This is a genomic window from Leptospira mayottensis 200901116 (genome assembly GCF_000306675.2).
GTDB lineage: Bacteria > Spirochaetota > Leptospiria > Leptospirales > Leptospiraceae > Leptospira > Leptospira mayottensis.
In genome coordinates this window covers 2,415,001-2,472,671 of the sequence record NZ_CP024871.1, presented here as the reverse complement: position 1 = coordinate 2,472,671, position 57,671 = coordinate 2,415,001, and the positions used below count along the sequence as shown (strand labels likewise).

Sequence of the window (57,671 nt, the reverse complement as noted above, 5' to 3'; positions counted from 1 at the left end):
GACAGCAAGGACAAATTTCGTTTAGAGTTTCGCCAAAAAGATCCAATGACAAATCCTTTCTTCCAATTTTCCCAAAGGAGTTCTTTCTGTATAACCGAAATTGGTATGGGAAAAATCCTTTAAATCTTCTTTCAATTCTTCTAATGTATAAAAACGGGAGTAAGCCCCTTTTAAGTCCGTGGCTCCGATCACAGTTCCCTGCGCCTGAAGATGTGTATCCCCGACTGCTCGCACCGACCCAGCTAGATATCCTCCTTTCTTGAGAATTCTGATTTTTTCTTTTAGAATTTCTTGAGTGGATTTTGTGGAATTATAGTGCAATACTCCCCAACTTACGATCACGTCGAAAAAATTCTTTTCAAAAGGTAACGGAGAATTATCGCCTAACAAAGCTTTGACGAAAGGATACGTTTCTCGAATTGTTTTTACGGAATTTTCCGTATAGTCCATCGCATAAACTTGATAACCGAATTCGTTTAATAAAACGCAGTGTCTTCCTGAACCGGCTCCGAAATCCAAGGCTTTCCGTTCCGTTTGTTTATCGGAATAACCGGCTCCGATTTTCGAAAGCATTCTGACTAGATTTTCATCGGGATAACCTAACCTGGATTTGGTTCTTGTGTAATGTAGATTCCAGGCGGATCGGGAAGAAGGTTCAGACGGATTCAAATTTACCTTCCAGTCTTTGCAGAACGGACTCCTTCCAATTTTCCAAAGTCTGATCGTTTTGATCGGGGCCTAAAATCCCGACACTTCGAGTTCTTATTGCGTTTCCTTCCGACGTTCTTAAAATTTCTCCATGTTGTTTCAACTTACGATCGAAGATGATTTTTTCTTTTCCTTTTATAAAAAATTCGGAATGTTCGATAAATTTGGATTTTCCTTCGGGAGGCGCGGAGAAAAAAATCCCCGCATATTTTTTAGGGATTTTCGAATAGTTCAAAAATGGTTCGATTTTTTCTCCTGTCAAAAGTTTTACTAAATTCTCGAAATAAGAAGAACCGAAGTAACTCGGGATCAGAGCGTCCGCTAAAAATTCTCCTCCAACTTCGGGGACCGCTTCGATCAGATAGATTTCTCCTTGTGGATTGATCCTGAATTCGGCAACGAACGGGCAGTTGTTCATCTTAGTTGCCACGGCCAGAGCCCTGCAGTTGAGAAGAATTTCTCCAATTAATTCGGAATGTAAAAAAGGAAGAGTATGAGCAATTTCTAAATAAGGCGCGTACTTCGTCACATCCTTGTGAGAAATGGACGCCGGAAAAAACTTTCCGTTTTGAATCAATCCACAGACGGTGATTTCAAAGCCCGGAATATATTCTTCTGCGATCCATTCTTCCTTAGCCATATTCGTTTTCTTTTTGGATAAGGAAGCCCTTGTACGAGAGTTTTTTTTCTTGGATTTAAGAAAGGATTCCCATTCTTCCTGATCGTAAAAGGTCCTGATTCCTTCTTTACCGCTTCCTTGAGAAGGTTTATATACGAAGGGAAATTGATTCTTTAAGGTACTTATATCATAATTTTCCGGAGTTAAAATTCCTATCTTCTTTGCGGTTTCTTTGAGCAGATTCTTATCCGAACAGATCTCTACACTTTTAAGACTAGCATAACGTAGTTTTAATTTGTCGGCTATGTAGGAAGCGGTATAAGTAGCTTTTCCGTAGGAGCGAGTCCCGACTCCGAGAATTTTTCCCTGAAGAGGAATTTCAGAAATCGTTTTTAGAATTTTACGATATTCGGTGACTGATTCCATGATCCTGAGAGAGGACATGCTCAAACCAGGTGCGCGGTTGTTTCTGTCCACGGCGATCACCGAGTAACCGAGCCCGATTGCAGCGGAGATTAAGGGGACTTGATTGGGTCCGGCCCCGATGGAAAGGAAATATCCCTTTTCTTTCATCATCCGTAGATTTCTTTTTACACGCAAGAAAGTCAAAGGATTTTTACGAGCCGTATGACTCGATTCTGTGCTTAGCGAAAAGCGGATCGGTGAAGGTTCGTTTTTATTTCCGAATTTTTTCCTCGTAAGAATAATCTTGATTTCGTCCTGATGAACGTAAACCACAACGGATTTCTGCGCAAGTTTTGAAACTCCATCGACTTCGATTCTTAGAAGTAATTTACGTGTAATCGACCAGTCTGAAGGGACCTGAGGCATGATCGTTCGAAACTGTCTATGCGCTTATATAGTTGACGAAGATTTGAGACGTTCCGTTGTCTTCGATTTTTGTGAATGAATCCGAGTGGGGATTGGGGATTTTTCCCAGACTTTGATTTCCACCGATCCTTGTGGAAATTAATTTGGGCTCATTTCATTTTCGTAATTTTGCAGAGTTTCCTGGATACGTCTTTGACTGAGGGAAACTGGATCGGGTCTCCGGGAAGAATTCAATGTGTAGATAAAGGGAACAATTCCTTACGAAATGCGTTCGTATAAAATTCGAACTCCTCCTGCCTTTTCCCCATTCGGTCTGAGGTTCTGAGAAAAAAGAACGAGTTTGTCGTTCCCGTTCCTTTCGACACTGGTTTGCCAACCCCAGCGCGTTTCCGGAGTTTCACCTCCGTAGTGTCCTGTGAACGACCATTCTTTGGATCCTGGATTTCCTTCGGAGAATAGAATTCCGGTTCCCATTCCGAAACTTTCAATCCAGGCGGACTCGTATCTTTGTTTGTCGATATGATATCCGTAGATTGCGATTCCTTCCAAAGGTTCTCCTCCGTAACTTCCCTTGTATTCGTGAAGAAGAAATCTTCCACCTAATATAAGTTTCATGTTTCCGAAGATCGGAGATTCGTCGGCGACCTTTCCTTCTTCGAACATCATCTGTGCCACACCTTTCCAGTTTCCGACAAGTAGCTCCAGTTCTTTATGAATTCCTTCCCGTTTGCTTTGTTCGAATTTTTCTTTGCTCATAAAGGAGAATACTGAAATTCGATGGGTAAAACAAGTCAAGACGGATTTTTCTGAAATGAGATTTGACCGTTATGCAAAGAAGTTCGTAGGTTCAGATCCGACTCAGTTCAATTTTACGATCTATATTTTGAAACGTACAATTCTTCAACGTTTTCGAAGTTAGAGTTATCCGAATTTCATGAACGGTTCAAGGAATACTGTTTATCCGGAAATTGCCGCGAGTCCGCTCTTTGAATAGTTTTCAAATTCTTTTGGCTAATCTATTTTCGTTTTCTTCATCAAAAAGAGTTTATCAGTTTTTTATAATTGGTTACTTCGATGAACGGACTAAGACAAAATGGCGCCCCTTCTGGGCTTGAAAACCGTGGGTTAGATGCAAGCATATACCACAAAACAAGAAAACCAACAGAAGGAACGTAATGAAAAGAAAAATATATGTAGGAATGGATGTCCACAAAGAAACGATTAGAATTGCGTGTTTAACGAACAATACAAAGGAAATAGTAAAAGAACAGCAGATAAAACATAATGAGGTTCAGATCAAAAAGTTCGTCAATAAACTAAAATCAGAATGGAACGAGATACATAGTTGTTACGAGGCGGGAGTAACGGGTTATCCACTTTACAGATATCTAAAGTCTTTGGGAGTGAATTGTATCCTTGTAGCACCCGGAAAGATACCAAGACAAAGTTCGGATAAGATCAAAACCGATAAAAGAGATGCGATCAAATTAGCAAAATTATTACGAAGTGGAGAATTAGAATCGATTCATGTACCGAGTGAAGAGGACGAAGCGGTAAGGGATTATTTGAGATCCCGTGACAGCCTTCGTTTGGATTTAGGAAGGAATCGTCAGAGGTTGATGAAATTCTTATTAAGAAAGGGTATAACTTACTCAGCAACAAAGTATTGGACAGTCAGTCATAACAAATGGTTGAACAATCTACAGTTTAACAATGAGATCCTTCAAGAGACATTTAACGACTATTATAGTCGGGTAAGAGTTCAAGAAGAGAATTTAAAAGCGATGGATAAGAGAATACAAGAGATAGCGGAAAGTGAACCGTATCGAGAGAAAGTGGGAATATTAAGATGTTTCCGAGGAGTGGATTATCTAACCGCAATGTTTTTACTTTGTGAGGTTTGTGACTTCAAACGATTCAAAACAGCCGGTTCGTTCATGAGTTTTTTAGGACTTGTTCCGGGAGAATATTCCAGCGGTTCCAAAAGAAAACAAACAGGGATAACAAAAACTGGAAGTCCCAGACTTCGAAGGATTTTGACAGAAGCAGCTTGGCAACATCGTTTCCCTGGAACGGGAAGTAAGATTGTAACCGCACGTAGATCGGGACAACCTGCGTTAGTTGTTGCTTTGGCGGAAAAAGCATCTCTCAGATTACACAAGAAGTTTCGTAATCTACAGCAAAGAGGAAAAACTCCTCAGGTAATGATAACGGCAGTTTCAAGAGAGTTATCCGGATTTCTTTGGGCGGCGATGAATCTGGTTGCATAGAGTTAGAGTAATGTTTCATCCAATAATTGAATTCGTTAGAGAAGATGTACGATAAAGGAGGAATACTTGTTGGCTCAGTGTTGAAGCAAATTTGAATTTCAAATTTGACCTTCGTTTTAAGACTAAGAACAGCTCCCGATGTATAGATTATCCTGCGGTATCCAACCCGCGAATATCAGTCTGATCAATCGTCGCGAATGCTTTTCTCTAACGAGTTAAATTATTGGGTGATTAAAAAAAATGCGAAAAAATATTTACGGCTCCGGATGGGGGCGCCATATCAGAGCTTGTCCCAAAACCTATTTCCAGGACATTCTAATTAAAATGATAGCAAATGCGATTTGGAATAATGCCTTATAATTTTCAAATTTGAATTCCCAACAAGTTTTTATGGCTCTAAATGCATTAAACCAAGCAAAAGTACGTTCGACTGTCCATCTAAAAGGATTTAGCGGAGCAATCCATTCAGGATTTCTCGCATTCTTTTTATTTGGAATTCGATATTGAATATTCTTCTTTTTTAAATTGTTCTTAATCGTTTTGTTAGAGTAAGCCTTATCTAAAGAAAGGATTTCTGGTTTAAGCAATTTTTTGTTTCTAAATACTTTGAACTTTTCTAAAGTAGGAAAAAGTAATTTAGAATCGTGAGTTCCTGCCGAAGCGATTACAAAAGCTACAGGTGCTCCACGCCGATCGATGAGAATATGCCTTTTAAGGCCTCTTTTGCCGCGATCCGTCGGGTTTGGACCCGTGAAAGCCCCCCTTTGGGAGCTCTTGCGAAGCTACCATCAGATGCCATTCTTTTAGTTCTAATTTTAACAGTGCGCTCATAAAGTTTTAATGCTTCTTTTTCAATTTTATCAAAAACTCCGCTGGCTACCCATTCCTGAAATCTTCTATGTAACGTTGATTTTGAACCGAACATCGGAGGTATATATCTCCATTGAATTCCTGTTCTTACCCTGTAAAATATTGCGGCCATCGCCACTCTATCATCAAGCCGAGGACGACCTCCTTTCTTGGAGTTTGTTTTACGCTTTGGTAGCAAGGGATGAAGGCGTTTCCAAATCTCTTCAGGGATATCTAAATGACCTAAATCTGATTTCATATGTCATATCTATTTCCTGAGACTACAAGTACAAGGAGGTTTTGGGACAAGCTCTAAGGAAGTAACAAGGACTTTAAAAGTGTTACCCATGTCTCCGGTCTAAACTGTTACCTATGTTCCAGGATGTACATAGTGAAATGCGGGTTCGTTAGGTGCTGGACGCGGTGGGAACGGTCGTTCTGATGGAAGACGGAAAAAAGACCATACGTACTTTACGAGCCGAAGAAAGCTTGAGGTGATGTTCTTACGTCCTGCATGGAAAAAGGTTTAGAGATTAGCTGCGACAGACTTGTCGAAATGTTGGCTTTGATCTAAAAAACAGAATTTTCTAATTCTTTTTAGAAATAAACAAATTATACGGAAGAATTCGATTTTAATTTGAAAAATCCATTCAGATCGGTTTTGACATTCCAAAAAGAAATTTAGAAAACTACAAATTTCTAGATATAAATGAGTAAACTAATTCACCTAACTTTTATTAAGTGAATTAGTTCTAAATTGTGAAAATTCTATCCTATCGTCTTACCTCATTGACAGTCCACAAGAGCCCATGGATAACCGCAGATATTTGCGAGTTGGTCCATTCCCACGGCGCGATACAAGTTGTTTACTTCATCCTTTGAGATGAGTCCTTTCTGCACGAGTCTCCATCCGAGAGACTGAGGAGAAAACGGACTTTTGATGGAAAGATACGCATCCGTAAACCCGGGACTTCCATTTTGTGGAAGAGGAGAACCGTCGTGCATCTCGCCCAAAGTAACCAGCAAATCTTTCAAACTCACTCGAGAGTTTTTAGGATGAACCACGTCTCCGTAAGAAACCCACTTGAAATTAGCCGGTCCTCCGTCCAAAATTTCTCCTAGCAGCTTCATCTGGTCATAGCGGTATTGGACTTGATTCAATTGAGATGCGATTTCCGGATTGGTTGCGTGATAACTATCAATATGGAATGGAGGCGTTTGTAATAGATAGTGTACAAAACCGTCGTAACGAGCTTCATTGTTCGAGTTCGTTTTACGATCCGTAAAATTGGAATTGAGGCTTTGAATCGCCTGCAATCGAGACATCCAGTCAGGTGAATTTTCCAGAATTCCTCTGACTGACATTTCCCGCCGAAACCTTTGAAAATCGGAATACTTCTGATCTACAATCGGATTTAGCTTCCAACCATCTTTATATGTGCCGATATAAAACGGAATACCTGGGCCTAATTTCCAAGCCCCTTGGTTGCCACTGATCAAATATCTACCGATGGAATCCACAATACCTTCTCCGAATGCTGTTCCCATATCCTGGTATTGATTGGAATTGTGAATTTGACCATAGTATATTTGATTTTGGTCTATATATTGTCCGGCCCAGTTTCTAATGACACCCTGTAGCAACCAGGGAGCTACGGTGAATGTCACTGTATGTCCGAACTCATGGCCTAACGAACTGTCAACCGGATAAATAGTTGGAAGGTTATCTCCATTCGGTGCACTGAAATATAAATTTCCAGCCGACCCTCCCGAACCGTATGTACTGATAAAGTTGGCCGTGTAACAACGAATACAGTTTCGAGTCGGATCGTTTTGAAACATATCAAACTGGATCTTATCCACCGATTCGTTTTTCAATCGATTGTGGAGTTCCACCAGACCTTGCCAATTCGAAAGGGTTGCTCGCAGGCTGTTTGTCATATTTGCAGGAATGAAGTTCAAAATATTCACTATTCCCAAATCGAAAGTTCTTATTGTAGCATTCCAGTATGGATTCAAAGGCAACACTACTTCGAAATAAGGTTCCACCTGGTCTTTGTGTGTATTTGGATCCACAAAGAAAGTTTGGAAGAATTTACTCTGGTCATAGGGCAAGTAATTGAGAGCAGAGATCGCCGTTTTCTCCCAAAGACTACGGATGGTTCCGATCGAATTGTTATATGCAAGATTTGTTTTGTAATCTAGCACGAGAGTGATGCGAACTTTATCCGGAGCGGGGTTTGACTTAAGACAGTTGTTGACCTGTCCACTTACATTTCCGTCCAAGTCGCTTTGCAAATTGGAGATATAACATCCCACAGGATTTGTTTGGGAACTGTTGAAGAAATTCAAATGGACCTGTCCCGGAACGGGTCTGTAACTTCCGGGACTCGGAACATCACTAGAAATTGCAGCTCCGCTTACAGGATCAAAGTGGCGTTTGAACTCGTGGCATTGTTTCCAAGGAATCGTAAAAAAAGAATTTGAATGGTGACATTGCTCATCTTCCAAAAAACCGATTTTTGCTTTGAGTGTGATCGGTTTTTCCTGAACACACAAAACACCCATTTCCACAGTGGCTTGTGGGTCTTCTGGATCTTCCGTTGAAGTCCATTGACAAGGGATCGAACCTGCGGAAATGGAAGATGCGTTTTTGTGATTCGCATATCCTATGGATCCACGGATGGACGAATTTCCGCTCGTCCAGGGCTGGGATGCGGAGGAACAAAGTTGTGTGGAAGTGGCGGTTTTCCAATTCGACTGAAGCCCGGTCCAAATTCCGAAATCATAGATGGAAAAAACATCAGTAAACGAATATGTTAGACTTCCATTCGAAAAGTCGAACAACCCTGCGTCGTTGGTAGTGAACACAAGATTTCCATCGGCTTTGTAATAAGACGTATTCTTTTCAAATACCCAATCCTTTTGTCCAGCCGAAGAAGTCGCCCCCACCGTGGTAGCGACACGATTGGTTCCATCCACAAGCATCGCCTTATAAGACCCGGTTCCGGTTAAACTCGTCGGAATATGAGAATTACAATATGCATCCGCGCCTGCAATTCCTCCAAAATTTCCATTATGAGATAGAGGCGGAACGGAAGCATTGTTCGTATAACTGGAAACAAACACATACAATCCACTGGAAGGAATCAAACTCTGGTTCGATGAATGAGAGTGTATAAGATTCAAAAAGGAATCTTTTATACTTCCCATAGAGATAGTCCCTATTGTAGGATTGGAATTTTCTCCACTGCATCCGATCAGCAAAACCGTAATCCATATAAAAAAGATGGAATATACTTTTTCATATCGAGAACTTCGGTTTTGTTTTTGAAACGGTTTGCGGGATCTACTCATCCCACCCGCGCTTGAGGCAGATTGGCTGCATATCAATGCAACGATTCGATCCATTCTTAACTTTAAAATCCTCATTCCTTTGGAAATCAAAGGAATGATAGACTTTCTTTTTGATTCTAACATTAAATTCTCCTAATTCTTAACAAGGTTAAGAAGGGATAGAGTAACATACTCTCCGGACATTTTAGGGATTGGGTTTCAGGGTTTCGGAATGAAATATTTTGTTTTTTAACGTGGGTTAGGCGTAAGGTGGAAAAAAGAAAATATCTTGTACTCAAAACGCCAGATCACGTATTGAACCGACTTCCACCAAATATGGATCTGACATCAATATTTTGTGCAATAGACAATTATTGTACAAAACGAAAAATAAACTCGAACCTGAAAATACTTTCGAATTGTCTTCGAAAAAGAAATCGGAAATTTGAGTGAGGTTGCAACGATCGTAACTTATTTTCTATCCAACACTTGTATGGGAAAATGTTCCGGAATATCCTTCATTGATTCTACGATTCTTTGGAGTATGCGATAACAGAAGAATTCATCCAAGCCCCAGTTTTTTCCGTAAGAAAAAACTGGGGCTTGGATAGAAGCGAGACGCTTTAGTTGCCAGTTGACCCTTTGGTAAAGTAAAATGAAGTTTTAGAACACGCTGTAAAATATTTAAAGACATTACACAAAGAAGGAACTCAAGCACAGGTTGGTTTTAAATTGCATTTAATCGTGAATGATCGTGGTGAAATAGTATTTATTTATGGTACTTCTGGAAACGTCGACGACAGGAATTTGAAAGTGATTTTTCCACTTGTTAAAAATATTTACGATAAACTTTCGGAGATAAGGATTACATCAGTCAATCTCTATTTGAAAGCCTTTATGAAACGGGGATTCAGCTTATTACAAAACTTAAAAAGAATATGAAGAATAAATTAATGTCTTTAGTCGACAAGATTCTTCTAAGAAAAAGGGCTATCATTGAATCGGTGAATGATGAACTTAAAAATATCTGCCAAATTCAACATATATACATCAGAGTTTTTCAATTGGGCTGTTAACTTACTAAGTGGTTAAGTTGCATTTTCATTCTTTCCAAAAAAACTTCTTTGAATTTGAGATCAAAAGACAATTTTAAATCTTTCATTAGTCCGAACTCACGTTAAATATTTCGCATTCATTCAATCATTAAAGATTCATCTAGAATACATTGAAAATCACGAGAATATAAAAACTCCACGAGAAAGTTTTTGCGAAACGTTATCGGGACGAAGGATGGTAGCATATCCTAAAATTGAATTTTACCGGACCAAAGATAAGACGCTCAATACTTCGTTTTGTAGGTTTGATCCCGGTTCTGGTATTTCTTACAACATAGATTGGAAATTATGATAAAATCGTTAGGGTTTTTGAAATAGAAAAAGGGATGCTTTAAAGGAATCCTGTAAATCGAACTCTTCACTAGAGTTGCCTATCCGTTTTTTTTAAGTTTTGTCGAGAGATTTGCCATGTAGAGCTTTCCTCGGAAACAACGGACTCGCTTTTAAAACTATTTTTCCGTTTTATTGAATTTCAAATTCCACATTAACTTTCGTTTGAATCGTTCTTTCCCCGATAGAAATGGGTGAATGATCGGAGCTAACCTTTCCCATTAAGTAAACAACCTGAGGGGCAAGCATCGAATCTGACTCGACTACTTTAAGTGCAGTTACGTTTGTTTTTCCAATCGACTTCGCAAATACGAGCGCTTTGTTTTTCGCATCCTCGTACGCCGCTGTAAGGGCTTCCTTTTCCTGTTTTTTGGTGGAACCCGCTTTGAATTCGATGCCGCTTACGTTATTGATTCCAAGTTTTTGAACTTCCAACAATAAGTCCTTATAGAATTTGAGATCCCTGAGTTTGAGAAGAATTCCTGAAGAGGAGAGATAAGGTCTTTGTTTTCCCTCTTGTAGATATTGTCTTTGCAGAGTGTAATCGGTGCTATAAATGTCCTTGGTTGCGATCTTGAATCCTTTGGCCTAACGTTAGTCGTTCTTTCTAGATTATTTTTCCTGGGCCACTTTTGGGTCCGGATCTTCCACTTCCACGGAGAAATTCATTTGCACGTAGTCGGTTTCCACAACCGCGGAGCCGCTTCCGAAAACGGTAATCGTTTGTCTGTTTTCTGTTTGTTTGATTTCGGATTGGATTCCCAAAAGCGGAATCGTAAAAAGGAGTAGGGCGGGAAGTTTGTTCATAATATTTCCTGAATATTCTTAATATAACGTAAATTTTGTGTAACCGATACGATTGTGGCAGAAATTCCGAAGGAATTTTCGTATAATGCGTGGTCGGCTGCCATTTTTACTATGAAATTTGCGATCGATTTTCAATCTTTTTTGGATCGAATCTGCGTTAATATATAAAATTTTATATAAAAAAGGCGGAAGAGTAAACTCGACCGCCTTTTACGATTTGGTAAAAATGGGTGTGTGGATGAATTACATCATTCCGCCCATTCCTCCCATACCGCCTCCGCCCATTCCCGCCATCGGGTTTGGAGCGTCTTTTTCCGGCTTATCGGTGATCGTGACTTCGGTGGTTAAAATCATGGAACCGATGGAAGCCGCGTTTTGTAGTGCGGAACGAACCACTTTCGCAGGGTCTACGACACCCGCAGCAACCAGATCTTCCCAAACCATGGACAGAGCGTTAAAGCCTTCGTTTCCTTTTTTAGCCTTTGCGTGTTCCACGATCACGGATCCTTCCAGACCTGCGTTGTTTGTGATCATGCGAATCGGTTCTTCTAAAGAACGGAAAATAATTTTTGCGCCCGTAGCTTCGTCACCTTCCAGTTTCAGAGCGGCAACAGCTTCTTGAGCTTTGAGAAGAGTCAAACCGCCGCCAGGAACGATCCCTTCTTCTACAGCCGCACGAGTTGCGGAAAGGGCGTCTTCCACGCGAGCTTTTTTCTCTTTCATTTCCACTTCGGTAGCCGCTCCGACGTGAATGACCGCAACACCACCCGCGAGTTTTGCGAGTCTTTCTTGGAGTTTTTCTTTGTCATATTCGGAAGTAGTATCTTCGATTTGTTTTTTAATCTGACCAATTCTTCCTTGGATTTCCTTGGTTTGACCTTTTCCTTCTATGATCGTAGTGTTTTCTTTATCTACGGTCACTTTGTTCGCACGGCCGAGCATTTGAAGAGTGGTGTTTTCGAGTTTCATACCAAGATCTTCGGAAATAACTTGTCCACCTGTCAAAATAGCGATATCTTCGAGCATCGCTTTTCTTCTGTCTCCGAAGCCTGGAGCTTTTACCGCAACACAGGAGATGGTTTTTCTGAGAGTGTTGACAACGATGGTAGCCAGTGCTTCCCCTTCCACTTCTTCAGAGATGATCACAAGAGGTTTGCCCGCTTGAGCTACTTTCTCAAGAATGTGGATGAGATCTTTCATGGAAGAGATCTTTTTGTCGTAGATCAGGATGAAAGGATCGTTCAGTGTAGCGACCATGGATTCCGCATCGGTAACCATGTATGGAGAAATGTAACCTCTGTCGAACTGCATTCCTTCTACCACATCAAGAGTGGTTTCGATGGACTTCGCTTCTTCGACAGTGATCACTCCGTCTTTACCGACTTTGTCCATCGCGTCTGCGATCAGAGTTCCGATTGTGTTGTCGTTGTTCGCCGAAATGCTGGCAACGTTTGCGATGTCTTTTTTGTTTTCGATCTTAACCGCTCTTTTTCGAATGCTTTCCACGGCTGCAGTCACCGCTTTGTCGATCCCTCTTTTAAGAGACATCGGATTTGCGCCCGCGGTTACGTTTTTCAGACCCTCGTTAATAATGGATTGGGCGAGAATGGTTGCAGTGGTAGTTCCGTCACCTGCGACGTCGTTTGTCTTTGTGGAAACTTCTTTTACCATTTGTGCGCCCATGTTTTCGAGAGCGTCTTCAAGTTCGATTTCTTTCGCAACAGTCACACCGTCTTTTGTGATGGTTGGCGCTCCGAATTTTTTATCGATTACTACGTTACGACCTTTGGGTCCGAGAGTAACTTTTACCGCGTTTGCGAGTTTGTTCACCCCTTCTAGGAGTTTACGTCTTGCTGTTTCGTTGTATTCAATATCTTTAGCCATGATTTACTCCTGATTATTTTTTAACGACGGCCAGAATATCGCTCTCACGGATGATGAGGTATTCTTTGCCTTCCGATTTGATTTCAGTTCCGGAATATTTTCCGTAAAGGACGGTATCGCCTACTTTTACTTCGAGGGGAACGAGTTTCCCGTCCTCATATTTACCGCTGCCTATTTCGACAACTTTTCCTTCTTGTGGTTTCTCTTTTGCCGTATCAGGAACGAAAATGCTACCGATCTTTTCCTCGGCTTCCTGTCTTGGTTCTACGAGGACTCTGTCACCCAGAGGTTTAATCGATGCCATAGACTAACTCCTTAAAATTATAAGATTAGCACTATATTTGTGAGAGTGCTTATTTAGTTTTTCATTAAAAAAAATCACTTCAAAAGGGTCAAGCACTTTGATACAGAGAGTGCCAAATTTGATGGAAAAGAAAATAGGGAACTTTTGAGGGGAAAGGTTTCTGGAAATTTATCTACGAATGGATATAAAGGAAGATTTTAGGGGAAGTAGATAAAAATGTGGGAATTCTCCCATTTTAAGGATCGCTTCATTCAAACAAAAACAATTTCGGTGTTCTTTTTCTCGATCGCGGATCGAAAAAAAACAAGCGCGGATGAGAATTTATACAGAGCGTGGGGATTACAATTTGAGGGTGGTAGACAGGAACAGAGTGTAAGATCTAATCTTGACTATTACATATTCCGTCTCTTTGCAAAATTGACCGTTAATTTTTGGTACCGTTTTCATACGTCCGAGTAGTAATCCGCTGAAACATCATATTGATAAATTTCTTTGAGGTGGTTGGAAATCTCAAGAGTCGTTATTCCACGTGAGTACATCAAGATGATCTTTTTATCGAATCCCGTAAAACGTGTCTGTCCCTTTTGGGATTTCTCGAGGTTTGAAACTTCCGTTTTTATCTTGAGGAACTTCCAAATGAATTGTTCTTCCGATTGTAAGTCTTGATGAATTTGTAGATTTGCTATTCAAATAGACCACGAATTCTTTTGTCTAATTCTTGATAGGGTTTTACTCTTTTTGCCATCTTTTTGTTTCAACTGATCACCAGTCTTTGGTATATTTGAAATTATGCATATATTTTCTACATGAAAATGATTCTTTTTGTATTTTACGCGCCATGCTTTTATCCTTTTTCTTTGGTACGTAAGTGTCGACTGTAATTCGGGGGAGGTTTGCTTTCTTGCTTATACCCTATACTCAGCAAGTAGATTTTGGGAACTCGTATTTCCGCTTCGTTTGAATCGTTTCTTAAAAGTTTTAGAAACCAACTTCTTTCTTGAAAAATAACATTGACGGTCTGTTTTGCGCTCACTAAAGTGACGCTGCTTAAGTTATAATTTTTATGAGAATACATCCTCTTTTTTTTATTTTCCTTTTCAATTGTGGTTTGGCTTTAACTCCGCAAATTACTACGACAATCCCTCCGCAAAAGAAGGAAACGAAAATCGAAGTAATTCGATTTAATATCCTTTATGGAGAACTTATGAATCTCATCGGGGTCAATTTAGGAATTGTTAATATGGTGGAAAATAGGATGATCGGAGCCCAAGCTGGAATCGTAAATCTTTCAAAAAAAGATTCTTACGGAGTTCAAATTTCTGCCTACAACGCAAGTGAAGCTAAGATAGTCGGGGCTCAAGCTGGAATTGTAAATACATCCGGTAATACTTATGGAGTTCAAGCTGGAATTGTAAATACATCGAGAAGAGATACATACGGCGCCCAAGTCTCTTTATATAATTCAAGTCAAAATCAAATGGTAGGCACACAAATAGGGATCGTAAATTCCTCACAAGGAAACACATACGGCGCCCAAATAGCGCTCGTGAACACAGCCAAAGATAAAGGAGCCGGCATTCAAGCAGGGCTGGTAAATTACTCAGAGGGACAATCCAATGGATTGCAAGCAGGAATCGTCAATGTAGGTTCTCAAAGAAATGGTTTTGACCTTACGGTTGGTGCGGGAAACTTTCAGACCAAAGGGATGGTGATCGGAGGTTTGAATTTATATTCGGAAGGAGTCAACGTAGGTATTATGAACGAACAAGGAAACGGTTTTAATTTAGGCGCTCTGAATATTCAAGGCAAAGGAATCAATGTAGGTATTTTAAATGGAGGTACGGGAATTCATATCGGTCTTATCAACTCAGCCGGTGAGGAAGACACGGATGAACCTACGTTAGAATTCGGTCTTTTAAACTTTTGCGGAAAAGGAATCCTTCCTGTGATGATCCTTTTTAATTATTGTAGATAAATATGAAATATAACTATTCTCTAATATTCCATTCTATTGTTTCCGTTTTAAAAATTATTTCCTCTACGATCTTATTCTTAAATTGCGGTGTGACCGGCTTCAGTGGTTCTAAATCCTATTTCAGAATTCCCGCCAGAACGGAAACGGAGGTTTTTCACACCAGTCTTTCCAAAGGTGAGGTAAAAAATTTATACGGAATCAATTTGGGTGTCGTCAATACCGTACAAGAAAACCTAATGGGGATTCAAGTTGGAGGCGCCAATGTTTCGGAAGGAAATACTTATGCAGCCACACAAGTTGCCCTTTACAATGCCGCTAATAATGCAGGTTTTGCTCTACAAGTGGGCGGATCGAACAAAGTCCAAGGTGCCGCGGGAATTCAATTAGGATTTTATAACAGTGAAAGAGGAAAAAAGGCTAAAAGATTTCAAGTTATAGGAGAAATTCGCGGGGAAAATAATTCCGAAATTGGAGTAGGAATGAACAAAGAAGAGAAAGGGATTATAGCGATTCAAGCTGGCGGAATCAATCATGCGGAAAGTAGCGCGGGAATTCAAGTAGGACTTTATAACGACGAAGAAAACGGAGTTTTTACAGTTCAGGCTGGAGGACTAAATTTTACGAAAGAAAGCGACTCTGGAATTCAATTAGGAATTTATAATGCAAAAACGGCTCCCGGTTTATACCTAACCCTAGGTGCAATCAATAGTGGTGGCGGCGGAGTTACACTCGGAGTCATCAATTTCAATGGAAGAAATGGATCCGGTCTGAATGCTGGAGTGCTCTACAATTCGGGAGGGAAGGGGATCAACGTAGGCGCCATCAATGGAGGAACCGGAGTGAATCTTGGTGTCATCAATTCTTATAGTAAAGGACTCACTGTAGGAGTTGTTAACACTAACAGTACAGGACTTAATATGGGCGCAATCAATAAAGGAATGGGGTTTAATCTCGGAATCTTGAACATCAATAACGAAGGAAAGGGATTTAATATCGGAGCACTTAATATAGGCGGAGAAGGAAATTTCCAAATCGGGGTTGTCAATATTTGTCCGAACGGAGTTTTGCCGATTACGATTCTCTTGAATTATTGTTATAAAGATTAGAATCTATGACTTTCTTTCGAAATAGTTTTTTTATACTTATCGCTGTGATCTTTCTTCCATTTTTTGTGAGTATCTTTACGATTTCTTGCATACATCAAACGAAATCCGAAGAGATGATCGATTTTTCAAAATACCTTCCTAAAAAGACGATCGAAATAGACGTAGATAAACAAGCCCAAATTGAATTTAGTTTTTTTCCGGATAAAAAAAATCAAAGTAAAAGCCAAACTCCTCTTTCTAGTATTTTATCTCCCACATTTGAGCCCAATACTTTGATCGTTCCGGCGGAAACAAAACTGATTCTTTCACTCAATTCTTATTGTTTGAAATCATCGGGAGCGGGTCCGTATCCGAACGAACCTTACAAAGTTATTTATGTAAACGAAGTTAATGAAATTCGAAGGCTTTTGAATAGCATGTGGGGACAATGTAATTCAAGGCAAGATGTACAATCGGTTGCTTGGAATATCATGAATCGGGTTCCACATAATTCGCTTCCATCTTCTCAGAAACAAATGTTAGGCTTGTCCGGAATTCTACAAGCTGTGGAAGACATCCCTATTCTTGGACTGGGGATAAAAATTGCGAAAGTTCCCGTTTCCGTTGCAAAGGATGTAGTCGTATATAGTGTCGAAAATTTCGCTTCTATAGAGGCGGAAATTATAAATCGTAAATCGGAGCATCAAATTCCTTCGAGACCGGAACCCAGCCGTCATGGTCCGTTTTTTATCGAAGTATTGAGTACACGCGGTTTTTCCGGGGTTACGATTTCAGTTTACAATTATACGACTAAACCTGCAAAATTTCAGGCGCATGAATTTCAATTACAACCGGAACGAAAAGACGTTCAGCCCTTGGCTATAGAACTTTCCAGAACGTTCGCTTGTAACTATAAAAAATTAAAACCGATCGAACAGATTCGATAATGCTCATTTAAAATCGTATTTATTTTTGTTCCTTTTTTTGAAGCTTAAAAGAATTTTAAATCCCAATAATATATTTGTTAATTATTATGATCTAAAATAGATTTTATTTCTTAAGTCGTTTTTTATAGCAACATAGTCTTGGTGTTTAGAAAATCTTTTAAGAGTAGGAATTATTAATCTTATGGTATCTTAAGTTTCTACAACAACGACCCAGGAAGTTTAACGAAAACATTTGTATTGATCGAATATGGAAAATATCATTCAAAACCGATTAACTACTAAAATCAAACGTAACTTGCGGAAGTTTGCACGCCTTGTTGGGAATAAAATCAAATGGGATTCTGGGGCAGACTCTAAAAACTTTTTATGTGTAAACTATAATAAAACAGGTTATGCGCAACACCTTTCTGAATATTTAATCTCTGTTTCATATTATAATTTATGAAATTTGAAACGATTGTAATTTTTAGAATTATGGTTTTATGTTTTAATAATGTTTTTCTAAATTTATAATTTTTTAAATATAAAGAGCCTGTCTTAAAAATCTTAAAAGAAATCGGTTATAATGATTCAGTGAGTTCGTAATAAAACATAGAAGTTTCCATAGATTACGTTCCTTTGGTAGTTTATGAGATTTCGAGCATATTTTATAACTGTTAAGTTCTCGTAGAGACTCCTGGATTCCGAGGTTTTTAAAACAGACTCAAAATATTTTTTTAACTTGTATTCACGATTTAATTCTAATTAGGAGGTTGTCAGTTGGATTGTGTAAGTGACTTGTGGATTGACCAAAAGTAATAAGGATAAAAAACGAAAGGACAAACCAAAAAATCGATCAAAAGATACTACTCGACGAGTTAATGAGCCCAGAGGAATGAATCGGATAAGACTGCTTGTTAAAGCAACTATCTGCTTGAAAGAACAATGCAAAGCCTCTTTAAGTTTTGCGTTTAACTGAATTACTACGGTACGAATCTGCTTGAATCAAACGTAAAAAGCGTCATTTGCAAGATGTACGCAAAAAAATGTTTCTTCCTTTGTTTACTTTTCCTAAGGAGACTTGAATGTTGAAATGCATATTAAAAAAAATATATTTCTGTTCTTTTGTATTTGTGACCGCATTTTTTGGAGGATGCGGAGAAGGGAAAAATTCGAATTCGTTCGGAATCTCTTCCTTAAAAAATTCAATTTTGAATTTAGTCGATTCGCACTCGAATAACTTGACCGTAGTTCCTTCCGGAGGACTTTACGTGTTCGTCACGAGTTATACGAACAGTTCTTCGGTTTCACCTCTCACTCACAATGGAAACTTCGCGGGCATTTCCGGCGCAGACGCATATTGCAATTCCCATATTCCTTCCGGTCTACCAGGAACCGGATCTTACAAGGCAATGCTTGTCGACGGAATCAATCGTGTCGCGACTACGGTCGGCTCGAATTCTTCGTCAGGTCAAAAAGACTGGGTTTTTCAAAAAAACACTTCGTATTACAGAGCAGATGGAAGGATGGTGTTTACTACGAATGATGCGGGGCTTTTTGATTTTTCTGCGGGAAATCTTAGCAACGCGTTCGCCGATTCTTTTTACGTCTGGGATTTCGGAATTTGGACTGGACTTCAATCCAATTGGAAAACGGTCCCATCTACACAACTTTGTTCTTCTGCATCGTTACCTTGGACAAGCGGAAGTGTGTCCGTTTCAGGTGGAATAGGATACGCGAATTACAACAATGGAGCTTCCATATCGGCGGGTTCTATTCCTTGTCAGTGGAAAGAAGCCCAAGATCCAAATTCTCAAGGAAGTATGGAAATGGGAATTCTTTGCGTACAAGAAAAACCGATCACATTCAAAGCAAAGATTGGTTTTTTAGAGGATGAACAGTGTCATCATCAAAACATTGGAAGTTCTCCTTTTACAATTCCTTGGAAACAGTGCCACGAGTTCAAACGTCATTTTGATCCTGCAACGGGCGTCGCGATTTCGAGTGACGTTTCCGCTCCCGGAAGTTATAGACCTTTACCCGGCCAAGTTCATTTGAATTTCTTTTCCAGCACTCAAACGAACCCTACAGGATGTTATGTTTCCAATTTGCAAAACGATTTAGATGGTAATATAGCCGTACAAGTGAACAGTTGTCTTAAGACGATTCCTACACCGGATCGAGTTCGGATTACGGTTGTTTTAGACTACAAAACCAATCTTGCATATAACAATTCCACAGGAACCATTCGCGCTCTTTGGAATAAAACCGATGTGACCGCTTTGAATTATCTCCCCTATGATCAAAGTAAATTTTTCCAAACTCTTTACGTAGACTTGGATAATCAGAGTAAGGTGGGATTGTATTTTGAAACAGTTCTTCCTTTGAGTCCTTATTGGGACGAGACGACAAAAACCTACGATCTTGCAACGGTGAATATTTTGAATTCCGTTTCCCCGAGTCTTGCAAATAGTATGCGATTGACTCTTTCCAATTGGCAAGGTGCGGTTGAATTGCACAATCGAGTCAAGTCCGAATCGATTGATAAAATCCAATTTGATATGTTTCAAAACGATCCGTCTAAAAAGTGTAATCGTTGTTATACGCTTAATTTTACCAATTCATACGCTTCAGGAGCGATTCCTGGAAATTTATACTTTTTAGGGCCGGTACTAAATGCCATTGTTATTTATCCAGTGGATAATCCCTTAAGTCACGAATTCGGACATACTCTTGCATTTTCTGCGGCACCTAATTTGTCATTGGCCGAAAACAATTGGGCTGGTCAATTTAGAGATTCAAACAATCACAACTACGCTCGGTCTCACTCCATATATCAATACCAAGATATGGTGACCGCTCTTACAGAAGGGATTGTAAATCCGATCGGAAGATATCTGATTAGTGGGAATCGAGGCACCTGGAGATACGATCCGTTTGCTCTTTATTTTGGTACCTATCAATACGGTTGGCAACTCACTCCGGTCGTAGACCAACAGTATTCCGATTTTCAAAGATTTCGATACGAAATGTGGAAGAGAGGAATTGTGGAGAATTCTCCGGAGTGGAATTCCAGATTACAGAATATCCAGGGAATCAATTCTACGTTTACGGATTACAAAACGAATTCGAATAACGAAATGCGTTATGACGCTTTTGGCCATTATTTGTTACAGGTCGCTCCGTTTCACATCGATTGTTGGAACGCGACCGGTTCGAACGCTTCCAATCTTCATTTGTTGAGTTACAAATACGATCAAATGAAATTGTTAAGCGAACTTTTGGACGGAGGTCCGGTCAGCTACAAATCGACTACGTACGGTGATGTGGTTCATCCCAAAAACACGGTGATCAGTTTAAAGGATTTATTGATCACCTTAAACGAACTCTACGACGGCTCTCCTCTTCCGGCTAACGGAACTCCTGGTTTTACCGATAAAGTTCTTTCAATCAAAAGTCCGTTTTCTCCCCAATCTTTGGGATGGAAACTGATTCAGAAAGGGCTTATTTCTAAGAGCGAAGTAGATAATTTATTTCGTGCGGTGGGGATGGACCAACTTTCGAATATATGCGGTTATCCTTGGGCCTTACCGGATTGTCAATGAGATAGAAGGTCGTTTTTAGAACAATAATTGATCGCGGGGATACAAGATTCTCGCGATCTTAGGTTTGTTGTATTTGTAGAAAAGACACGAATTTAAGAATCTCGGCTTTAAAGAATTTCTTGGCTTTCCCAAAGAGATTCCCGTAAAAATGAATTTATTTAAAAAATATAAATTTGTTGGAAATAGAGCAAATACATTAAAGAAACTGTATATAGAGTCGGTTTTGGAAGAAAATCAGTTCGATTTGTTTTAGTTCAAATGGCTTGATTTTTAAGACCGGAGTTGGTACAATCGGAGAAAAAAGAGGATGAACTATTATGACAACCGAAACTACTCCAAAAACTTATACTACTTTCAAGGAATTCTGGCCGTTTTATTTGGGAGAACATTCTCATCCGGTTAACCGCGCTCTTCATTTTATTGGTACTTCCTTTGCGATCGGTTGGATTTTGGCTGCTATTGCCAATTTCGATCCGTTTTATATTCTTGCCGGATTGTTTTCTGGTTACTTCTTTGCTTGGATTGGTCATTTTTTCGTTGAGAAAAACCGTCCTGCGACTTTCACGTACCCACTTAAATCGTTTATGGGCGACTGGGTGATGTATTTTTACATTCTCACCGGACAAATCGGTAAGGAATTGGAAAAGATCGGTAAAAAGTAAGTTCCACAGAAAGACAGTATTTGCTTGAGTTTTCTGTCGTATTTCTTTGCTTCGCAAAGAGTCGTCGCTTCGCTCTTGGTGATCCATAGAAAGACAGTATTTACTTGAGTTTTCTGTTGTATTTCTTTGCTTTGCAAAGAGTCGTCGCTTCGCTCTGACTAATTCACTCTCTACGGGTCGTGAATTAACCCCAAACAACTTCATAGATTTGAAGTGGTTCTTCTTTTCCTTTGACTTTGACACGGGGCATACGATTGAGAATATATTTCCCACCTAACAACTCCATGGTTTCTTTCGAAATGAGAAAATGTTTTTTTAAAACTTTACATAGGGATTCGATGCGGGAAGCGGTGTTGACTGCGTCGCCGATGACCGAATATTCTCTGTGGAGATCGCTTCCTATGTTTCCTGCAAAAACTTCTCCCGTATGAATTCCTATACCGATAGAAATCGGAGCTTTTCCTTCCGATTTTCGAAGCAAGTTCCATTCGGCGAGACGTTTCTGCATAATGACTCCGCAACCAACCGCATTTCTTGCGTCTACTTCCGCCGAAGGAGAAGGATGAGGTGTGCCAAATGTCGCCATCACGGCATCGCCGATATATTTGTCCAAGGTTCCGTTGTTTTCAAAGACGCATTCCGTCATTATTTTGCGAAATTCCGATAGAAGTTCGCCGAGTTCTTTCGGATCCATGTTCTCAGACATTGAGGTAAAGTTGCGAATGTCTAAAAAAAGGATACTTACAATTTGTCGGTTTCCGTTTTGAAAAGTTTCCGGATTTTCCACCATTTCGTTTACGATCTTAGGTGAAAAGTATCTGGAGAGCTCGGTCTTTTGACCTTCTACAATTCCGATTCGTTTTACCATTGAGATTGTCCGGAAAATTCCCATGGAAATCATCATCGCAAAACAAAAATACAAACCTGGCTTGCCCGCGACTATATCTTCGATCAAAATGTTCGGACCGTTGACGTAACTTCCCCAATCTTTTGTGTAGATAAGCTGACCTTGAGAAGCCGCAACCCATAAAATCGAATAATAGATCAAATAAAAGAGAAATAGCCCAATGAAAACGAAACGGATTTTAAATTGCAAAAGGGAATAGATGATTGGGAATAGAAAAAAAAGATTAATCGGATTCTTAAGAGCGAAACCTAAGTCCACATTCTTTGTCGTGAAAGTGTAAAAAAGCAAAACTCCGAGTATAAGAAGGTATTCAGTAAACAAAGTTATGTAGTTGAAAACGCTTATGACGGAAAGTGGAGAAACTCGAATGACGATCGTATGCACGAATGTTAAAGAAAGATAGATCAAAAATGCGATGAGGTTGAATTTGTGGTTTCCATTGTTGACGTTGACGACGATCTGAACCAGAAAAAATAAAGCGATTAGATAACGGAAGTAATTTGTGATAATAATTCCGCTTCTTTCTTCTTTTTTGAGGACTTCCAAAACGGAATCCGGCATGGACTTTCTATCCAATGTACGAAGCGCTTTTTTGATTGATAGGAGTATGTTCACAAAGTTCAAGATAGAAACTTCCGGGTTCGAGATCAATTCTTTCCGAGAAGAGAAATTGATTTTAAAAAAAATTCTTTCATAAAAAAGGAAGAAATTCATTCTTTTGCATTTTGTAGGAGAAGAGGTAGTTATGGCTCAGAAATTAGCGTTAGTCGCAGGCGCGACTGGCCTGATCGGAAAATATCTTTTGGAAGAATTATCCACTTCCGCCGAATACCAAAAAGTATATGCGCTCGTACGCAGACCGGGCAGTGTAGCCGGAGTCGAAGAAATCGTTTCCGACTATGACGCGTTAGTTGCTTCACTTTTTCCTCAAGGAATTACGGATGTATTTTGCAGTTTGGGAACCACGATTTCCAAAGCGGGAAGTCAGGAGAATTTCAAAAAAGTGGATTATGAATACGTTTTGAAATTTGCTAAACTCGTAAAAGAAATAGGAGCTAAATCTTTTTTCGTAGTGAGTGCTTTGGGAGCTAACCCAGACTCATTAGTATTTTATAATCGAGTAAAGGGAGAAATGGAAAGGGATCTGAAAAATATCGATTTTTCTTTTCTTGGGATCTTTAGACCTTCTTTATTGGAGGGAGAAAGAGAGGAGGTTCGTCCCGGCGAAACACTGGGGCAATTTTTTGCGAAGATTGTAAATCCATTTCTTTTAGGAGGAATTCGAAAGTATAGATCGATTCATGGAAGAACTGTCGCTAAAGCGATGATCCGTATCGCAAAAAAGGAAGCGACTGGAGTTCGTATTTTAGAGTCGGATCAAATTGCAATTGTAGGCGAAAATTGACTTTGTTTTTGTATGCACGAATTGTAAACGTGTTTTACGTTTTGTATGACAAAGTTATGTTTCATTGAATCGTAAGAATTTTCAAGTTGAGAACTTCTTTCGCTTTATTCCATAACTCTGTCCACTTTTGAGAGAACTTCCAATTGAAGCGGATTTTCAATTGCAGATAACTTAGAATTTACCACTGACCGTAAACAAAAATTGTCTTGGAGGACCCGGGGGGTTGGATTCGGAATGGACGATACAAAATATCTCTTATTCGATATGTTAGTACAGTTAATCTGAAAATAATAGTAACCGTATTTATAATAAACAGACGCATCGTATAATCCCTAAGGCGGGACAAAGAAAGAATTCGCATTATTCGCAGTTATGGAATCCACATAACGTCCACCTAATCCAAATCCAAAACCGGAAGAGAACGTATAAGTGGTCCAAAAATTTGCTGTATTTCTGGGAACATTGATCGGTCGATTTCCATTATAATCCCTTGTAACATAACGTTTATCTGCAATTCGGAGAATCGACCAAAATAAAAGGCATTGAGGTAAGAACTCCGTTTGATTTCAATTCCCGGTCTTTGAGATAGAAACCGCAAACGGAAACGTAACTTCCTACTTGGATGCTGGAGATTAAGGAAGTTGAATCTGAATCCAAAGCAACCGGCTTACCGGAAAAGTAGACCAAAAACCGAATCGAATTTCCTTTATACAAAATCTCTGAAACCGTTCCGGAAATTTGGATTGTTTTTCCGAAAGCGGCGGAAGGGTTGGAAACAAGTTCATAACCACTGACTTTGGGGGAAGATGAATTAGCATTCTTTTTTGCTATGATGGAGGATTCGAGTAACAATAAAAATACGAAGGTGATAAAAAGTAATCTTATTACGAAATTCATGATTTCTCCGAAATTATGGATTGGCCTCTATTGCATCGTCTGGAATGCCGGGGGTTTTGATTCCACTTGACCTACTGAGCCATTTATTTGTAATCATTGCACGTCTATCTGCGGGAAAAAGAGTTAAGAGATAAGTAGTGATCGTTGGTCTCCCGTCGTCTTCTGCGTCTTTGTCCATCTGAATAAAAACGTCGATGATGTCTCCATCAGGCCAGTTTGTGAGCATGCCGACCGCGGACTCAGGGGGCATATTTCCTACTTTGTCCGCGAGAACCTTTACGAGTTTTTGACGACTATTTTTTTCCGAGTCGGCCGATTTCATCTCTTTTTCTTTTGTGATGAGGCCCTGACGCATCTCCTCAAGCTTTTCCATTTCTGCTTCGAGCTTTCCTTTTTCGGCCAGAAGCTCCGTCTTTCTTTTTTCCAGCTCGTCTAATTCTTCCGCAAATCTTTCCTGAGCTTTGGCGAATTCCAATTTTTGGAGTTCCGTCGGAGATTCGTTATCCTGGTTTACGAGAGCGGGCTCTTTGCGAAGAAAGGGAAGAAGCTCCGCAGCGTTGATGATTTGGAAATAATCAAAAACAAAAAAGCCGATTCCCAATAAAAATAGGATGAGAAGAATGAGATATGTAGCTCTTGCCTTATCGCTTAAAGATGCCATACTAAACCTTTAGATCGATTCGATTTCCGTTGATCTTATTTTCTAATAGTTCCGCTTTCTTTTGAAAATCGGAGATTTTCTTTTGAAGACTGAGAATGGAATCCGTCGTTTGCGGAGAATTTTCGGTAGTGACGTTTAGGATTTTCTGAAACAGGGATTCATCTTTTATATTTGTCGTAGAGTTTTTTGATTTCTGAAGCTCCCGATTCGTCGTTTTCGGTTCTTGAGCTCGTATCGTACGTAAAGATTCTCGGAGCCGGTTCAGGTTCAGAGGATTCATAGTTTTTTCTCCATTGGATGGATTTAAGTTGATTGTAATGTTCTTCGAGTTCGAACTTTTCTCTCTTGAAGTATAACTTTTTGTAAGCCTTGTATTGGTTCTCTTTGAGGATTTCCAAAATTTTACGATCTTTTTGAGCCAGAATCAACTCGGCTCTTTTTGCGTCGAGTTCCGGTTTTTTATCTTTGATATCGGATTCTAAGTTTTCGTTCTGGGTGATGAGAGAACGAATATAACCCTGATGAAGTTGGTAATCTCTTAAAGAAGCTCCGTGGAGAGAGGCGGAATCTCCAGTTAGAAATTCTATTTGTCTTTCGTTTTCTCGAATAGAATTGCGGATCTGATTGATTTCTCCCGCTACGAGGGAGAAACTTTTAAGTTTTTCATCTTCTTTTTTCTTACGAAGATTTAAAACGGGTTCCAGATTGAATTGAAATCGTTTCAAGAATTAGAACTCCTCTTTTTCTTGCTCATCATCTTCGAGTATCTCTTTCAATCCCTGCACCGCTTGAGAATAGGTGCTTCGCTCCTGAATTTTCTGTTTCAGATAACGATCGATCTTATCTTTTTTACGAATTGCAAGATCAACTCTCGGATCGGAACCGGAAACATACGCGTTCAAACGGATCAATTCTTCCGCTGAGTTATAAACGCTGATGAGTTCTCGGATCATCCCTGCTCTTAGGTTCTGATTTTCCGGAGCGATTCTTGCCATCACTCTTGAAAGGGAAGCGGGAACATCTACCGCGGGATAATGGTTTTTTTCCGCGAGTTTTCTGTTTAGGATGATATGTCCGTCTATATAACCTCGAACAGCGTCTGCAATCGGATCCTCCATTTCGTCTGCTTCTGTCAGAACTGTATAAAATCCAGTGATCGTTCCGCCTGATTTGGAGGTTCCTGAACGTTCCACAAGTTTTGCTAATTTAGAAAAAACTGATGAACTAAAACCTCTCGTGATCGGAGGTTCGTGGTTGGAAGCGGAGATTTCCCGGTTGGCTTGAGCGAATCTAGTTAAGGAATCCATCATTAGGTTTACGTGTTTTCCTTGGTCTCGAAAATATTCCGCGATGGAGGTGGCGAGCAAAGCACAATTGACCTGTTCCATTTTTGGGGCATCTGAGGTGGCGGCGAGAACAACAGATTTTTGAAGACCTTCTTTACCGAGGTCGATCTCTATAAATTCGTTTACTTCTCGGCCCCTTTCTCCCACGAGAGCGATGACGTTTATATCCGCATTAGTATAACGCGCGATCATACCCAGGAGACTGGATTTACCGACACCGGAACCGGAAAAAATCCCGACACGTTGCCCCCTTCCTATGGTAAGAATCCCGTCGATTGCCCGAACCCCGGTCATAAGAATGTCCCGGATGATGGGGCGATCCAGAGGATTTGGAACATCGTTATCAGGTCCGCGTTCTTCTTTTGTGATGATATGACCTTTTTTATCAATCGGTCTTCCGACCCCGTTTAAAACTCTTCCAAGAAGCTCTTTACCGACTGGGATTGCGAGTTTTCTTCCGGACGAAAAAACGAATGCTTCTGGATAAACTCCTTCGATGGGACCTAAGGGCATAAGGGTATAAACATGACCTTCAAAGCCTACAATCTCACACTGTAGATAACCTTCTTTCCCGCTTTTCTGGACATCCATCAGTTCTCCGATTTTAGAATCGGGTGGGCCTTCCGAATAAATAACATTTCCAGAGACTCGAATTACCTTTCCGGATTTTCGGATCGTTTCGGTGCGATCCATGATCAGAAAGTATTTCGACATCACGTCTATTTTTTCGTGAAATTTCTTTTCAATCATAGAAAAACTCGGAATTATCTCTTGGTATCCTGAGTTTGTAGGAAAGTCAAGTATCTATGCGAAAATAAAAGAATTATGTCGTGTTGGAAAGCAATGAAGGATACATTCGGCGCGGCTTTTACACTCAATAATAAAAGTTCAATCTGGAGCAGGTCGATTTTGTGAGAACTTCTACGGAAAAGAGCAGGCGGGATAAGCTCTGAGATGCTTCAATTCTGTAGGAACTACTACACTTGAATGAGTTCTAAAATTTTCCGGTTTTGCGGGAACTACTACAAAGGAAAAATTCTCTGAATCTTTCGTGCAGAAAACCCTAAAAAAACAAGTTGCTCTACCTTTGCGTCAAACTCCTCTCTAGAGGAAGAGGTTGAAAATGTTTTATTATGATTTGCAAAAATGGTTCCAACAAAGAAAAGGAATCGTTTCAAGCGCTACGGAAAAAATAAGAGGTCGACTTCATTCGTTTTGGATTTCAAAATGCGCCCAATTCAAACCTAAAAAAAGCCGATTGATTACAAATTCTTTCAAAGTCCCATTGGTTTGGTTGTGTGGCCCAACAACACGCCAATCGCTACTTGGTTTTTGAGAAAATAATAAAGATTAAAATACGGCGCTCTTTGTATTTTTAGAATTTAAATAAATTCTAAAGTTGGCTTCGTAGAAAGATTTGTCTTTCCAAAATTTTTCATAAATAAGATTTACGATCTTATAATCGAAAGTCTTTTTCCTCTTGGATAAAATTTTTAATGCTTTCTCTTGTTTATTAGGGGTATTTTCCATTTCAAAAAATAGGAGTTCAAAATACTCATTTGTCGGTTACCACATTTTAGATCGGTTCTGCATTTCGGATCGCTTCCTCGATTTCTTTGAGCTGAGTGGAAATTCTCGCGTCGATCGCACCCACGTCGGTTTCGATGATAACTCCGCCTCGGTCTACACGAGAGTCTTCGTAGATATTGACTTTGCGCAGGGATTCCATGAGTTTGATAAGTTCGTCTTTGTGTGCGGTGGTGAGTTCTAAGTCCGCAAAGTTGACGCGAATGTCCACGCGATCTCTGTCCTTGATTCTCTTTAAAGCTTCTCTAATATTGTTGAGAACAATTTCCTTTCTTTCTATAATTTCGTCTTTGATCACCTTGCGTGCGATGATGAGGATCATTTCTACCATTTGCTTTTCCGAAGCTTGGATGATTTCTTCTCGGATGTCGATTGCCTTACCGACGATGGTTCCCAAACGGTCGATAAGACGTCTAACTTCTCCCTGGCCTTTTTTAAAACCGACTTCGCGACCCGCATCGTATCCTTTTAAGTAAGCTTCGTGTTCGATCTCTGCGACCTTCATCTCGGCTTCCTTGATCATCCTCTCGACTTCCATCTTTGCTCGGTCAAGAATCTGTTCCGCTTTCGCCTTGCCGGTGTCTTCTTCGAGTTTGACTTTTTCTTTGGAGTCTTGAATCATTTGGAAGGCGCGTTTACGTCCTTCTTCTTCTATCTCTTCGGATTTTCTTCTTGCGTCTTCGAGGAGTTTACGAACCTGCTCCTCGTTTTCTTCTCGGTAACGGCTCAGTTCCGCTTCGATTTCTTCGATGGAAGGCCCCTGATATTGTTCGATAATATTTCCTTCTTGATCTACCTCGAACTCTTCTGCGTCTTCATCTCTGTGGAACTTTTTGTATTTGTCGGGGATCGCCAGTTCTACCTGATCTTTGATATCCGCAATTTGTATGGGTTTAAAGACGAGTTTGGCCATAAATTAAGTCGCTCTCCAAAATTTGATACTTCCTTCCTCGATCTCGTCTCGGAGTCTTTCTAGGATTCCGTTCTGAGCGGTCTCCATTTCGGCGAGGCTGATCGGACCCATAGAGTCGGATTCCAATCGGATGGAAGAGGAGAGAGCTGGTTCTAATTTTTCAAGAATTCGCGTCTGAACTTCCATTTCCGTCCCTTTGAACGCACACGCGAGGACAATCGGATGAAAGGAAGAAAAAAACCGATTTAGCGGTTCTCTTTCTAAGTATAACAGATCTTCCATCCGAAAGAAGTGTTCCATTATATTTTCGGCAAAACCGGGACGTTTCTCGCGGATCCGATCGAAGATTTTTTGAGAATCTCCAGGTCGTAATCTTCCCAAAAGATCGGCGGCCTTTTTCCCCATAGGATTGTTGATCGGAAGACTTTTTTCCTCAAGAGCCAACGCTTCGAGTTTGAACTTTAAAAATCTTTCCAAACGATTCTTTTCATACTCGCTGGAAAGGTCCAGATCGTGAATCTGTATAAGAATTTCTTCTTTCATCTTTTCGGGAAAGTCGTTTAACACCGCAGCTGCCGCATCCGGGTTTCCGAAACATAAAATCAGAGCGATCATACTCGGCTTTTCTCCGGATACGATTCTTGAAATTTCTTCCGTGCTTTTTGTCTTTAGTTCCTGTAGAAGATCCTTCTCTTCTTTTTCTTCTTTGAGAAGAGCTTCGAGTTCCCGAATGAGATTTAAGCCTTCGGGATCGATACTTTCTTCTTTTCGAATCTTAGAGAGGGAATTTAAAAAAGAAGAGAGAATTTCTCTCTCTTCTTTAGAGTCCGGCTTTCCGGTTTTGTGAAACGTCTCAAGAAGTTTTCCCGTCTCCTCCGGACCCAGATGACGATAGACTTCCGGAGGGAGGTGTTCTCCCAAAATCCTAAGAAGGCTTCCTGCTCTGTTTTGTCTGGAAGATAGGGGATTCATCAGCTCGCTTCCTCTTCAGAGAGCCATGTGCGGAGAAGTTGTGCGACTTCTTCCGGTTTTTCTCTGGCGAGGTTGATAGCGTTTTCGAGAAGTTCTCTTCTGTATTTTTCATCCAGAGAGAGTTCCACTTCCGCTCCGCCTTCGTCCATGACGCGGAGTGCGGCCTCTCTCATCATTTGTTGTTGAGCTGCAAGTTCTTCTTCTCTGAGTCTTCTTCTTCTTGCGATTTCTTTTTTGACTGCTCTGTAGACTAGGATGCTTACGATTAAAAGAAGAATGATAATTAAGGATGCGATGATCATCTGGCGGATCGCTTTTTGTTTGCGGAGTTCTTCGTCTTCCGCCGCGAACTGAGAGGATCTGTCTTTGGGAATCGTGATGACCGAAATTTGATCACCTCTTGCCTTATCGATTCCGACGGCGGACTCAAGGTTTTTACGAATTTGTCTGAGTTCGTCTTCGGAAACCGGAATGTATTTGCGGTCATAACCGGTTCCGTCTTCTTTTTCTTTCTTTTCCCACATTCCGTCGATGACTACGGAAAGGTTTACTTTTTCCACTTTCCAAGGTTGTTTTTGAACTTCGGAAACTCTTCTGTTGAATTCGTAGTTGTTGATGTTTTCTGACTTGCTGTATTCCGATTTTTGATAGTCGGTGTCCTTGTATCCGGGAGGGATGTTCGGTTCGGTTCCGGCGGGACCGTCCGGTGTAAAACCTCTACCTTTAAAATCTTCTTTGGTTTCTTTGGAGGAAACTTTGAGAGAATACCCGTCCACAAGCTTTAGTTCGGAATAAGGAGTGTTTGGGTTGTCGGGAATCGCGACTACGGGAGATACGGAATTGTCTTTATAGGATTCCTTATCCCAATTTAAGTTATATTCAAAACGTGTAATATCAACTCTGTCTTCCCCTCCGAGTAGCCAGCGGAGCGTGTTTCTCATGTCGATCAAACGTTGGATTCTTTGTTCTTCACCGATTCTTAATTTTTCCTGAACGATCCTTAGTTCTAGTCTTTCTTTTTCCAAATCCTCTTCAAAGTCGCTAATGATCTTGCCGTCTGCGTCCGCTACGCTGACGTTTTCCGGTTTTAACTTAGGAACCGCTCTGGAAACCAAATTCACGATCCCTTTGACTTCTTTTCTGGAAAGCGATTCTACTCCTGGAATATAGTGAAGGATTACGGATGCCTTGACGGGAGATGAATTTGAGCTGAAGAGTTCGTCTTCGGGGAAGGCTATGTTTACGTATGCCTTGTCCACGGAGCGCAGAGTCATAAGGGATTGTTCGATGGCTCCCTTTAGGGCTCTATATTTTTTGATATCCTTATCGAACTGGGTTTCGGTAAATTTATCCACGTTGAAAAGCTCCCAGCCTTGAACTCCGGCGGGAATCAAGTTTTCCTGAGCAAGTTTGGTTACGATCTCTTGTCTTTGCTCCGGATCGACTGTAATTACACTTGTATCTGAACTTCCGTACTGATAGCCGAGAGAGTCCAGTTTTTTCGTGACTTCGGCAAAGTCCTTGCTCGTTAGGTCCTTAAACAGAACCACTCGGTTTTTTTGAAGGGAGATTGTGGAAAGAATTCCAATCGCAACCAGGACGGTTAACGCCACCCCTCCGAGTATAAGCTTTTTAGTCGTATCCAGGGTCGTAAAAAATTCCCGGATATTATTTAAGATTTTCTGCACCTGCTCAGGCATAACGAATCTCCACCGAATTTACAATACGGGACATAATCAAATATCGGAAAGAAAGTACAATTCTTTTCCGATTTTTTTAGGGAAAATTATTTTGCTATACGAATGCTAAGTGCAGGTTTCGTAAACATTCGTCATTTTGAATGTGTTTATAGCGATTCGGTCGGGCACTGAATTTTTGTATAGTGGAAGATGCAGGATTTTTATTTGAAAGAATCGTTGGATATAATGCGATCGAGACGGTCGATAAACACAAGTTTTGCTCAATGGGCGTTTCTTAAACATGAATCTTTTTGTAAAAAAGTTATATAGAATCTGGAGGAAGTGAGATAGGCAAAAGTAGGAGTTCCTACTTGCGAATTATCCTTAGGAAAGTTTCTTGAAATTGATAGAATTTGTTACGTTTTTATAACTACAAAAGCCATGGTATTTAAAAAAATCCGAATTTCAGATAATCCATCAAAACTAGTAAACCATTCATTTTGGTCTTTTTCAGTATCTTCTCGCTTATGTTTCAATCTTGTGAGTCCGAAATTGATTTTTCGATTCCAAATCAGATTCGTCTGAACGTAATCAGCAAACCGGATTCGAATCCAAAAAAAGAGATCCGGATATCCAACCGGATGTATGATGAGAAGGCTCATGTCTATCAATGGATTGTAAAAGAAATTCCAAAATTAAGATCCGGTTTGTCCCTATTACACAACTGTTCAGGCCTTTGGTATTATTGTTGATTTAGGAGATTTTAAATAACTCGAACGGTTGCAGATTTCTGAATATGAAATTTTATATATCACTGGTGGTTTCGTTTTAAAACGCGATTTTCAGAAAGAAAAATTTCTGGAATTGACGACTTACATATTGAAAGATACATCCTGATAACTTGTTTCGAAAGAAGAATATTTGTTTTTTAAAGGAATATTATCGCTTGTTTCTCTAAATAAACTTTTTCTGAAATAAAATTGCCGTGACGCTTAAAGTCTGTTTTCTTGGATTTTCAAAAGTATTTTGATCAAAATCAAAGTGGTCTTAAAAGTTTCAGGCCGAATCCTAAAAAAATAAAGAGATGGAAATTAATTTCTGCTCATCTCCGGATAAGAGGATTCGTATTCAAACGACAAGAGCGGTTGTTTTCGAAAAGTATAGTTTAAATCGCCCGTGTTTTAATGAAATAATACATTAGTCGACGCCTACTTAGCGGGATTTCCTGTAGCTTCCTTGTTTGCTCCGAAATATTTAAAACGAATATCAGGTTTTAATTCGGTTCATACTAGTCGTCTTTCCGACGGTAAGTATATAAAGAACGTTAAAGATTAGCATATCAAAAGGAAATTCTAACCATTGTTCTGCTCCCGCTATGTCGTAAAAAAAACGATTAGATTGGTGGATCTTATACCCCAGTCTCATTTTCATGAATTATAAATTCATAATATTCGTAATGATCGTTTGATAATTCTAGTGTGGAATAACCTACATAGTAGATTCGTTTTCCATAATCATTTGCGAATTCATATATGTCTACCTCAGGGAAACAAGAACTGTATCCTTCTTCAGGGCGTTCAAATGTATAATTTTTTTCGATAAAATCACGGATCGCCATACCCTTGGCGGTATTCAAAAGGAACGAAGGTTTTTTTATCGCTTTTCGACAATGCCCATAATTCCCATATCGTACATGTAGTATTTGATTCTACTCGATCTGACATAGTAACCACCTCCTCCTCTGGTGATATCTTGGGATGTACAATAACGATTGTCCGGTTTAAGATTACAAAGCTGGGGAGGCCGTGGCGAGCTTCTTGGATCGAGTTCGGTATTGATGGACGTGAAATGTAATACCCCCAATAGGATTTGTTGTCGAGTAAGAAAATTAAGCCGATCGATAAATATATGATCGTAACAGCTCTATGTTTTGTGGAATCAAAATCAGTGTGCCGAAACAGAGGACCGATAAACACGGCGGCGATTGCCGGAATTAAATATAGTAGCACATCCGAAACAAACGAATGCGAATGATGATATCGCAAATTATATAACTCTTTTGAAAATAAAGTAACGAGGAGCAAAAGAGAATGCAATGTCGTAAAGAGGAATAAAAATCTACTGAGTAAAGCGATTTTTTTTCATGATTTAATAGAAATCTAAACTATCATTTTCGAAAACTTCCCTGACGTTTTAAAAATACATTTCGATACGGTCAAACGGAAAAGATTTTTTTCCCGATTATCTCGAATTTACTTTTTGAATTTTGAGGGTTTGTTCTCAAGTCTTAGAAGTGTAAAAACTCTCCTGCGTTTTGGTGATATTCAGTGTTTCACTCATCTCAGTTATGCTGAGAAACAACGCCTTGCCTCGCGACTTATGTTTGTCTCGCTCTCTCCTATATTTCTTCTGCCAAGTCCCCTCCGCTATTTTTTATATAAGACCATAATAAATCAACTTACGATTGAGAACCTTATCCGGCATAGAATCGAAAGCTCTCCCATTTTAATCATTGTATAAAGAATTTCGATCATTTTGCGAGAAGTCGCTATGATTGATTTTTTAGGACCTTTTTTTAGATAGAGCCTTTGATAGAATGTTTTAATTCTACCTCCAGTTGAGAATGAACAAGACTCGACTCCAGGCCGCCTGAACGATCACTCTTCGAATTGAAGGCTGACAATTCTGCCGTAATAAACGGAATCTCCAGAAATATCAACCCCTTGACACCAAGCCTACATAGTGATACGTTTGTTTGGCGGAAGAGAATCTTTTACAATCTCCCATATAACTCATGATCTCTAAAGAAGTGAACAAGCCAATTCCTGACATCGAAAGGATCGTTTGAGCATAAGCCTTGTTTTTCTTTAAGGCTTCTTTAATTTCTTCTTCTATTAGTTTTAGATTTTGTTCCATTAAATCTAAAACTTTTAAAATTCTTTCTGCTTCTTTTTTGTATCGTTCAGGAAGCAAGTTTATGTAGAATTCTCTTGAGAGTTTAGTTCGTAAATGTTTCTTTGTAATTTGAGTCACACCAGCCTGAGTAAATAAACTGTGAAGCCGATTCTTGTTTTGTGTTAGTTGCCTTGTCCAGTTCTCCTGTTCGGTGCATAGTCTTCTATTATCCTCCTCTTCATCGGAACGACCGGCAATTCTTCTATCGGAAAACGTTGTATGAGTCTTGCGATCTTGAGCGAGTCTTCTTTATCCGTCTTTTTTAAGGATTGGTAAATTGTAGTAAGGTCTCCCGGATTCAATACGATCACTTGAACTTCTTTATGAACTTTTAATATCGTTTTTGCGATTCTAAAAGATTGAGATTTAGATTCATCTATGGATCGGGTTCTTACCCCAAGAGAGCGACCCATGGGAAAACTCTGCGACCTTCAGTTCAGAAGGCGGACTTACAAGTTGAGAGGAATTTTGAAATAGTAAGAATCTAAAGCACATATTTTTTCAAGTGTTCCGACAAGAACGAGGCTTTTTACTTGCAAAAAGTATGATTTTCTGATAGAGAAAAATTACCGGGGTCTTCCCGCCACCTCTCCTCCTCCACCCAAACGCGGGTGGGGCACGCACGTTTCACAGAGGATTGTCGGAAGAGATCCAAGTAATTGTGAGAAATAGAGAGCGTTATACTTCGAGTTCAGGAGCGAGATGCCTTAACCTCTTCAAACGACTGGCAGAGCGATCAGTCTGCCACCGGCCTTCTTGACTCCGTCGACTCAAGAATAGCACTTTTCGAACTGCCTTACATCTAAGAATCATACTAATCTATGGATCGCTTATCTTAGCTGCGCTAAGAACCTTCGATTAACTCAACCTCGCTTCTACGGTCGCTCGGTAATGCTTTCGCTATCTGCGGCTATCTCGCTCTCTATGGATCGCTCGATAGATCTTGAGGCTGGTGCTTGATAAACGATTCGGAATATTCCATAAAAAGTAAACGGGAATCTATAAATTAGTTTATTCTATAATATAGAATCATTTGGGAGGGGATTCTTTTAGACGAACAGAGGCGATTTATTGCGCATTGTGCGGATCAGTAGTTTCGGAGCTCACTCTTTTAAATTTTGGAAAACGAATAAAATTTCTCTCGCGATTGTTTCACAGGTTTCAATATATTTTTTCGAAACTTCTTCTGTAGGATCCGTAAGTTTTAGGGTCTGAGTAAGGTAAACTGATTCTTGCTTCTGTACTGGGCACAAACGGACAAGCTTCGTCCATAGAAGAACCAAACCATAACGGCCCGTATAAAGTGCTCATCTCCGAATAAAACATTTTTCTAATTCCCATTGCGATGAAAATCCAAAAAATTAAGATCTTCGTATAAGATGGGTTTTGGTTTTTACTGAATAATTCCGCTTGTTGAAAAGAAATGAATCCTCCATTGAAACTTGAAAGACGGAAGTTTGGCTGGACTGGATATAAAAAAGCGGAGAATCCGGAATTTAATCCGAAACGGTTGCCCGACGGTGTTACGGATTTTACCGTTGGAACACTCTCGTAGGAGTTCCTACATCTGAGGTTTTGCGACAAGTTTATAGTGTTTGTAAAAAACTAGAATCAAAAAAGAAATTTATTCGGCATTACTTTTGAAATAAATATAAAATATCGCATTCCATTTTACTAAAGAACATTTCGGATATATCTTCTATTTTGATTTTTTGAATCTTTTTTAGTTCGAAGTTTTCCTCTTCTATCGTTCCGTCGTACCAGTGCAGCAAAAGTCCGAATTCTTTCGATATTTGTAACCAATCGTTAATAAATTGATACCAGAAGACTCCTTCGGATAGATTGTGATTCTTATAAGAATCAAATTTTACGGAATTCTTGATTTGATAGGCGTTTCTTTCTTTAATCCAGCGGTTGATTTTGGATTGGGACCAGCCTTTTCTTTTGAGTTTATCCATGTCGGATTTGTGATCTTTTTTCTTGTTACCGTTCAAACTTCCTAATTCGGTTCCACAATCGCAGATCTTTAAAGTTGGTCGGAAATATCTATGGCGGTTCGGGATCTGTTTTAAAATCCAAGAATTTAGAATTTCATTAAATTTTAAATGATAACGATCCAGCGTTTTATTTGCTTTTTCAATATCGACTTGGTCGGGAAATGTGGACGTGATGTAATAACACATTTTGAAATCTCGCGTTAGTCTGCCCCGTTACGTTTAAAGAAAAATTGAAGCATTTTTCGTACCTGCGCTGGTGCGACTCCGTTCCCAAAAAATTCCCCGTCCACCCAAATTTCAAAGTGAAGATGCGCGTTATCTGCGATCCCTTTTGCTTCTTCCATAAGACCTGAGTTGCCGATTGTTCCGATCACTTCCCCTCGTTTTACCTTGTTTCCTACTTTTAGATTTTTTCGAATGGAAGAAAGGTGATTGAAACTAGACATTACGCCGTGTCCGTGATCGATCCAAACCTGTCTTCCTCCGAAATCCTTTTCGACGTAAGTAACCGTTCCTTTTTGGGATTGGGAGGTATGGTATTCGTAATCGGAAAGGGTCATGGGAGAATATAAGTGATCCGCGCGAACTATAATGCCGTCCGCCGGAGAAACCGCTTCATCTTGAAAATTTAGATTTCGGGTTTGACCGGATAGTTCTCGTTTTTTGTATATATCAATTCCTTTATGGACTCCGTTGCGATAGGCACGGGGAGCGTTCGGAAGTTGAAAGTCTAAGCCCGGAATCAACCCATCGGGAACGGGAAAGGTATAACCGCGAAGTCTGGGTTCGATTCCATTTAATAGTTTTTGATTTAGGAAAAGTTTTAGATCACTGATCACTACGCCGTGATCCGTTGTATTCGGAAAATAAATTCTCAGTACTGACGCGTCTAGATTTTCAAGTTTGTGGAAATTATGCAGTTGTACTTCTTGATTTACGAATATGGTTCTCCAATCGTCTCGGATTAGGACCTGAACTTCGTATTTTTTTGCCGCTCTTTCTTTTCTAAAAATGGGGACGGTGATTTCCAGACCATTGATGAGTCTTTTGGCTCCGAAATCGATTATGATCCATTCCGAACCGGAGCGATTGGAGGAGTACCAATGAGTGTTCGAATCGGAATCGAAGAGGTTAAATCCGCCGTATTCAGACGAAAAAGAGGAAGATACCGAATAACTGAATGGCGTCGTAGTCCATCTACCAAAATCGATAAAGTCCGTTTCGGAACCGAGATTTCCGTATGAGATCGGAGTTCCGATTACGGAAGTGAAAGCGAAAAAGATCAAAAATCTAAATTTTATAATCGAATTTTTTAATTTAGAAATATGGAATGTATTATACATGGAAGGGCTTGCCTGGCTCCGATTTGATTCCATTTGCTTTTTCGATTTCCCAGGAATCTAAGAACATTTCTGATTTTTGAGTTAGATCTGGTCGGAGAGCGATCGGTGAACCTTTTGAATCCGCATATAAAGACCTTCTACCGAAAAATCTTCCGCTTATTTCTTCCGGCCAAGGTTTTTTTTCTCCATTTCCCTTCATCTTCCAAGCGGTAAGAACGTTTTCACAAACCGTTTTTAGTTCTTCCGGATTTGCGGAAATTCCGTGGTCCGGCCCGTCCAGACTCCGATTCAGTGTGAAATGTTTTTCGATCATACAAGCTCCCAAGGAAACTGCGGTCGAGGCGGCGATACTTCCGACGGTATGATCCGAAAAGCCTATCGGAAACGGATAAAGGTTTTTGAATGTTTCCACTACTTTGAGGTTTGCTTTTTCAGGAGGTGTCGGATAAAGAGAAACACAGTGTAAAAGACAGAGTTTATCCGTTCCTTCTTTTTCTAATAATGAGATTGCCCGATTCACTTCGAAGAAATCCGCGGCGCCTGAAGAGAGAATTACCGGAAGTTTCGATTTTGCAGTTTCTAAAAGAAGAATTTTGTTGGTTACGTCTCCGCTTGCGATTTTGATTGCCGGAACTTTGAGGCTTAAAAGAAGGCGCAAAGAACTAACGCAAAGAGGGGTGGAAAAAAAGACCAAACCCTCGTCTTCCGCGGCTTTTTGAAATTTCCTATGCATCGTTTCCGATAATTCATATTTTTTGAATATATCCACGAGGATTTTCGCGTCTGGATTGTGAATGTCTACAAACTCTTCTGTAACGTAGGATTGGAATTTTACGACTTGTGCTCCGGCCTTTTTTGCAGCGGCAATCGTTTTTTTTCCGACTTCTTCGTCGTTATTGTGATTCAACCCGATTTCCGCGACGACGATCGGGGGGGACTCGGTGCTTACGTCTAGTCCGGATGTGATTGAAAATTTTTTTAGAAAGGTCATGTTTTACTTCGTATTTTTTATTCTTTGGGTGGATATATAAGATTTCGGTTCATTAACTCGTAACTTAAGTTCCAAAATGATTTCGCTTTCCGATGATATGTCTCGCATTTCACCGGGTCGTTCTTACATTCTTCCGTTTCTCCGATTCTTGGAACGATCGAGAAGGAGGAATTGCGAACCTTGTCCGTAAAACTGTAAAAGATCCAATTATTTTCGATCCAACCGAAAAGATTTCCGAAAGCGAAATAGGCGACTCCGCCGGAAATTTGTTTGTCCAAAAGATTTCTTCCCATCGCTGAGAATCGAACTTTTTTACCGACGATTCCAAGGATGGTCGGAATGACGTCGAGTTGAGAGGAAATTCTTGGATCGATTCGGGGCGGGATTCTTCCCGGAGAATAGATGAGAAAGGGAACGTTTCTATCTTCGAAATAATCCAGATTCCTATGATGCGTATGGTCTCCTACAAAGATAAAAACTGTATCTTTGAAGTAGGGAGCCTTTTTTGCTTTATTCAAAAAGGAATGGATCGACTTATCCGCATAACGATATACGTTGAAATACTCAGCTTCCTCAAGTAAGGAAGAAAACACCTCGTCTTCTTGGGAGGGAACCTGATAGGGATAATGAGTGGTTAAGGTCAAAGTGAGCGCTAAAAATGGAGGCTCTTGTTTTATTAGAATTTCGTGTAATTCGTTTAACAAATCTCCGTCGTAGTAACCCCAAGGACCGGGTTTGTATTTCTGAAGTGTATCAAAGTATTCCTGACCGAGAATCGTATCAAAACCCCAGTGATTGAACAAGAAGAGCATGTTGTCGAAGTTTACATCCCCGCCGTGAACAAAAAGGGTATTGTATCCGATCGATTTCAAAACCGTTCCTAAACCTCCGAAGCGGCTCAAAACTTGCGGCGTTCTGACTGCGGTCAAACCGGGACCGTCCGGAATTCCGGTTAACGTGGATAAAAGTCCATTGGTGGTCCTTCCTCCGCTTGCAAAAAAGGAAGAAAAGTAGGTTCCTTTTCGAATTAGGTCCTCAAAATGAGGTGCGATTCGTTTTCCTTCGGGAAGAATTTGCCCGTTCGTATATGCGTATTTTCCGGTCCAACTTTCCAAAAGAATCAAGACGATGTTAGGTGGTTTGCTTGGGTTCGTTTCTTCGGTTTCCCGAAGCAAGGGGTATTCTTCAGAAACGAACTTTGCTCCCGGATATTCGATTTCTTTTCGAACGGAATTAACTGCGTCTGGATAAGATAACTTCAAATTGTTAGGAATCGATTGATTCTTGATATCCATAATAGAAGTAAAAATTCCATTTAAAACAAGTTGGTTTACGATATGAGTCTCCGAGATTATAGCGTCGCTGGGTCTGAGAGGCCTGGATTGAATTCCGCCGCGAGCGAGCAAGAATAGAACGGGAGGAAGGAACAGTAGTTGAAGGAGTTCGGATCTTTTTTGCGTCGAATGGAAAGTATATGGTTTTTTTTGAATGTATTTGTAGATTGTAAAAGGTAATAACGTTACGATAGCGAAACAAGATACGATTGCTAAAATCGTATGCCCTGCAAAGAACGATTTGAAGATAATCCAAAACTCCGAACCTAAAAAAACAAAACCTTCGTAACCGAGATGTTTGTTAGTTTCGACGAAATAAAGAGTATCTCCGATTAAAAACGCCGATGTGTAAAAGAACAAAAAGATAGGAAGGAGTCCCCAAAGGAGCGTATAGATATTAAAACGATTCAAAGGATAAATGGCCGAAAGAATCCAAGATGGCCCAAGAAGGATCGCGCAGACACAAACGTCGAAACGAATACCGACTAAAAACGCAAGTAAGATTTCAGAAACGGAAACAGATGCAAGCTTGGAAGAGAATACGATGCACCAACAGAGTCGATATAGGAAAAATAGGATCAAAAATCCGATTGTAAAGCCCGAGAAAATTTTGAGGTTAGAGGGAATTCTTTTTAACATTTGAAGTTTGGAACGATGATTAGGAAAATAGACTCCAAATTTGAAAGACCGAAAAAGAGGCCGAATATGCTAAAATTGTCATATACGTAAAAAGAAACGAAGGCCAGAAGACGGAGTTCGTTTCCTTTTTGACCACGGCGATAGTGGACATACACTGACAGGCGAACGCGAAAAACAAAAGTAAACTGACCGAATTCTTAAGACCCCATACTGCTTTCCCATTTTTGTCCTTATCGTTTCGAATCGCCTCTTTGAGATCATCGTTAGATTCTTCTCCTCCGACTCCATAGATGATGGAAAGAGTTGAAACCATGATCTCCCTTGCGGCAAAAGAAGTGATGATTCCGATTCCCATTTTCCAATCGAATCCAATCGGTTTTAGAATCGGTTCCATGAACTTTCCGGCGGAGCCCGCATAGGATTCTCTGATTTGGATTTTTTTGAGTTCAGCGTCACCTGCATTCGGATAAAGGGAAGAATCGATTCTCGGATAGTTCGCCAAAAACCAAAGTAGGATTGAAATAAACAGGATGATTTGTCCCGCCGTGGATAAGAACGCTTTCAATTTTTTGAATACTGTGAGCGCCAGGCTTTTGATTGAAGGAGTGTTATAAGCCGGAAGTTCCATTAAAAAATAGGAGGAATCTGATTTGAAAAACGTTTTTTTGAAAACGAGGGCTGCGAGCATGGATGAGATCATTCCCAAGAGAAAAAGTCCAAGCATCGTAAGGGCTTGGATATTAAAAATTCCCCAGAGATTTCCGGTGGGAAAGATTGCCCCGATGACCAAGATATATACCGGATAACGTGCAGAACAAGTGATCAATGGAGCTACAAGGATCGTAGTAATTCGATCCGATTTATTTTCGATCGTTCTGGTTCCCATGATAGCAGGAACCGCGCAAGCTGCGGAGGACAACAATGGGATAAATGATTTACCCGAAAGACCGAACTTTCCCATAAACCGATCCATTACGAAAGAAGCCCTTGCGATATAACCGGTTTCTTCCAGAATTCCGATAAATAAAAACAAAAGACTGATTTGAGGAATAAACACAAGAACCGCTCCGACTCCTCCAATGATTCCTTCTTGAATCAAAGAGCGAAGCGGACCTTCGTCTAAAAATCTTCCGACAAGACTTCCGACATTTTGAACCGCTGACTCGATCCAATTCATTGGGATTTCCGACCAGGTAAAAAGTGTCTGAAAGATCAAAGCCATGATTCCTAAAAACGAAATCACTCCCCAAAAAGGATGGAGAAGAATTTTATCCACTTTGGAAAGAATCCTTTCACTGGAAATTGGATTACCGATGATCGCGTTTCCTAAGATTTTTTTGATATAGATAGACTTTTGAGTCAGTTCTTCGAGGTAAGTGAAACGTTTTCCAAAACGATTAAATTCTTCCCGAATGAATTTTCTGGAGTTTTCGGGAAAAAGAGAAATACCAGGCAGACCTTTTTGTAAGACTTCTCCGGAAAGTTCCTTGAAAGAATTAATCAGAACAAACTTTAAAGAATTTGAATGTTCGGAAGGGAAGGATTTTAAAAGTCCGTTCAAAAATTTTTCCCTTTCGGGGTCCCATGAAAAGGATCGAATCGGAAGTCGAAACGAGTCAGTGGAAAAGATCAGATCTTTGAGTTCTTGGATCCCATCTCCGTTTTTGGGATTTACGTATTGAAATAAGATTCCAAATTCTCTTGAGAGAGAATCCAATTCCAGACGTATCCTTTTCTTTTCCAGAACGTCTTTCATCGTAACCGCGACTAAGACGGGAATATTTAATTCCAAAACTTGAAGTAAAAACTGAAGACTCCTTTCCGCAAGAGAAGCATCCATTACGAAAAGGATTTTGTCTCCTTCTTGATGGTTGATTAGAACTCTGCTCGTGATTTGTTTATCTTCGGAGTTTCCACCTAGACTGAATGCTCCCGGAAGATCCAAAACTTTTAGAGACTGTTCTCCGTGACGACTTAAAAAACCTTCCGCTTTTTCTACCGTGACACCGTGATAGTTTCCGGTTTTTTGTCTTAGTCCTGTCAAACGATTGAATAAGGTCGATTTGCCGCAATTTGGATTTCCGGCCATGAGAATTCGGGACGTTTTTGGATTAAGAACCATTTTAGAGTGGTCCATAAATATCTCCTATCTGAATCAACTTGGCTTCTGTTTCTCGGATCGCGATCTCTACTTCTCCTGCACGGAGAACGATCTTTTTTTGGGAAGAATACTTTTCAAGAACGAGCACTTTTGTTCCCGGAAGAAGTCCGATATCTAAGATATTTTGGAATAGTTCCTCTTTTCCGGGCTGAAAAACCAAGGAGACGATAGAGGCTTCCTGCCCCTTTTCCAATTCGCTTAACAAATGAGTCATATTAGGAATTTATCCCTATCCCGGATTAGATCAATCTCAGGCGCCATTGTTTTTACGTACCGATCGAAATAAAGAATCTGTTTGATAAGAAGCCCGAATTCTTTTGGAATTTTTAAACCGTTCCTGAGGGAGATTTCACGAAACTCGAAAAGAATTGTGTTTAATTTCTTATCGTCCAGGGATTCTAAATCCCCCATTTGGACTTTCATCACCATTTCGGTCATCCTGGAAAAGACAACTTCCAAATCCTGTGCGAGCTTTTTTTCATTCACACCTTTGGCGGTAGAGTCCATTTGGATCAGACCTTTTGCAATTTTTTCGGTTTGATTGAGGCTTAAGCCCTCCAGGAAAATCATCAGACCGTCCCAGACTCGGGGAGAGATCCTTCCAACGATACCGAAGTCGATAAATCCCACTGTGCCGTCTCGAAGAATCATTAAATTTCCTGCATGTACGTCCGCGTGGAAGAAGCCGTTTCTAGAGAGAGTAGAAAACCAAATTTCCAAGGCATCCGTCAGAGTTTTTTGTGGATCGGAGGAATATTTTCGGATTGAATCTTCATCGGTGATCGGAGCCCCGTAGAAACGTTCCATGGTAAGGATTTTCTTTGTGGATAATTCTCTATAGACCTTGGGAACTCTGGCTCTCGTTTCTCCCATAAAAAGAAGCTCTTTTTCGAACTCTTCGATGTTGTTTGCTTCCTTATAAAAATCAATTTCTTCTAATATGGATGTTTGGAACTGTTCGACCATATCGGAAATTCCCGATTTGTTTAGTCCAGGCGCAAATCTTTCGAAGAGGACGGACGCAAAATAAATGAGATTTAAATCGGCGGATAACGTGGATTCTATATCCGGTCTTTGTACTTTGATAACTACATCTAATCCATCTTTGGTAATTGCGGAGTGTACTTGAGCGATGGAGGCGGAAGCGATCGGAATCGGTTCCACGCTGTGAAAATGATCGGTAAGTTTTCCACCTAATTCCTTTTGGATGATCTTTTCCACCGTGGTAAAGGGAACGGGCCGAATTCCATCCAAACACTTCTGCATTTCCGTAACAAATTCTTCTGGAAAAAGAGAAGGGACAGAAGCGATCAATTGACCTAGCTTGATGTATGTGGCACCTAACTCTTCAAACGCTTCTCGAAGGCGAATTGGAAATGTGTTTCCACCTAATGCGAGATCTTTTAAGAGAAGGAGCGTTTTAGAGGAAAATACAAAACTGCTGTTTAGGATTCGGGAGGCACCGCCGAAACCCATTTTCAGGGAATCAAAAAAATCGGCCATAAACACAAAGATTTTCGACTTCAATTCAAAAGACAACTACAGAAAAGGAGCCGGAAAAAACCGGCGAATTCTTTTAATTGCCTGCGAGTCGAAACTGCTTTTTTGTTTACGAACGAACTTAAATTCTGATTATGGCTACATAAAATACTCCGTCCGGTGTATCTCCTTCTATGAGTAGTGATTCAGTATTATTTCAGGAACTCGATAAACTGGAACAGAATGATCTGAAGAAGGTTGCAACTTTATGGAATCTTTCCAAACTTCCTTATAAAGAAAAAAATAAGAACGTAGTATATCTCTACGAAATTTTTCAGGACGATTTTTATCTAAAAGGAGTTCTTGAAAAACTCACTCAACTTCAGGTTACCATCTATACAAGTATTCTTAAAAATAAGAATGTGCTGACTCTCGGGGAAATTTCGAGGAAAGTAAACATCCCTCCGATTAACGTCGAGATGGAACTTAATCTTCTTCGAAAATATCAACTCGTATACCAGAGAAAAAACCGCGAACGTCTCACGAATAATTTAGATAAATATCATGCGTTTGAGGAAATTGCAGATTTGGTTCCTCTCGAACAAAATCTCAAAGGGGATAAATACAAGATCTCCTTGGAAAAATATCTCGATCGTAAAAAAACGACTGAAATTTCCGAAGAATGGAAGGCTGCCGTTAAGGCTCCGAAACAACTCGATGGAATGAAGAAGTTTTATTCGATCGCTTCTTCCGAGGAAGGAATCGATCTGAACCTTCAATCTCTTGCCGATTTGGAAAGAGATACACTTGTTCGAATCTATCTGAGCGGCGGTGTTTCGGAGGCGGAGGACATCCGTAGTTATGTGGTGACCAGCCGTGGAAAATACGAACAAATCATTCCTGCGTTGATCTCAAAAGGACTTGTCGTGGATGTTTGTTTCGTGGACGAAAAATTTGTTCGTGTATTCGTTATCCCCGATGAAATTTTAAAATACGTACAGACGCATCCAATTCTTCCTTCCGTAAAAAAAGGGACTAAACAGAGGACGGAAAAACTTGCGACGAACGATCTTGATTTTTTTCTCAATACAAAAAAATTAATTTCTTACATTAGCCGTAAGGGATTGGTTCTCGCGAAATCCGGAAAAGTAAAACAAGCCGATCACAAAAGGACAGAGCAGGAATTGCTCAATCCGGATATAGGAATTTTTCCAGAGAAGAGTCAGATCTATCAGATGGAACTCATATTGCCTGTGTTGAAACTTTTGAATTTAGTGGATATCAAAGGTGAAAACATCGTCCTCAAAGAAGACATAGAAGAATTTAACAGAAAAGATATTTTTGAAATCATGAAACTTGTAGTGCACGAGGTGAATGAGGCTCGTATGAAACGGGTTGTGCCTGCTGAAGTTTTTACCGCGACTGAAATGCCTTTTTATGATAAGCCGATTTTGGACAAATGCGTGAGTCTCATAATCAAGGCGAAACGGATTCATCTATCGGTGATTTTTTCCAATATCATTCGGGAACATATGATCCTTTCACCCGGATTTAGGACGAAAAACTTTCAGTCCGACCTTGCGGAACTTCGTAAGGAAATCATGAGCGTAATTTTCTATCTGCATTTGTTCGGACTTTTGGAAATTGAATATCCGAATCGTTTTCTCACTCTTTCTAAATTGGGAGAATATTTTTTTCAAACCGGAGAACTTTCTCATAAAACGGAGAAGGGTGGAATTACGATCAACCCGGACTTTACGATTATTGCGTTCCCGGATCGGGTTTCGATTTACGGACTTCATCTTCTTAAGGCTTTTACTGAACTTAGGGATTACGATCGTGTTTATACGTTCGTTCTGACCAAAGAAGCGTTTCAATTGGGAATACTTCTTGGATACAAACCAGTCGAATTTATCGATTTCTTAAAAAGTTCCAGTAAGGCGGATCTTGCGCAAAATCTTCTCTTTTTATTGGAAGATTGGGGAGGAAATCTTCCGGTAGTCGACATTACAGAGGATTGTGTTCTGGTTCGAACGAAAGATCAGAATACGATGGAGTTATTGCTCGGACAGATTAAAGGCAAAAAGATCATTTTAGATGAAATCGGCCCTACAGCCGTTTTGGTCGATAAAAACCGAGTGCAAGACGTGATTACGGTTTCCGAAAAACTGAATCTGATCGTAAACCTGACTCGTTGAAGCGCATTTTTTATATTTGTTTTTGATTTATAAGATTTTTCTTTTGAAAGGAAAATATCATATTTTCTTTAAAAACTATCGAAATGTTTTTCTCTCAAATAAATGAGGTGAGATTAAAATTCGTAGTTTTTAAAGAAAGAACGGATCGTATTCGATATGAGAGATAACGCCGAGCCTTTTAGGACTGAGAATTATTCTTCCACTTTGATTTTGGTTTTGAATTCCCATTTGCGGTAGGGTGCGATCGCCTGGAGCCTCTCGTCTGTTACGAAAAAGAGGGCGTCTCCATACTTAACTAGTCCCCCTTTGTAATGTGCATATTTGGTCTTGTGATCGATAAGGCCTATCTCCCGAACCTTACTCCAATCATCACAGGTTTTGAGAGTGGGGACTTTTCTAAGATGCAACTCTTTGATCTTGTTGTCTTTAACGGAGTCCCTGAGTATTTTTTCCCATTCCATAAACGCAGAGTAAAAGAAAGGGGGGAAAAATCAAGGGTTTTTGTAAAAGCTCCGCATGACGATTGAAAATAGAGAGCGGACGAATTTAAGATTACAGTCATAGACAAAAAGCGGGATAGTTCTACTAACGGAAGGATATCGATTTTTCGAATCAGTTATGAATAACGATTCACAATTTTGCTTCCGCCAAAGATTACGAAGAAAGAGTATCTGTTTTTCGTTTTTTTATGGAATCAAAGTTTAAAAAATTCTACTTCGTGTTTTAGCTCTTCGGCTAATTTCGCTAAGTTGATGGAATTGGAACTCAGTTCCTCCGAGGAAGTCGCGGAAGATTGATTGAGTTCGTTTATAGTAGTGATCCTTTTAGAAATCTCTTCGATTGCAATTTTTTGTTCGCAAACTGCCGCTTGAATTGCGTCCGCTCTGCTTTTGACTTCTTTGGCGGTGAGATTCATCTGATCGTTTTTGGAAAGTTGATCTTCCATAAACTGATTTACCACCTTCATTTGGTGATTGATTTCAGAAATCCCTTGGATGATTCCGGAGATAACTTTTACCGTATCGGTGATGTTTTGAATTCCGATTCCTATTTCCGTTTCGTTGTTCTGAATGATATGTTCGATATTTTTGATGCTGTCCGTCGTTTTATCCGCTAGTTTCGAAATTTCATCAGCGACGACCGCAAAACCTCTTCCGGCGCTTCCGGCTCTGGCGGCTTCGATTGCCGTGTTCAATGAGAGAAGATGAATTTGTTCTGAGATGTTGTTGATGATTTCTATAACTCCTGCGATATCTTCCGAACTACGGCTAATTTTGATGATAGAATGATTGGTTAGCTCTAGAGATTTTTCTCCTTTTTGCGCATTTCCCGTGATCCTTTCCATTTCGGACATTGTCTTTTCCAAATTTCTAAAAGTTGCATGAATGGAATGTGAGAATTGACTCATATCCAAAGCGAATTGATCCAGTAGATTGACTTGTTCCTCCGTCTGGGTCTCCATTCCATCCATACCGGCGGAGATCTCTTCGATCGAAGCGGAAATTTCTTCCGAAGAAGAAGCCTGGTTTTGTGCGTTATCGGAAATGGAGTGATGAGCTTTTGACATCTCGTCGGAGGAACTTGCAAGGTTTTCAGATGAGTTTGCGATCTTATTCAAAACCTTTCTCACATTTTTGTTAAACGAATTGATTGAAATTGCCATCTCTCCGATTTCATCCATCGAAAAAACCTTAAGTCCGTTGGTAAGATTCCCGTTCGCCATAGCTTCCAAGGCATTCTTACTTTCTTCCAAAGGACGGATTCTCTTTTTAAGAATAGAATAGATCAAAACTCCTATTAGAAAAAGACCAGCAAGGGAAATACCGACCATTGCGTAAACGCAGACGATCGCTTCACCGGTGATTTCTTCGCATTCGACCGAAGTAAATGTAAGAAAATCGTATTTCGGACTTTTATAAAGAATCGTATATTTGTATTTCCCATTAAAAAGATAACGAAGCGGAACCTTGTTCTTATAATTTTTCATTTGAGGATAGAAAGAAAAACTTTTCAAACTTTTCAGATTCAAAGAAGGGTTAATGTGATTGATTATCACTTCGTTTGGACTTATAAGTCCTGAATAACCCGATTTTCCGATCTGAATAGAACCGATTAGTTTACTCGTAAGGTCTGCGATTCTAAGAGAATAAGCGATGTAGACATTTTCGTTTTGCGGAATCGTTTCCAAAATTAAAAGTATGGGCGTTCCGGAAATGGGGGAAGAGATCGGTTCGCTTAGGAATATTCTTTTTCTTGAAATCGTCTCTATGATAATATCTTTCGAAGGAAGTTTAAAATCTTTGAGAATGGATTCGCGGTCTTTGGAGAGTATTCCTGTACCTATGAAAACCTTCCAGGATTGATTTTCCTGTTTGATAAGCGAAATGGATTCGTATTTTGGGGAGTGATCTAAAAGTGTTTCTAAAAATTTCTGAATTTCGTCCGTTTTGCGATTTTTGATCAGAGAAAGGAATAAAGAATTTTTTTTCAATTTTTGTGCATCGGATTGAACTTCCTCGAAGATCGATTCCGTAAAAATATTCAGTGTTTCATTCATGTTTTCCATCTGATTGAAATAGGATTTTTGAATTGCCAAATGGTTAAACTTGAATACGAGACAGGAAATCGTAATCGCAAGAATACACATGATAAAGATAAAGGTTATTGTAAGGGAGCCTGTAAGGCGAATCTTTACCAGAGATGATACATCTATGTTTTTGAATATACCCTTTTCTATCAGATTGGAAGTCAATTTTTCCGTGACTAAAAACGTGTACACTCCTACAAGAAGAGACATGAGGAGAGTGATCGCATACAGATTATAGTAATCAGTCGCATCTAAGACCACAAAACGACCAAGAATAGTGATAACGACAGAGGCCGCGATTAAAATTCGAAGACCAATATCAACTGAATGAAAAAAAGGAAGACGGAATATAGATTTCTGCGCCTTTAAGATGATTTCTTTATCTGCGATACCTTTTTCGGCGATAAAGAGATACTTTTGAATGGGCCGAAGCCTACGCATGTCCGAAAAAATGGCAAATATAAGAATAAAAACTGAAGTTATTAAAGTGGCGTAGATTGCAATTTCAAGTTGATCGGAATCCATCTCCAGAAACATTTTATAAAATAAAATCGCCGTACCTATCGTAAGAGTAAAACCTACGACTTCGGTTATCAAAATGAAATTAAGAATGAATTTACGAATCGAATTTGTAATGTTGTCATCCATATTTTTGTTCCGATACCTTAGTTATGCGTTATTCGAGCTTAATTGATTTCCTATGTAAATTAAGCTATTAACGATTATTAACACAAGGAGAAAGTAAAAAGAGAAATATAAAATGACGTTAGCTCGCATTGAAAGTTGCATTCCTTTAGGAATGAGAAAAATAGAACATACTGGGAAGTTTAATTAATGCGTTAGTTTCGATAGAATTAATTATATTAAAGCCATTTAAGTTGTAGAAGTACTTTCAAAAAGTATAATGAACGTTTTGCGTTTAAAATTTGATTTACTAATATAAAGAAAGAGATCGGGGTGTGGAATTGAAAACCTTTGTAATCCTTGTTTTAATTGCAACTTTGTCCGAATGTCGATCTGTTGGAAAATCCTTGAAGAGGATTAAAATTTTATCAGCAAGTCGTGATAGGTACAAACTTCTCCAACATCCAGGACGATTTGTGTAGGTTCCTGAATGTTGAATTTCGGAAATCATGTGGTTTTACGAAGAAAAAACAAAAATTGAATTAAGAAAAAAAGAGTGTTATAGGGTGAGGGATCTTTCCTCCTGAAAATGTTATTCGCCCCGAATGTTTTCGAGTTTGTGTTTGATTTCTTCGTTCAGAGGTTGTTTTTTTTGAAAATCTTCGAGTAATCGAATCGCTTCGGTAGGTTTATCGATTTCGACATAGAGATCTGAAAGTTCGAGAAGAGGTCTAGGATCCATCGGAAATTTCTTATGTAGATCGAGGTAAATTTCCTCGGCTTTGTCTCTTTTACCGATGAGTTTGAGAGAAGAAGCTTTTCCAAGAAGCGCAAAATAATCCTCTCCTTCGGCCAGAATTTTATTAAAGCATTCCAGTGCTTTGTCAAATTCTCCCATTCCTCTTAGGCTGTCTGCATAACGATTGATGATGAGTTTGTTATCCGGGTCGAATTCGAGAATTCTTTCCCAATACTGATTGGCTTTGTGAAAATCCTTTTTTCCTCGATAACTTTCTGCAAGACCGTATAACGCAAAAAAATTTCTTCTGTCGAGTTCCGCGGCTCTATGATAATATTGAATCGCTTCGTCGTAATCTTTGATCTTACGGTAGGAATTTCCGATTTCGGTAAGAATTTTAATGTTGTCGGGTTGAATCAAAAGCAGTTTTTCCCACCAATGGATCGCGTCCTTGTATTTTTGACACGCGAAGTAGAGATGACCCAGGCCCACGATCACATATTGATCTTTCGGGTTGATTTGTAGAGCCTGCATATAATAAATTTCTGATTCTTTAAAGTTTTTCAGTTTTCGGTGAGCGTCAGCTACCCGGCTAAGAATCGAAGCGTCCGTGATTGTAATATGTCTATAGTCTTCCGCTACCTCGATCACTCTGGAAAGAAGATTCATTTCCCGGTAGCAATTCATCAATCCCATCAAGGAGAATTTATTGGAAGGATCTTCTTGAATACATTTATGATAATATTCGATCGCACTTTTGTAAACTTTCTTCTTAAAGAACAAGTCGCCCATGCCCACCAGTCCATAAGTATTGTGTGGGTCTTTTTCTAGAAGTTCTTTCAACTTCGCTTCTGCTTTCGCGAGTTGGTTAGAATCTAAAAGTTTGTATGCTTCCTTCGCGAGGTTTTTGATGATTGCGAATTGTTTATCCTCTTCTTTTTCAACGTTAGGATTTTCCATTTGATTCTCTCTTTTTAAGATTTATGCTATTCCAAATTTAGAATTCGCATTATTATTTTTGACGCACAAGATTCGTTGAATATTCTTTTGAAGTTCAAATATTCTGTAAAGAAAATAAGAATAGATGACTGTAGTCTCAAAATAAAAAGTAATTTGAGCTAGAAATTAGTCCCTTTTCTCTACTAAATTTTGGAAAAAAATTTCTGTTTATGTTTTTAATAAAGGGGTTCAATTAAATGACAACCATGGTTTTGTTATAGATAGATACGAGTTGAAATAAGTATGTCTTAAGATAAAAAGAGTCGTGTAGGACCGAATTAGTTCATTCGTTTTTTGAAATTCTAAACCTTTTCAGAACGTCTTTTCTAGTGGAAGAACCGAAGATTTTAAGATTACGGGTTCCTCTTGACAGTAGCCTTTTCGGAATCTTTATGGACGTTAAAAGGAGGAAGCATGTCCGCAGAATCAGGAAGAATAACGGGTGCCAGGTTGATGGTAGAACTTCTGGAAGGATACGGTGTGGATGTCGTTTTCGGATATCCTGGCGGGGCTATACTTCCTTTTTACGACGAGATTTATAAAAGTAAAAAAATCAAACATATCCTTGTAAGACACGAACAAGGTGCGGTTCATATGGCGGAAGGATATGCGAGAGCTACTGGAAAACTTGGAGTGTGTATTGCAACATCAGGGCCCGGGGCGACGAACTTAGTCACCGGACTTGCTGATGCGAAGATGGATTCGGTTCCTATTCTAGCGATTACGGGACAAGTTGCGACAAATGCGATCGGTACAGATGCTTTTCAAGAAGCTGATATTTTTGGAATTACAATTCCCATCACAAAGTACAATGCACTCATAAAGTCTGCGGATGATATTGCAAGGCACTTTGAGGAAGCCACTTTGATTGCGTTAGGTGGTCGTCCGGGGCCGGTTCTGCTGGATTTTCCGAAGGACGTTCAGACTGAATTGACTGAAGTAAAAAAGGCGACTCGGCTAAAGATAGCCCCTCATCATTATAAAAAACCGGAAGTTCGTGGGAATTTGGAAAAATTTGCGGAAGCAATCAATCGATCCCAAAAGCCTCTTCTTTATGTGGGAGGAGGGGCGATCAATGCGGTCGCTTACAAGGAAATTTATGAACTTGCCACCAAGGCACAAATTCCGGTTACCACAACTTTGATGGGTCTCGGTTCTTTTCCGGGAACACATCCTTTAAGCATGGGAATGCTCGGAATGCATGGGACCGTTGCTGCGAACAAAGCGGTATTAGAATGTGATTATATACTCAATCTGGGCGCAAGATTTGACGACCGTGTGGCAAAAATCGGGGAGTTTGCGGAAAATGCGATCAGAGCGCATATAGATATTGATATGGCCGAATTTAATAAACGAGTTCAAGTGGATCATTTGTTGCACGGGGATTTGAAAGATGCATTGAGAGCTGTCATACCTTACGTAAAAAAACAGGATCGTACTTCTTGGATTCAATATCTCCAAGGTTTAAAAAAGGATCATCCATTGGATTTCGATAACTCTGGAAATGCGATAAAACCTCAGGACTTCCTGGAACGTCTTTATAAAAAAACTCAAGGCAAAGCGATTGTTTCCACGGATGTAGGGCAACATCAAATGTGGACCGCTCAATATTATCTTTTGAACGAGCCGAACAATTGGCTTACTTCCGGAGGCCTCGGAACCATGGGATACGGGCTCCCTGCAGCGATCGGAGCAAAGTTTGGAAGACCCGATAAGATGACGATCTGCGTATCTGGTGATGGGTCGATTCAGATGAACATTCAAGAACTTGCAACTATTGCCGCCAACAAATTGGGAGTGAAAATTCTAGTGTTCAATAATAACTTTCTTGGAATGGTTCGCCAATGGCAGGAGCTATTTTACGAAGAGAGATTTTCCCAATCCGAATGGAATTTTAACCCGGACTTTATAAAACTCGCGGAGGCTTATTCGATTCCTGCAATGAAAATTTCAGATAAATCGGAAATAGACCAGGCAATTGAATTCTTTACAAAAGACGACGGGGCCGCATTTTTAGAAGTAGTCATACCGGCGGAGGAAAAAGTATTTCCGATGATTCCTGCCGGAAAATCTCAAAAAGAAATGATCGAGTTTAAGGATTTGGCCGGACTGAAAAAAGTATGAAACACATTCTAAAAATTTTGGTAAACAACCATCCGGGAGTTATGAGCCATGTTTCCGGTTTATTTACTCGCAGAAGTTATAATATAGATTCGATTGCGGTGGGTGTCACGGTAAATCCCGAAATTTCAAGCATGGTGATTGTGGTAAGAGGGGACGAATCCACGGTAGAACAGGTAAAAAAACAACTTTTAAAACTTCCGGACGTTTTAGAAGTGGAGGATCTTGCCTATCATGATTGTGTAAGCAGAGAATTGGTTCTTCTTGTAGTAAAATTGACGGAGACGACAAGAACGGAAATTCTTTCCGTATGCGAAGTGTTTGAGGCGAAAATCGCAGATTTAACACACGCTTCTCTGACGATAGAATATTCAGGGAACTCCCGTAAAGTAAATGCCATTGTGGAAATTATGTCCAAATACGGAGTTGAAGAAATCGTTCGCACAGGGCAAATCGCGATTCGATACAGAAGTATCGGATCTTAAGTGAAAGCCTGTCTAAATTTCGTTTTAGGGCCCCAAAATTTGGAAAATTGTAAAGTCCTATTAGATTCCTAAGTTCATGTTAAAATTTTAAACTGCTTTCAAAGATACTGATTGTTTCCAGGGTCTTTTTCGATTGGAATCAAAAAGAATACAGAATGAATTCGAATGACAAACGACCCTGCGATCCGATTTTCGGATCAGTTTCTGAATAATCTTATAACGTGCGTTTGTAATCGTTCTAAATTCGGTCTGAACCAAAATCGAATCCGGAAAATGAATCTGATCTCTGTAGTCATTTTCTGACCAAAGAACGATCGGTTCGATATGAGTTAGGTCGGAACTTGGAGAATTCAATTCGACTTCTTTCAAAGCCTTTTTTCTTGCTTCGTTCAAGAAGGATTGGGCATTTTCTATATTTACCTTTCCATCATCGTCACAATGGTGGCTTGCAATGGAAATTTCAAAATGGTGTATTTTCGTATTAGCTATCATTTGTATTTTCCCTTATGTCTAACTGCTTAGAATAAAAAGAAGAGTGCCGCAAATTTGCTTCTAAAATTGTTCAAATTATTTTTTTAGAACAATTTTTATCGAATGCAGATTGTTTGAATACAAAACAGTAGGACTTTCATTTTTTATACTGTTTTGATTAGGGATGTGATATATATTAGAAATTGTATACAATTATTTTTTAATATTGATTCGATATGGCAATGAATTTAAATATGAGCCAAGTTGTATTTAATATTGTCATATTTTGTAAAATAAAGAAATAATGTTGTATGAGGGGGTTTTTATGTGGGTTTTTATCGAAAAGAGTCTAAAATTTCTCCCCTGTTTTAGGTTATTTTGGTAGAAATTTTTAAATTGTTGCGGTAATTGCTTGGCTGAAAAGTGAACTTGAAATGGACTTCCAAGCCATTTGGGAACAAAATTAGGGAATTTTAAATAATTTGAATAGGAAATGGAAAATCAGGGAACCTCTTGCCCTGTTGATTTTTAGAACATTCACCGAAAACGATTTATAAATCAGAGGAAATTTTGTGACTTATAAAGAGGCGAGTTCTAAAATTTTAGAATCTAAAAATAAAACAGCTTCCGGTTTCCATTGAAAGATTCCGTTTGAAAATTCGCAAAGTCTGGATTCTTCCATTCGTTTTAATTGTAGGTTTAGAATTTGACTTTTTTCGGGAATCAGCTCGTAAAAACTTTCCATAGAGATCGGTTGAAATAAGCGAAACAAAGAAAGAACTAGTTCTGTATAAAGGTCTGGTTTTGTGTATTCTTTAGAAAGATTTTTTGTTTTATACGTTTCCACATTTCTCGGATTGGAATATCTTCCTACAGGAAGAAAACCGTGGGCTCCTGGGCCAATTCCCAAATAATATTCCATCGTCCAGTATTTAAGATTGTGTCCGGACGAAAATCCCGGTTTGGAATAATTACTGACTTCGTATTGGAATAATTCGTACTGAGAAAGGAGGTTCGGTAGAAGTTTCAAGACCTCTTCCTGAATTTCTTCTTCGGGTCCTGGAGTAATTTTATCCATTACCTTTCTGGAATACGGAGTTCCTTTTTCCACGGTGAGAGCGTAAAGACTGATATGTTTTCCTCCTGACTTCAAAACCTGAAGAACGTCTTTTAAGATTTCCTCAATTGATTGTCCTGGAATTCCATAGATTAGGTCGGCAGAGAAATTGGAAATTTCGGAATTTTTGACCGTTTCCAAAATGTTTTCGTATCTGTTCGGATCGTAGTATCTACCTAAAAATTGAAGTCTTTCCGGATGAAAGCTTTGGATGCCCACGGAGATTCGGTTAATTCCGGCTTGTGCGATCGATTTTAAAAAATCGGAAGTGATATCCTCGGGATTGCACTCCATAGTAATTTCTGAATATTCTGAAATCTTGATGTTCTTTTTTAAAAATTCGATGAGATCCGCGATTTGAGTTATGTCCGCTCGGGAAGGTGTTCCGCCTCCGAAAAAGATTGTATCGAATTCTAAATTGGAAACAGTAGGATTTTCGGAAATTCTTTGTCTTATTTCTTCCTTATATCTTTGGAAAAGGGTATTTTCGTCCGGGATCGGATTTTTTTCGTTTCCCAGGGAATAAAAATCACAATATTCACATTTTTGAATGCAATAGGGATAATGGACATAGATTCCCGGAAAACCCGTCTTTACAACAGGATTTCTGGAATCAATTTTCATGGCTGTTGGGAGATGGTCTTTTCGTTGGAGCTTTTTAAGATCAAATCTACAACTGGAATTGGGGACGTTCTTTCCAAAACGGAATACAAAAGTGCTTTTTTTGATTCCAACGTCGGAGAAAAAGAAAATAAAATTTTCAGATTTGGCAACGTATTCAATTTTAAGAATGGAGTTCCGTAGTGAAGATCCACGATTTCCGTTTTCGGATAACGTTTTGCCAGCCCGGCCGCTAAGTCCAATTCTAATTGGCTGAATGTAGTTACTACGATCCTTTTGAACTTATTGTTTTTGACCAGACTCGAAATTTTTCCGGGGTTTGCGTTTTGAATATTTTTTTCTGCGAGTAAGGTTTCGAATTCTTTTCCTCGAACGGCGAAGATCGTTTCTTCCGTTTTTACGGTAATCGGATTGAAAGAAGACGGAAATGCAACGATAGAAGCTTTGGATACTTCCAAATTTAGAGTTGGTGAAAAAATTTCTAAAAAGTTTTTTTCTCTTTCCGCAATCTGATCTTGAAAGAAAGCGATTTCTTTTTGCTCCAACTCCGAAAGTTTTTCTTTCGATTCGGATTTTTTAGAAGAGAATTCGTAGACAATTCCGTGTTTGAGTTTTAAAAGAATTTGTCTGTATACAGCTTCTTTTAGAAGATCTCTTTCTCCTTTTTGAAAGATTCCTTTTTTGTATGCAGTCAATACCTGATTCTTCATATTGAGGGTCGTTTTTCCCCAGCTCGTCATCAGAAGAATATCCGCTCCCGCCAGTATTGCAAGTACTCCTGGGTCGCGGTCCTTGTAGTGTACATCAATCGCATTCATTTCCATCGCATCCGTGATGATAACACCTTTGAATCCCATTTTTTCTCTTAAGATTCCAGTGAGAATTTTTGAGGAGAGGGTCGCTGGAAAATCTGGATCTAACTTAGGATATACGATATGCGCGCTCATCACGACTTCGGCGCCTTGTCGTATGGATTCCTGGAATGGAATGAGTTCCATCTTTTCCAATTCTTCCAAGGTTTTGTCGATCTTGGGTAGGCCTAGATGACTATCTACATTTGTATCTCCGTGTCCGGGAAAGTGTTTGATTGTAGGGATGGCTCCTCCGATTCTTGCGCCCTTTTCGTATCCGATTCCT

General features: G+C 39.6%; 39 protein-coding genes and 11 pseudogenes (2 of these 50 only partly in view). 14 read left to right on the top strand and 36 right to left on the bottom strand.

Features of this window, described 5'->3' with window-relative positions; translation table 11 throughout:
* The 4 genes from LEP1GSC190_RS11200 to LEP1GSC190_RS11175 all read right to left on the bottom strand — a co-directional run.
* A protein-coding gene (locus tag LEP1GSC190_RS11200; RefSeq protein ID WP_036036884.1) for a class I SAM-dependent methyltransferase crosses the window boundary here: on the bottom strand, window positions 1-46 show its start. The gene continues 842 nt to the left of window position 1, outside the view; 46 of the gene's 888 nt are visible here — the first part of the coding sequence; the start codon lies at window positions 44-46; its stop codon lies beyond the left edge, outside the window.
* Window positions 22-669 carry a class I SAM-dependent methyltransferase gene (locus LEP1GSC190_RS11195; RefSeq protein WP_002764278.1) on the bottom strand — a complete coding sequence of 216 codons (648 nt, stop codon included), beginning with the start codon at window positions 667-669 and terminating at the stop codon, window positions 22-24. Before LEP1GSC190_RS11195 ends, LEP1GSC190_RS11200 begins: the two co-directional genes overlap by 25 nt.
* Window positions 656-1,900, bottom strand: coding sequence for an ATP-grasp domain-containing protein (locus LEP1GSC190_RS11190; protein WP_036036899.1), 1,245 nt, complete (start codon window positions 1,898-1,900; stop codon window positions 656-658). Before LEP1GSC190_RS11190 ends, LEP1GSC190_RS11195 begins: the two co-directional genes overlap by 14 nt.
* A 516-nt stretch (window positions 1,901-2,416) precedes the next feature.
* Complete coding sequence (locus LEP1GSC190_RS11175) at window positions 2,417-2,914, bottom strand: DUF1579 family protein (protein WP_002764291.1); 498 nt, start codon at window positions 2,912-2,914, stop codon at window positions 2,417-2,419.
* Between the two features lie 419 nt (window positions 2,915-3,333).
* Between LEP1GSC190_RS11175 and LEP1GSC190_RS11170 the strand changes: the two genes are divergently transcribed.
* Together LEP1GSC190_RS11170 and LEP1GSC190_RS20795 are read left to right on the top strand one after the other, a co-directional pair.
* Complete coding sequence (locus tag LEP1GSC190_RS11170; RefSeq protein ID WP_002744987.1) at window positions 3,334-4,428, top strand: IS110 family RNA-guided transposase; 1,095 nt, start codon at window positions 3,334-3,336, stop codon at window positions 4,426-4,428.
* A gap of 197 nt (window positions 4,429-4,625) precedes the next feature.
* Window positions 4,626-4,730: pseudogene (locus LEP1GSC190_RS20795) on the top strand (histidine kinase); the annotation flags it as partial.
* On the opposite strand, the gene LEP1GSC190_RS11165 reads toward LEP1GSC190_RS20795, so the two are convergent.
* The 3 genes and pseudogenes from LEP1GSC190_RS11165 to LEP1GSC190_RS11155 all read right to left on the bottom strand — a co-directional run.
* A protein-coding gene (locus LEP1GSC190_RS11165; RefSeq protein ID WP_174232269.1) for an IS5 family transposase occupies window positions 4,728-5,536 on the bottom strand; the annotation gives its coding sequence in 2 pieces (ribosomal slippage) (window positions 4,728-5,197 and window positions 5,197-5,536; 810 coding nt in all). The pseudogene LEP1GSC190_RS20795 and the gene LEP1GSC190_RS11165 overlap by 3 nt on opposite strands.
* 527 nt (window positions 5,537-6,063) lie before the next feature.
* Window positions 6,064-6,840: pseudogene (locus tag LEP1GSC190_RS21110) on the bottom strand (DUF1554 domain-containing protein); the annotation flags it as partial.
* Window positions 6,841-6,914: 74 nt separating this feature from the next.
* A pseudogene (locus LEP1GSC190_RS11155) lies at window positions 6,915-8,757 on the bottom strand (DUF1554 domain-containing protein); the annotation flags it as partial.
* Between the two features lie 192 nt (window positions 8,758-8,949).
* On the opposite strand from LEP1GSC190_RS11155, the pseudogene LEP1GSC190_RS20275 reads away from it, so the two are divergent.
* Window positions 8,950-9,185: pseudogene (locus LEP1GSC190_RS20275) on the top strand (IS982 family transposase); the annotation flags it as partial.
* A 105-nt stretch (window positions 9,186-9,290) separates the two neighbouring features.
* Window positions 9,291-9,794: pseudogene (locus tag LEP1GSC190_RS21105) on the top strand (transposase); the annotation flags it as partial.
* Window positions 9,795-10,190: 396 nt separating this feature from the next.
* Here LEP1GSC190_RS21105 and LEP1GSC190_RS11145 read toward each other — a convergent pair.
* The 4 genes and pseudogenes from LEP1GSC190_RS11145 to LEP1GSC190_RS20260 all read right to left on the bottom strand — a co-directional run.
* Window positions 10,191-10,865 (bottom strand): annotated as a pseudogene (locus tag LEP1GSC190_RS11145) (SIMPL domain-containing protein).
* Between the two features lie 243 nt (window positions 10,866-11,108).
* Window positions 11,109-12,749, bottom strand: a complete 1,641-nt coding sequence (groL, locus tag LEP1GSC190_RS11140) for a chaperonin GroEL (protein WP_002747786.1) — start codon at window positions 12,747-12,749, stop codon at window positions 11,109-11,111.
* Between the two features lie 13 nt (window positions 12,750-12,762).
* Window positions 12,763-13,053 (bottom strand): co-chaperone GroES, encoded by a 291-nt coding sequence (gene groES / locus LEP1GSC190_RS11135; RefSeq protein WP_002619721.1) that lies wholly within the window; start codon window positions 13,051-13,053, stop codon window positions 12,763-12,765.
* Window positions 13,054-13,499: 446 nt separating this feature from the next.
* Window positions 13,500-13,701: pseudogene (locus LEP1GSC190_RS20260) on the bottom strand (transposase); the annotation flags it as partial.
* 415 nt (window positions 13,702-14,116) lie between these two features.
* Between LEP1GSC190_RS20260 and LEP1GSC190_RS11115 the strand changes: the two are divergent.
* The 5 genes from LEP1GSC190_RS11115 to LEP1GSC190_RS11095 all read left to right on the top strand — a co-directional run bounded on the left by LEP1GSC190_RS11115 (window position 14,117) and on the right by LEP1GSC190_RS11095 (window position 21,306).
* Window positions 14,117-15,028, top strand: a complete 912-nt coding sequence (locus LEP1GSC190_RS11115) for an LA_2272/LA_2273 family lipoprotein (RefSeq protein ID WP_002747814.1) — start codon at window positions 14,117-14,119, stop codon at window positions 15,026-15,028.
* Between the two features lie 2 nt (window positions 15,029-15,030).
* On the top strand, window positions 15,031-16,134 hold the full coding sequence (locus LEP1GSC190_RS11110; protein WP_002747860.1) for an LA_2272/LA_2273 family lipoprotein: 1,104 nt from the start codon (window positions 15,031-15,033) through the stop codon (window positions 16,132-16,134).
* Between the two features lie 5 nt (window positions 16,135-16,139).
* On the top strand, window positions 16,140-17,060 hold the full coding sequence (locus tag LEP1GSC190_RS11105; RefSeq protein WP_036035542.1) for a hypothetical protein: 921 nt from the start codon (window positions 16,140-16,142) through the stop codon (window positions 17,058-17,060).
* Window positions 17,061-18,124: 1,064 nt separating this feature from the next.
* Window positions 18,125-20,644 (top strand): DUF1554 domain-containing protein, encoded by a 2,520-nt coding sequence (locus LEP1GSC190_RS11100; protein WP_002747851.1) that lies wholly within the window; start codon window positions 18,125-18,127, stop codon window positions 20,642-20,644.
* Between the two features lie 317 nt (window positions 20,645-20,961).
* On the top strand, window positions 20,962-21,306 hold the full coding sequence (locus LEP1GSC190_RS11095) for an Mpo1-like protein (protein ID WP_002747893.1): 345 nt from the start codon (window positions 20,962-20,964) through the stop codon (window positions 21,304-21,306).
* Window positions 21,307-21,490: 184 nt separating this feature from the next.
* Here the strand turns inward: LEP1GSC190_RS11095 and LEP1GSC190_RS11090 are convergent, their stop codons facing one another.
* Window positions 21,491-22,774 (bottom strand): adenylate/guanylate cyclase domain-containing protein, encoded by a 1,284-nt coding sequence (locus LEP1GSC190_RS11090; RefSeq protein ID WP_173380571.1) that lies wholly within the window; start codon window positions 22,772-22,774, stop codon window positions 21,491-21,493.
* A gap of 184 nt (window positions 22,775-22,958) precedes the next feature.
* Between LEP1GSC190_RS11090 and LEP1GSC190_RS11085 the strand changes: the two genes are divergently transcribed.
* Complete coding sequence (locus tag LEP1GSC190_RS11085) at window positions 22,959-23,618, top strand: oxidoreductase (protein WP_002747748.1); 660 nt, start codon at window positions 22,959-22,961, stop codon at window positions 23,616-23,618.
* Between the two features lie 171 nt (window positions 23,619-23,789).
* Here the strand turns inward: LEP1GSC190_RS11085 and LEP1GSC190_RS11080 are convergent.
* The 9 genes and pseudogenes from LEP1GSC190_RS11080 to fliF all read right to left on the bottom strand — a co-directional run.
* A pseudogene (locus LEP1GSC190_RS11080) lies at window positions 23,790-24,106 on the bottom strand (TonB-dependent receptor domain-containing protein); the annotation flags it as partial.
* Window positions 24,107-24,122: 16 nt separating this feature from the next.
* Window positions 24,123-24,515 carry a hypothetical protein gene (locus tag LEP1GSC190_RS11075; RefSeq protein ID WP_002747864.1) on the bottom strand — a complete coding sequence of 131 codons (393 nt, stop codon included), beginning with the start codon at window positions 24,513-24,515 and terminating at the stop codon, window positions 24,123-24,125.
* Between the two features lie 13 nt (window positions 24,516-24,528).
* Window positions 24,529-25,176, bottom strand: a complete 648-nt coding sequence (locus LEP1GSC190_RS11070) for a periplasmic-type flagellar collar protein FlbB (RefSeq protein WP_002747800.1) — start codon at window positions 25,174-25,176, stop codon at window positions 24,529-24,531.
* 158 nt (window positions 25,177-25,334) lie between these two features.
* The gene (gene fliJ / locus LEP1GSC190_RS11065) at window positions 25,335-25,901 is read right to left on the bottom strand and encodes a flagellar export protein FliJ (protein ID WP_002747989.1); all 567 of its coding nucleotides are present in this window, start codon (window positions 25,899-25,901) and stop codon (window positions 25,335-25,337) included.
* A gap of 3 nt (window positions 25,902-25,904) precedes the next feature.
* The gene (gene fliI, locus LEP1GSC190_RS11060) at window positions 25,905-27,272 is read right to left on the bottom strand and encodes a flagellar protein export ATPase FliI (RefSeq protein ID WP_002747734.1); all 1,368 of its coding nucleotides are present in this window, start codon (window positions 27,270-27,272) and stop codon (window positions 25,905-25,907) included.
* A 456-nt stretch (window positions 27,273-27,728) separates the two neighbouring features.
* Window positions 27,729-28,081, bottom strand: a pseudogene (locus tag LEP1GSC190_RS19795) (hypothetical protein).
* Between the two features lie 17 nt (window positions 28,082-28,098).
* Window positions 28,099-29,022, bottom strand: a complete 924-nt coding sequence (gene fliH / locus LEP1GSC190_RS11050) for a flagellar assembly protein FliH (RefSeq protein WP_002626492.1) — start codon at window positions 29,020-29,022, stop codon at window positions 28,099-28,101.
* Between the two features lie 3 nt (window positions 29,023-29,025).
* Window positions 29,026-29,994 carry a FliG C-terminal domain-containing protein gene (locus LEP1GSC190_RS11045; RefSeq protein WP_002747746.1) on the bottom strand — a complete coding sequence of 323 codons (969 nt, stop codon included), beginning with the start codon at window positions 29,992-29,994 and terminating at the stop codon, window positions 29,026-29,028.
* Complete coding sequence (gene fliF, locus LEP1GSC190_RS11040; protein WP_002748038.1) at window positions 29,994-31,694, bottom strand: flagellar basal-body MS-ring/collar protein FliF; 1,701 nt, start codon at window positions 31,692-31,694, stop codon at window positions 29,994-29,996. Before fliF ends, LEP1GSC190_RS11045 begins: the two co-directional genes overlap by 1 nt.
* Window positions 31,695-32,200: 506 nt before the next feature.
* Here fliF and LEP1GSC190_RS11035 point away from each other — a divergent pair.
* A complete protein-coding gene (locus LEP1GSC190_RS11035; protein WP_002761976.1) occupies window positions 32,201-32,425 on the top strand; it encodes a hypothetical protein in 225 nt (74 codons plus the stop codon).
* A 514-nt stretch (window positions 32,426-32,939) separates the two neighbouring features.
* Here the strand turns inward: LEP1GSC190_RS11035 and LEP1GSC190_RS20790 are convergent.
* The 9 genes and pseudogenes from LEP1GSC190_RS20790 to LEP1GSC190_RS10990 all read right to left on the bottom strand — a co-directional run bounded on the left by LEP1GSC190_RS20790 (window position 32,940) and on the right by LEP1GSC190_RS10990 (window position 44,596).
* A pseudogene (locus LEP1GSC190_RS20790) lies at window positions 32,940-33,808 on the bottom strand (hypothetical protein).
* Between the two features lie 298 nt (window positions 33,809-34,106).
* Window positions 34,107-35,002 (bottom strand): annotated as a pseudogene (locus tag LEP1GSC190_RS11025) (IS110 family RNA-guided transposase); the annotation flags it as partial.
* A 1,260-nt stretch (window positions 35,003-36,262) separates the two neighbouring features.
* Window positions 36,263-36,811, bottom strand: coding sequence for a hypothetical protein (locus LEP1GSC190_RS11020; RefSeq protein ID WP_002747918.1), 549 nt, complete (start codon window positions 36,809-36,811; stop codon window positions 36,263-36,265).
* Between the two features lie 14 nt (window positions 36,812-36,825).
* Window positions 36,826-37,968, bottom strand: coding sequence for a M23 family metallopeptidase (locus LEP1GSC190_RS11015; RefSeq protein WP_002747833.1), 1,143 nt, complete (start codon window positions 37,966-37,968; stop codon window positions 36,826-36,828).
* Window positions 37,961-38,959, bottom strand: coding sequence for an N-acetylneuraminate synthase family protein (locus LEP1GSC190_RS11010; protein WP_002747788.1), 999 nt, complete (start codon window positions 38,957-38,959; stop codon window positions 37,961-37,963). Before LEP1GSC190_RS11010 ends, LEP1GSC190_RS11015 begins: the two co-directional genes overlap by 8 nt.
* Before the next feature lie 17 nt (window positions 38,960-38,976).
* Window positions 38,977-40,932, bottom strand: a complete 1,956-nt coding sequence (locus tag LEP1GSC190_RS11005; RefSeq protein WP_002747726.1) for an LTA synthase family protein — start codon at window positions 40,930-40,932, stop codon at window positions 38,977-38,979.
* Window positions 40,933-40,951: 19 nt separating this feature from the next.
* A complete protein-coding gene (feoB, locus tag LEP1GSC190_RS11000) occupies window positions 40,952-43,069 on the bottom strand; it encodes a ferrous iron transport protein B (RefSeq protein WP_002747941.1) in 2,118 nt (705 codons plus the stop codon).
* Entirely contained in the window at window positions 43,056-43,307 is a 252-nt protein-coding gene (locus tag LEP1GSC190_RS10995) for a FeoA family protein (protein WP_002748037.1), read from the bottom strand. The genes feoB and LEP1GSC190_RS10995 overlap by 14 nt, the downstream gene beginning before the upstream one ends.
* Window positions 43,304-44,596: an ABC1 kinase family protein gene (locus LEP1GSC190_RS10990; RefSeq protein WP_002748018.1), complete on the bottom strand. Its 1,293-nt coding sequence runs from the start codon at window positions 44,594-44,596 to the stop codon at window positions 43,304-43,306. The genes LEP1GSC190_RS10995 and LEP1GSC190_RS10990 overlap by 4 nt, the downstream gene beginning before the upstream one ends.
* A 170-nt stretch (window positions 44,597-44,766) precedes the next feature.
* On the opposite strand from LEP1GSC190_RS10990, the gene LEP1GSC190_RS10985 reads away from it, so the two are divergent.
* Entirely contained in the window at window positions 44,767-46,770 is a 2,004-nt protein-coding gene (locus LEP1GSC190_RS10985; RefSeq protein ID WP_002747939.1) for a hypothetical protein, read from the top strand.
* Window positions 46,771-46,961: 191 nt separating this feature from the next.
* On the opposite strand, the gene LEP1GSC190_RS10980 is transcribed toward LEP1GSC190_RS10985, so the two are convergent.
* The 3 genes from LEP1GSC190_RS10980 to LEP1GSC190_RS10970 all read right to left on the bottom strand — a co-directional run bounded on the left by LEP1GSC190_RS10980 (window position 46,962) and on the right by LEP1GSC190_RS10970 (window position 51,680).
* Window positions 46,962-47,231 carry a hypothetical protein gene (locus LEP1GSC190_RS10980; protein ID WP_002626512.1) on the bottom strand — a complete coding sequence of 90 codons (270 nt, stop codon included), beginning with the start codon at window positions 47,229-47,231 and terminating at the stop codon, window positions 46,962-46,964.
* A 233-nt stretch (window positions 47,232-47,464) separates the two neighbouring features.
* Window positions 47,465-50,005 (bottom strand): methyl-accepting chemotaxis protein, encoded by a 2,541-nt coding sequence (locus LEP1GSC190_RS10975; RefSeq protein ID WP_002747862.1) that lies wholly within the window; start codon window positions 50,003-50,005, stop codon window positions 47,465-47,467.
* Window positions 50,006-50,573: 568 nt separating this feature from the next.
* The gene (locus tag LEP1GSC190_RS10970) at window positions 50,574-51,680 is read right to left on the bottom strand and encodes a tetratricopeptide repeat protein (protein WP_002747782.1); all 1,107 of its coding nucleotides are present in this window, start codon (window positions 51,678-51,680) and stop codon (window positions 50,574-50,576) included.
* A 453-nt stretch (window positions 51,681-52,133) separates the two neighbouring features.
* Between LEP1GSC190_RS10970 and ilvB the strand changes: the two genes are divergently transcribed.
* Both ilvB and ilvN read left to right on the top strand, forming a co-directional pair.
* A complete protein-coding gene (gene ilvB, locus LEP1GSC190_RS10960; protein ID WP_002748053.1) occupies window positions 52,134-53,843 on the top strand; it encodes a biosynthetic-type acetolactate synthase large subunit in 1,710 nt (569 codons plus the stop codon).
* Window positions 53,840-54,325 carry an acetolactate synthase small subunit gene (ilvN, locus tag LEP1GSC190_RS10955; protein WP_002747945.1) on the top strand — a complete coding sequence of 162 codons (486 nt, stop codon included), beginning with the start codon at window positions 53,840-53,842 and terminating at the stop codon, window positions 54,323-54,325. Before ilvB ends, ilvN begins: the two co-directional genes overlap by 4 nt.
* 87 nt (window positions 54,326-54,412) lie before the next feature.
* Here ilvN and LEP1GSC190_RS10950 read toward each other — a convergent pair whose 3' ends face one another.
* The 3 genes from LEP1GSC190_RS10950 to LEP1GSC190_RS10940 all read right to left on the bottom strand — a co-directional run.
* The gene (locus tag LEP1GSC190_RS10950; protein ID WP_004282453.1) at window positions 54,413-54,817 is read right to left on the bottom strand and encodes an acyl-CoA thioesterase; all 405 of its coding nucleotides are present in this window, start codon (window positions 54,815-54,817) and stop codon (window positions 54,413-54,415) included.
* Window positions 54,818-55,373: 556 nt separating this feature from the next.
* On the bottom strand, window positions 55,374-56,537 hold the full coding sequence (gene hemW, locus LEP1GSC190_RS10945) for a radical SAM family heme chaperone HemW (protein WP_002747894.1): 1,164 nt from the start codon (window positions 56,535-56,537) through the stop codon (window positions 55,374-55,376).
* Window positions 56,534-57,671: the 3' portion of a glycoside hydrolase family 3 protein gene (locus tag LEP1GSC190_RS10940; RefSeq protein ID WP_051066337.1), read on the bottom strand. The gene runs 605 nt beyond the window's last position; the window shows 1,138 of its 1,743 coding nt (coding positions 606-1,743); the start codon falls outside the window, past its right edge — the gene reads right to left on this strand; its stop codon occupies window positions 56,534-56,536. The genes hemW and LEP1GSC190_RS10940 overlap by 4 nt, the downstream gene beginning before the upstream one ends.

Bases quoted from the DNA above. Each gene is read 5' to 3' on its own strand.
- LEP1GSC190_RS11190 (WP_036036899.1), bottom strand. From the start codon at position 1,900: ATGAAAGAAAAGGGATATTTCCTTTCCATCGGGGCCGGACCCAATCAA.
- LEP1GSC190_RS11175 (WP_002764291.1), bottom strand. From the start codon at position 2,914: ATGAGCAAAGAAAAATTCGAACAAAGCAAACGGGAAGGAATTCATAAA.
- LEP1GSC190_RS11170 (WP_002744987.1), top strand. From the start codon at position 3,334: ATGAAAAGAAAAATATATGTAGGAATGGATGTCCACAAAGAAACGATT.
- groL (WP_002747786.1), bottom strand. From the start codon at position 12,749: ATGGCTAAAGATATTGAATACAACGAAACAGCAAGACGTAAACTCCTA.
- groES (WP_002619721.1), bottom strand. From the start codon at position 13,053: ATGGCATCGATTAAACCTCTGGGTGACAGAGTCCTCGTAGAACCAAGA.
- LEP1GSC190_RS11115 (WP_002747814.1), top strand. From the start codon at position 14,117: ATGAGAATACATCCTCTTTTTTTTATTTTCCTTTTCAATTGTGGTTTG.
- LEP1GSC190_RS11110 (WP_002747860.1), top strand. From the start codon at position 15,031: ATGAAATATAACTATTCTCTAATATTCCATTCTATTGTTTCCGTTTTA.
- LEP1GSC190_RS11105 (WP_036035542.1), top strand. From the start codon at position 16,140: ATGACTTTCTTTCGAAATAGTTTTTTTATACTTATCGCTGTGATCTTT.
- LEP1GSC190_RS11100 (WP_002747851.1), top strand. From the start codon at position 18,125: ATGTTGAAATGCATATTAAAAAAAATATATTTCTGTTCTTTTGTATTT.
- LEP1GSC190_RS11095 (WP_002747893.1), top strand. From the start codon at position 20,962: ATGACAACCGAAACTACTCCAAAAACTTATACTACTTTCAAGGAATTC.
- LEP1GSC190_RS11090 (WP_173380571.1), bottom strand. From the start codon at position 22,774: ATGCCGGATTCCGTTTTGGAAGTCCTCAAAAAAGAAGAAAGAAGCGGA.
- LEP1GSC190_RS11085 (WP_002747748.1), top strand. From the start codon at position 22,959: ATGGCTCAGAAATTAGCGTTAGTCGCAGGCGCGACTGGCCTGATCGGA.
- LEP1GSC190_RS11075 (WP_002747864.1), bottom strand. From the start codon at position 24,515: ATGAATTTCGTAATAAGATTACTTTTTATCACCTTCGTATTTTTATTG.
- LEP1GSC190_RS11070 (WP_002747800.1), bottom strand. From the start codon at position 25,176: ATGGCATCTTTAAGCGATAAGGCAAGAGCTACATATCTCATTCTTCTC.
- fliI (WP_002747734.1), bottom strand. From the start codon at position 27,272: ATGATTGAAAAGAAATTTCACGAAAAAATAGACGTGATGTCGAAATAC.
- fliH (WP_002626492.1), bottom strand. From the start codon at position 29,022: ATGGCCAAACTCGTCTTTAAACCCATACAAATTGCGGATATCAAAGAT.
- LEP1GSC190_RS11045 (WP_002747746.1), bottom strand. From the start codon at position 29,994: ATGAATCCCCTATCTTCCAGACAAAACAGAGCAGGAAGCCTTCTTAGG.
- fliF (WP_002748038.1), bottom strand. From the start codon at position 31,694: ATGCCTGAGCAGGTGCAGAAAATCTTAAATAATATCCGGGAATTTTTT.
- LEP1GSC190_RS11035 (WP_002761976.1), top strand. From the start codon at position 32,201: ATGTTTCAATCTTGTGAGTCCGAAATTGATTTTTCGATTCCAAATCAG.
- LEP1GSC190_RS11020 (WP_002747918.1), bottom strand. From the start codon at position 36,811: ATGTGTTATTACATCACGTCCACATTTCCCGACCAAGTCGATATTGAA.
- LEP1GSC190_RS11015 (WP_002747833.1), bottom strand. From the start codon at position 37,968: ATGTATAATACATTCCATATTTCTAAATTAAAAAATTCGATTATAAAA.
- LEP1GSC190_RS11010 (WP_002747788.1), bottom strand. From the start codon at position 38,959: ATGACCTTTCTAAAAAAATTTTCAATCACATCCGGACTAGACGTAAGC.
- LEP1GSC190_RS11005 (WP_002747726.1), bottom strand. From the start codon at position 40,932: ATGTTAAAAAGAATTCCCTCTAACCTCAAAATTTTCTCGGGCTTTACA.
- feoB (WP_002747941.1), bottom strand. From the start codon at position 43,069: ATGGACCACTCTAAAATGGTTCTTAATCCAAAAACGTCCCGAATTCTC.
- LEP1GSC190_RS10995 (WP_002748037.1), bottom strand. From the start codon at position 43,307: ATGACTCATTTGTTAAGCGAATTGGAAAAGGGGCAGGAAGCCTCTATC.
- LEP1GSC190_RS10990 (WP_002748018.1), bottom strand. From the start codon at position 44,596: ATGGCCGATTTTTTTGATTCCCTGAAAATGGGTTTCGGCGGTGCCTCC.
- LEP1GSC190_RS10985 (WP_002747939.1), top strand. From the start codon at position 44,767: ATGAGTAGTGATTCAGTATTATTTCAGGAACTCGATAAACTGGAACAG.
- LEP1GSC190_RS10980 (WP_002626512.1), bottom strand. From the start codon at position 47,231: ATGGAATGGGAAAAAATACTCAGGGACTCCGTTAAAGACAACAAGATC.
- LEP1GSC190_RS10975 (WP_002747862.1), bottom strand. From the start codon at position 50,005: ATGGATGACAACATTACAAATTCGATTCGTAAATTCATTCTTAATTTC.
- LEP1GSC190_RS10970 (WP_002747782.1), bottom strand. From the start codon at position 51,680: ATGGAAAATCCTAACGTTGAAAAAGAAGAGGATAAACAATTCGCAATC.
- ilvB (WP_002748053.1), top strand. From the start codon at position 52,134: ATGTCCGCAGAATCAGGAAGAATAACGGGTGCCAGGTTGATGGTAGAA.
- ilvN (WP_002747945.1), top strand. From the start codon at position 53,840: ATGAAACACATTCTAAAAATTTTGGTAAACAACCATCCGGGAGTTATG.
- LEP1GSC190_RS10950 (WP_004282453.1), bottom strand. From the start codon at position 54,817: ATGATAGCTAATACGAAAATACACCATTTTGAAATTTCCATTGCAAGC.
- hemW (WP_002747894.1), bottom strand. From the start codon at position 56,537: ATGAAAATTGATTCCAGAAATCCTGTTGTAAAGACGGGTTTTCCGGGA.